The following is a 57,671-nucleotide window of genomic DNA, read 5'->3' on the forward strand; positions in this document are numbered from 1 at the left end:
GTTCTGGCACTTGCGTGGAAACACTTTCACTAGTTTCACCATCTAAATCATAATTTTCTGATCCAAAGTCGTAACCTTGAAAAAAGGCGCGCCAACTTGGCTCTACGGAATCAGGGTTTATGAGATATTGGTCATATAAATCAGCAAAGTGTGCTGTATGTGCCGCGTTGAGAAAGGAATATTTATCCATTTTACTTTTTGAGACGTTGTCGTTTCAACATAATTTAGTCAAAAATACAACTTTTAGTAAATATAGATAAGGATTTATTATATTTATAACATATTGATTAGAACTATTAAAACAATGGCAAATTTGAAGCATATACTGACACCCAAAATATTATTATGTAGTCTAATAATCTATTTCTTTACATTATTTTCATTCGCTCAGAATTACACTTCAGGTAAGAGTGATTTTTGGAGTCACGTAGAATTCGGTGGAGGTTTAGGCCTTAATTTTGGAGACGGTTTTTTTAGCGGATCTATAACACCAAATGCCCTCTATAGATTTAATCCCTATGTGGCCACAGGTGTTGGGTTAAATTATTCTTATAGCAGCCAAAAAGATGTTTTTAAATCCACGGTTTTAGGAGGAAGTATTATTGGTCTTGTTAATCCATATAGAGAAGTTCAAATTTCTGCAGAATTTGAACAATTACATGTTAGTCGAAATTTTGACAGCAACTTTGTTACAAATCTTGATGAAGATTATTGGTATCCTGCCTTATTTATAGGTGCTGGTTACTCAAATGGAAATGTTACAATTGGTATAAGGTATGATGTTCTATATGACAAAGATGAAAGTATCTACACTGAAGCCTGGATGCCTTTTGTAAGATTTACATTTTAATAAAACCCAACTTACCCTATTTACATTTAACTAACCCCCACAATTAACTTGTGGGGGTTGTCAATTATTGATTATAACAGTTTACAATTTTTACCATTTATAAAATTCCTAACTCAATTAAAAAAGACTTAATCACACTTGTTAAAGAAAATTAAATATAGTCAAAAAATTAAATCGGACAAAAATATCCTAATCATGATAAATGTCATGTATTTTCCAATGCTCCCTCTTTAAATTTGTTGAAATAAAACCTATAACAATGAAAAAAATATTTAAACTATTAGCAGTGTTCGCTATTGCAACCGTGTTTAGTTGTGGTAGTAACGACAAAAAGAAAGAAGAAACAGGTTACGGTAAAAAAACACCAGCCAAAGTAGAGAAAAAGGTACCTGCTTCACAACGTATAGAACTCTCCAATAAAGGTGTTGGCTCAATAACCTCTATAAGTCTAGACGCAGAAATAAACCAAGATATGGTTACACATGGTAAAGATGTGTATGCAAAAATGTGTACTGCATGCCATAAAGCAGACAAAAAATTCATTGGCCCAGCACCAACAGGTATTTTTGAAAGAAGATCACCTGAATGGGTAATGAACATGATTCTAAACCCAGAACAAATGGTTAAAGAAGATCCATTGGCTAAGGACTTATTAATGGAATTTAATGGTGCCCCTATGGCCAACCAACATCTTACCGAAGAAGAAGCTAGAGCCGTCTTAGAATATTTTAGAACCCTATAATAGAACGTTATGAAGCTAATTAAATAATTTCTTTTTATTAGCTTCATTAAGCTGTTCTTGTAAAACGACACTAGACAATCATCAGCTGAGACTTTAGACACTAAAACATCAACTACAAAAAAACAGGATAAACTTTCATTTAATATAAACAAGGTAAAGCGACCGTATTAAGTACTGCATTAGGCTCTAAAGGCCATACCAAATTAGTCTCAGCAGCAAAAGCAACATCTTTAGAAAATGCTTTAACAAACACATGGCTATTAATGGTATTTACTCTAATAAATAAAGGGTTTACAACTTTACCAAAAAGTACTATTTAAAATTTACTGAAACTAGAAAACAAAGATGCCTTAGCTAATATTTTAAAATACCACGTAACTGCTTCTAATTATTCTAAAGAATTTAAAAAAACAGATCTAGCCAACAATGGTTACGTTAAGGTAGAAGTTGTAAATGGAGAACCACTTATTGGTGGTGCAAAAATATTGACAAATTACAAGGCTCGAAGCGGTATTGCACATCTTATCGATAAGGTACTATTACCACTTACGGGATAAAAACACTAACCAAAATTAATTAACAATGAAGAATATAATAATAGCAACATTTACAACTGTAATTGCTCTAACAACATTTACAAGTTGTAATAATTCGGGGAAGCCAGGCGGTAAGTCTGGTGCCTTAGGAAGTAATATCGCTGAAAAAGTTTATGTAGCTCCTGGCGAGCATGATGAATTTTACGCCTTTATGTCTGGAGGTTACAGTGGTAACGTAACGGTTTATGGTTTACCTTCTGGTAGAATGTTTAAAGAAATCCCTGTATTTTCACAATTTGCAACTTCTGGTTATGGGTATTCTGAAGAAACAAAACCTATGTTAAACACCTCTCACGGATTTATTCCTTGGGGAGATGCGCATCATCCCGATATTTCTCAATCAAAAGGAGAATTAGATGGGCGTTGGCTATTTATAAATGAAAACAACACACCACGTATTGCAAGACTTAGTCTTACCACATTTGAAACCGAAGAAATTATTGAGGTGCCTAACAGTGCAGGTAACCACAGTTCTTCTTTTGTAACAGAAAACACAGAATATGTAGTAGCAGGAACACGTTTTTCTGTTCCAATTCCACAACGTGATATGCCCATTAAAGAGTACAAAGGAAACTTTCAAGGGGCTTTATCGTTTATTAGTGTAGCACCAGAAACAGGGAACATGGATATTAAATTCCAAATCCTAATGCCTGGTTTTAACTACGATTTATCACATCCTGGACGTGGAAAATCTCATGGTTGGTTCTTCTTTACAACGTATAATACAGAAGAAGCAAATACCCTTTTAGAAGTTAATGCCTCTCAAAATGACAAAGATTTTATTGCAGCTATTAATTGGAAAAAAATTGAAGACTATGTAAATAATGGAGGTGGAACAATGATGCCTGCTAATTATGCCCATAATATATATGACGAAGAAACACACACAGCAACTTCGACTATGAAAAAAGAAGTCCGTGTTGTAAATCCAATTGAAGTTCCTGGGGCTGTTTATTTTATTCCAACACCAAAATCACCTCATGGTTGTGCTGTAGATCCTTCCGGAGAATATATTGTAGGTAATGGTAAATTATCCGCAAACGTAACAGTACATTCATTTACAAAAATGCTAGATGCTATTAAAAATGAAAAATTTGCAGGTGAAGCTTACGGAATTCCAATTTTAAACTTCGAAGATGTTTTAGCAGGCGTAGTAAACCAAGCAGGACTAGGACCATTACACACAGAGTTTGATGGAAAAGGAAATGCATATACGACCTTCTTTATTTCTTCTGAAGTGGTAAAATGGAAATTAGGCACTTGGGAAGTTATCGATAGAAAACCTACTTATTACTCTGTTGGACACTTAACAATTCCTGGAGGAAACTCTGGAAAACCACAAGGTAAATACATGTTTGCAATGAATAAAATAACAAAAGATCGTTATTTACCTACAGGTCCAGAAATGGAACATTCTGCACAATTGTATGATATTTCTGGAGATAAAATGGAATTACTTTTAGATTTCCCTACACATGGTGAGCCACATTATGCTGCTGCAATGGAAGCAAGCATTATTAAAGAGCAATCTCAAAAAATCTATAAACTAGCAGACAACAAACATCCATATGCAGCAAAATCTGATGCTGACACTAAAGTTGTTAGAGAAGGTAAAGACGTACATATTTACATGACAACTATTAGAAGTCATTTTTCACCAGATAATATTGAAGGTATTAAAGTAGGAGACAAAGTATACTTCCATATTACAAATTTAGAACAAGATTTTGATGTACCTCATGGATTTGCAATGATTGGGCAAACTAACTCAGGGTTGTTAATTATGCCAGGGCAAACCAAAACATCTGTATGGGAACCAAAAGAAGTTGGTGTATGGCCATTCTATTGTACCGATTTCTGCTCTGCATTACACCAAGAAATGCAAGGTTACATTAGGGTATCGGCAGCAAACGCGGATACACCTTTAAAATGGTCTTTAGGAGAAGATATAGAATAACAACAAACCTAATACAACCTAGAGGAATTTTAGTTTAGTGTTTATTTCTCTAACAAAGGCGAGAGTAGATTTTTCGCTCTTGCCTTTCTTATCTAAAACACTTCCCTCTGTTTACACAGAAGCCTCACTAAATACATTAATATAAATATTAAATAAGATGAAAAAGGCTAGCATTATAATGATTATAGGTTCATTACTATTATTAGGACTTTTTAAGTTTCCGTTATGGAACATAATGCTTGGGGCTCCACAATACCCAGATCCTTTAGGAATGAATATTTATATTAATGGTATTAAAGGAGTTTCAGAATTCGACTTACAAAATATAGATGGTTTAAATCACTATATAGGTATGAAAAAAATACCAAAAGCAGATGAAATGTGGGAGTTTTCAGTATTTCCGAAGGTTATATTTGGAATGTCCATGTTAGGAATTATTATTGGTCTGTTAGGCTACTTTAGCAAAATAAGTTATAAGTATTTTATAGGCTGGTTTATAGCAATGTCTGTATTAGGAGTTTTAGGCATGTACGATTTCAATAATTGGTTAATCGATTACGGTGGTAATTTAGATCCTCATGCCATTATAAAAGTAACCAATCCGGATGGCTCTCCAATGTCGTACAAACCACCACTAATTGGGTTTAAAAAGCTTTTAAATTTTGATGTTACTTCGTTACCACATACTGGTGGATATCTAATGTTTATTGGTATGGCATTAACTATAGTTGCTTTTTGGTTAGGCAGAAAAGCAAGTTTAAAGAAAAGAACATCATAATGCTGTATTTTCAAAACACTAAAAACATGAAAACACTAACACACTATTCTATCCTTGCGTTATTATTATTATTATTAATTTTTAGTTGTAACGTAACACCTCAACCCATAGTTTACGGAAGTGATGGTTGCAGCTTTTGCACAATGACCATTGTAGACAAAGTTCATGCTGCAGAAATTGTAACTAAAAAAGGGAAAGTCTATAAATTTGATGCAACAGAATGTATGATCAATTATTTAGAAGATTTTGATACCTCTAAAATAAAACTATACTTAGCTACAAATTACACAGAACCAGAAGTCTTTACAGACGCTACAAGAGCAACGTTTTTAATAAGTGAAAATATTCCTAGCCCAATGGGAGCTTTTTTATCGGCTTTTGAAAACAAAACGGATGCAGAAAAGTTTCAATCAGAAAAAGGAGGTCAATTATATACATGGAATCAACTTCTCTCAAAGTTAAATAATTAAGTCATGCTTTTAAAACTCATTATATTCTTACACATTATTTGCGCAACGATTTGGACTGGCGGTCACCTAATTCTATCATTCGGATTTTTACCTAAAGCGTTATCAAAAAATGACTTCAGTATCATAGAGCAATTTGAATCAAGATTTGAACGCATTGGCATTCCTGCATTACTTATTTTAGTAATAACTGGTATTTATATGGCTATTATTTACACCACAGATTTTTTTGAATTCGACATTTCAAATCATCAAAACAAGCATATATACATTAAGTTACTCTTATTGTTAAGCACTGTTTTACTTGCCGTACATGCGCGCTTTTTTTTAATTCCAAAGAAAAAATTAAAGCCACTAGCTTACCACATAGGTTTGGTTACCCTGATCGCTGTGTTATTCGTTTTTGTGGGATTTAGTTTAAGATCAGGAGGATTATTATAGCTTATGAAAAACATTAAAATCACATTATTAATATTAGTTGCATTGTTAGCAAATCGCAATGGCTTTGCTTATCAGATTGAAGTTTGTAAAACCTGTCCTATTTCAACATTAAGCGACGGTATTGCACAAGCAAAGGATTTTGACACCATTACAATCAAAAAAGGAACGTATAAGGAACACAATGTTATTGTGAACAAACCATTAACCATAATCGGTGAAAATTATCCAATTATAGATGGCGAGTTAAAAGGTGAAATCATTACGATTATTTCAGATAATGTCACCATAGACGGTTTATTTATTATTAATGTTGGCACTAGTTACACAGAAGATTATGCAGCCGTCCGTATTAAAAATAGTAAAAATTTTAAAATTCAAAATTTAGTTTTAGAAAAACTATTCTTCGGAATTTATATCGAAAAATCAAGAGATGGTAAAGTCTTTCATAATAAAATAATTGGAGAGGCAGTTGAAGAATATAACTCAGGAAACGGCATTCAACTTTGGTACAGTAAAAACATCCAGATTGAACATAATTTTGTGCAGCATGTTAGAGACGGTATTTATCTAGAGTTTTCTAATTTTTGTACTATTAAAAACAATGTCAGCGCATTAAACGTACGCTATGGCTTACACTTTATGTTTTCTAACGACGATTTATACGAAGACAATACTTTTGAAAACAATGGAGCTGGTGTGGCGGTGATGTTTTCAAAACGTATAAAAATGTTCAATAACACGTTCAAAGAAAATTGGGGAACGGCTTCCTATGGTTTATTACTTAAAGAAATTAATGATGCCGAAATTGAAGGTAACACCTTTGAGGATAACACCATTGGTATTAACGTAGAAGGCTCTAATCGCATCAACTACAAGCATAATACATTTAAAGAAAATGGTTGGGCAATTAAGGTAAAAGGAGCTTGTTATACCAATATTTTCACAGAGAACAATTTCTTATATAATTCCTTTGACATTGCTTACAACAGCAAAGTCAATGACAATGCATTTGATAAAAATTACTGGAGCAGTTACACAGGTTACGATTTAGACAAAAATGGCATTGGTGATATCCCTTACAGACCTGTAAAACTATTTTCTTATATCGTAAATCGTACACCAGAAACCATCATTTTACTGCGAAGTATGTTTATAGATATAATCGATTTTTCCGAAAAAGTATCACCTGTTTTTACACCAGATGATTTATTGGACAACAACCCTCAAATAAAAAAGAGAAAATGGTAACCATAGAAAATTTACATAAAAAATTCGGAAAGAATCAAGTACTTAGTGGTGTTGATCTCAATATAAGCGAAGGCGGAATTTTCGCTGTACTTGGCCCAAATGGCTCAGGTAAAACCACATTGATAAAATCAGTTTTGGGTATGGTAATTCCAGATAAAGGAAACATCACTGTACTTGGCGAAAACATTAAAAAGAATTCCGAATACAGACATAAAATCGACTATTTACCACAAATAGCCAACTTTCCGAGTAACCTACGTGTTAAAGAATTAATCAAAATGATTAAAGATTTACGCAAACCAACCAATGAAGATGAGCGTTTAATTGAACTTTTTAGACTTGAACCCTTTTTAGACAAAAAATTAGGTAACCTCTCAGGTGGAACTAAGCAAAAAGTGAATCTCGTTTTAACTTTTATGTTTGATAGTCCGTTAATTATTTTAGACGAACCAACCACAGGTTTAGACCCAATTTCACTCATTAGATTAAAAGATTTAATTAAAGCTGAAAAAGCCAAAGGTAAAACAGTGCTCATTACCTCACACATTATGAGTTTTGTTGAAGAAATTTCAGATGAAATTGTATTTATCCTAGAAGGTAAAATTTACTTTAAAGGCACCATCCAAAAATTAAAAACCAAGACCAATCAACCCGATTTCGAACATGCGATTGCGTCTATATTAACCGATAACCATGCTTAAGATATTAAAATATAGTTTTTACGACCTTATGCGTAGTCGCTGGAGTTACGTGTATTTTGCTTTTTATTTATTATTAGGTGTTGTGTTATTATTTTTAAACAACGACCTTTCAAAAGCAGTTATTACTTTAATGAATGTTATCATCGTTTTAGTACCGTTAATAGGCACCATTTTTGGTGTGATGTACTATTATAATTCACAAGAATTTACAGAATTACTTTTAGCACAACCTATTAAACGTTCGTCCATATTCTTAGGACAATATTTAGGTGTTGCACTATCATTATCTATGAGTTTAATTTTAGGATTAGGCATACCATTTGTATTTTATGGTTTATTTGAAAGCAGTGCCATTTGGGATTTTTCACTACTACTAATTACTGGTACATTTTTAACCTTAATTTTTACCGCTTTAGCCTTCAACATTGCTTTATCTAACGAGAACAAAATTAAAGGATTTGGTTATGCCATCTTACTTTGGTTGTTCTTGGCTGTTATTTATGATGGACTCTTTTTAATGACATTAATTTTATTTGAAGATTATCCGCTAGATAAAGTATCACTTATTGGCACTATGCTAAATCCAATAGATTTATCGAGAACGCTTATCCTTTTAAAACTAGATATTTCTGCATTATTAGGATATACAGGTGCGGTTTTCAAACAATTTTTCGGAACAAGTTTCGGTTTAATTGTATCTTTTGTGATGCTCACCATTTGGATTGTTATGCCTGTTTTACGCATCATATTTAAATCGAAGAAAAAAGATTTTTAATTATGAAACGAATATTATCAAATTCAGTCATTATCATAATGATGTTGTTAAGTTGTTATTCTTGCAAAAACAACATAACAGAACCTCAAGCCATTCAACTTGAAGGTTTAACACTCAACAATAACGAAAAGTGGATTGCTAATAAAGAAACTCATATTGGTATGAAACGTATTGATTCTATTTTAAAAAATAATACTTCAACAAGTGGAAAAGTATTAGGCGATGTACTTTCAAAACAAACAAGCTATATTATTAAAAGCTGCGATATGGAAGGCGAAGCTCACGACCAGCTTCATGTGGTACTCGTCCCTATTCTAGAAGAAATCACGGATATAAAAGATGTAGAAAACGCTTCAGAATTAGAGCAAAAAGTAAATCACTTAAAAAACTTAACAGCCACCTATTTCGAATATTTTAAGATTAACTGACAAAAATCATCTAATTAAAGACAAAATTGTCCGAATTTAGCAATATGATATTAAAGGTTACATATAGAGTCACTGCTTTGTTTTTAACATTCGTTTTATTAGCGAATAATATTAACAATGTGGTTATTGTAACCGATTTTATGATGAACCAAGATTTTATTGCTAAAACGCTTTGTGTTCAAAAAAACAATCAAAAAGGCTGTAATGGTAAATGTCATTTAGCCAAACAATTAGTACAACATAACACAGATTCAAGTTCAGATGCACCAATACCATCAAGCGACAGAACGCGCTTAGACGTTTTTGTTATTTATGAAACTACAAACCATACCAACTCAAATTTAATTCAATTAGAAAGGTTTCAAAACAACACACATTACAGAATAAAACAACCAGTTTCTGGGTATTATGATATCCATACACCACCACCAGATTTAAGTTAATTTTTTTGAAGCTCTACTTAGAGCAAACTTCTGTTTTTTGAAACCACATCGGCTTCGAACAGGATACTTACATTAAAAAATAACTTAAACACTTTAAAATGAAACTTAAATATTTATTACCAATCGCATTTATTACACTTTTCTTTTCATGTTCTACAGACGACGATGACAATACAACAATAGTTAATGAAGTTGAAGGATTAGAACTTATTCAAACCATTGTTAATGACAACCAAACCATAGAATTTTACAACGAAAAAGGTCTGTTTGAAACTGGCTATAATTTAATTAGCCTCAGAATTAAAGATAACACAACAGACAGCTATATAGAAGATGCTATCCTTTCTTGGATGCCAATGATGCAAATGCCAACTATGGAACATTCTTCGCCTAAATCTTCAATTTCAAAAGCTTTAGGAAAAGATACTATTTATGAAGGTTTTATCATCTACCAAATGACAAATACAGATGCTTCTGGTTGGTCACTAACGTTAAATTACACTATTGATGGCACTGATTATTCGGTTACAGAAACGATATCTGTATTTCAATATGAAAATCAAAACACAGCGAGTTTTATGGGAAGTGATGACACCAAATATATCTTGGCACTTATTGAACCAAAAGACCCAAGTATTGCTGTAAATACAATGAAAGTTGGTTTGTTTAAAATGGAAAACATGATGACGTTTCCAGTTGTAGAAGACTATACCATAGCTTTAGACCCAAGAATGCCAGGCATGGGAAATCACACCTCACCTAACAATACAGATTTAACTTATAATAATGCAGATAATTTCTATTATGGCGATTTATCATTAACAATGACTGGTTACTGGAAACTAAACCTAAAGTTAATGAATGCAGACGATAGTGTTTTAAAAGGAGAAGACGTTACCGATGAAAACGAAGCGAGTAGCTTGTATTTAGAACTGGAATTTTAATTTATTCCTTACTGTCATTAAGAATGAGGCACAAAGTGAAGAATCTCAACTTTAATAGTGGTTGTGATTCTTCAGTTTCGCCTCTAACTTCTAAGACACATTTTTGCCAATTCATTTAAAACACTAAAATTTTTAGCCATGAAAATGCTAATAACAGTCATTCTATGTCTGCTATTGTCTTCTTTGGGATTTGCCCAAGACAACAATAAAGAGATTAAAAAAGACACTACAAAATTAGAAGAAGTCCTCGTACTTTCAAGACGTAAATTAAGCAATCACAGACAAGAAAAAACACTGTCTAGCATTGATGACTATCTTGAAAAATCTAATAAAGTAACCATGATAAAACGTGGTAATTACGCTTGGGAACCAACCATTAACAACATGACAAGTGAGCGTTTGGTAGTGACTATCGATGGTATGCAAATTTTTGGTGCTTGTACTGATAAAATGGACCCAATAACGTCTTATGTTGATGTTTCTAATCTCGAAAAAGTAACCATTGGTTCTGGTCAAGAAGGCACAGAAAATGGACATTCAATTGGTGGTGGAATAGATTTAAAATTACCATCCTCTAAATTTAATGGTTCTGGTTTTAAATCTGGATTAGACCTAGGTTATGAAACCAACGGCAACTATAAAGCAACTGGATTAGATGTAGAATATACAGGTAATAAATTCTTTATTAGCACAGATGGCATTTATAGAAAATCCGATAATTATGATGCTGGTGGTAATGAAGAAATCTTGTATTCTCAATTCGAAAAATATAACATTTCACTAAAATCGGGTTACAAATTCTCTGAAACTCAAAGTTTAGATGCTAGCATTATTTATGATAAAGCTACAGATGTAGGTTATCCGGCTTTGCCAATGGATGTTTCTTTAGCTGAAGCTTTAATTGCATCTCTAACGCACTATTACAAACCTGAAGATAAAGCCTTAAAATCATTAGAAACCAAATTGTATTTTAATACCATAACGCATATTATGGACGATACAAAGCGACCTGTTGTAGCTATAAGAATGGACATGCCAGGTTGGAGTGATACTTATGGATTTTACAGCAAAGCTGATGTTGTGAAAAACAAACATCATTTTACATTCAACTTTAACGGATTTTATAATAAGTCACTTGCAGAAATGACCATGTTTTCTAACAACCCTAGCGAACCAGATATGTTTATGTACACTTGGCCAGACATTAGAACGCTATATTCTGGTATTTTCATTAAGGATGACTTTCATTTTAGTGCACATGAAACACTCGCATCTTCTATACGTTTAGGCTATCACAATAACAAAATAGCAAAAGAAGTTGGTGTACAAAGTCTAGAGATATTTCATGATAATGTGCAAGACCAAAACAATCGATTTTTAGTGAGTTTGTCATCAGCATATCAACTAAAAAAAGAGAATTATAATCTATCCTTTGGTTTAGGTTATGGCGAACGCGCACCATCGGTTAGTGAAGGTTATGGCTTTTTCTTATTCAACAGTTTTGATAATTACGATTATATAGGCAATCCAAATTTAAAAGATGAAAAAGCCTTAGAAGCGAACTTTAGTTTTAAACAAAAATTCAACGATTTTGAAATTGGTTTAGAATCATCCTACTTCCATATTATGGATTATATTATCGGTGAGATTGCGCCAGACGTAAGCTCAATGACTATTGGTGCAAATGGTGTGCGTGTTTATACAGCATTAGACCATGCCTCTATTTTTAATACGTATGTAAATAGTAGTTATAAAATATCGGAACGTTTTGCAATCAACGGAACGGTTGGTTACAATTATGGAAAAGGGAATGATGGTGAAAATTTACCACTCATAAAACCATTTTCTTACTTTGCTGAATTCAATTACAATACACCTAAATTTAATGCTGCATTGCAATTAAATGGTAACGGAAACCAAAGTAATTATAGTAGTAGGTATGGTGAAAATGAAACTGCTGATTATGCGATACTCAATCTTAACTTAGGAAACGTTTTCCATAATAAACTTGGAAAAACAGTATTAAAATATGGTGTTGAAAACATATTAGACACTAAATATTCTACCTATGCAGATTGGAATAACTTCCCTAGACAAGGACGTAATTTTTATGTGAATTTATCTTTTGTATTTCCGTAAACTTAAAAACTGAATTGCTAATTATCTTTTTTACCATTAATGATATTGAATAAAACTAAGCCAATTCCCAATGGTAAAAAAATGCTAAACAAAAACAATAACAGATAATAATTAGGAAGAATTCCATTGCCGAAGTAAAACATAACACCTTGAATTAACAAAAGTAATTCCGTTAACACAAAACCTAATAGAAAGCTATAAATACCAAAGTTTAGACTTCTAGAAACGCTAACTATTTTACTTTTTAATATAAAAGCAAATAGAAATCCTGAAATCACGCCAAGCATTAATAAATGAATAAATCCAATAACGAAATTGCGATGTTCATATACAACAATTGAAAAATCTGGTAAAATAGAAAGGGACTGAAACACTACTTTTAAGATAAAACAAACCAGTGCAAAACTATACATATAAAAAACAAGTTTACTTCTGTCGCTTGATAAGGAATTTAGCTTCGGTTTTATAAGTTGAAAGAATTTATAAAGCGCTATAATTTGAATAACAACACCTATTCCATTTATCCATATTAAACTAATATGTGGCGCGAACCATTGTATGGGTAATGCAAAGGTTAATACCGTTGAAACTATTAATAGCCAAAAAAACTGTCTGAATTGTTTAGAGTCTTCCACCTTTAAAAAATGAAAAAATACAGCAATAACAGCTATTAAAAACCATCCATTAAACTGAAAATGCAGAAAGAACTGAATCGCAATTTGGTAAAACGCAGAAGCTTGCCCAAGTGTTGCAACAGCAGGTCCTAAACACCAAACACCAATAGTAGAAACCACCATAAAAATGAGTGACGTTTTTAGTAGCTTCCTACTCACTAAAGAATTTACTTTTTGATGCTTAAAAATAAGATAAACAAAATAGTAACTACAAAAAATATGCAGTGTAGAAAATGAAATGGAAATAATAGCATACCCTTGAAACGGAAAACTAATCATCATACCAACCACAGCAAATTCTGTTAACCAAAATAACCGATTGAAAATTTTAGGTTTCTCGGGAATAAAATAGTGTACAAAAAGCGTAAACAACATTAAATAAACCCAACCCAACATGGCAACATGAGAATGTGCATGGGTAAGAAATCTATAATTTAAACCAATAGATTCTAAAAATGAAAAGCGCAATGCCAAACCCATTACCGCAGCAATTAGAAAATTAATTAAACATATAACTACTAACTTTTTTGGCATCGTTTTAATTTACGAATTAGAAATTTAAGGATTAAAAAGAAGAAAATCCCAGAATGCTTAGGGAAAACATCTCAGGATTTTTTTCAAAATTAGAAATTAATTAGGGTCTGCTATTAACCAAATTGTTGTTCTAATTTTATAGCTTCAGGAAACAATATATTGTTTTCTAAATGTATGTGTAAATGCAAATCTTTTTCAAATTCCTCTAGCATTGCATACGTTACTTTGTAGGTATTACAAGCGTCTGCTGGTGGATTGTAATTATCCGTCAATTCTGCAATTTCTCTAAAGCGCTCGCCTTCTGTATCATGCTCGTGCTTCATCATTTCAATTGGGTTTTCAACAGTTTCGAATTGTGGTGATTTTATAGCACTATTGGTAAGCTTCGCATTTACCATGTTTTTAATAAAAGGAAATAAAATAAGTTCTTCTTTTTTTAAATGCGCTGATAATTCACCAGCCGAAGCTTTAAATAACTCATTTATTTTGAATAATTCTGGATGACGCTCACCATGCACTTTACATAATTTATTTAAAAACTGAAGTAGTACAGGGATTTTCTCTTCCACATATCTATGGTGTTTCTTTTCGACATACTCAGCCAACAAATCTAATGGCCAAGATTTATAATCGATACTTTCACCACCTTTAGAATCTAAAACTTGATTTAATTCATCTAATAACATATTGCTATCAATGCCTTTTTTGTCGCAAGCCTCTTCTACTGTTCTGTTACCATTGCAACAAAAATCAATTTTATATTTAGAAAAAATAGCTGCTGTTCTAAAATCATCAGCAACGTACTCACCTATTTCTTTTTGTGTGTTTTTTTGAATTGTTTCCATATTATAATTTTATCTAGGACAATTTAGTCCTATTTATATTCAAATTTTTTTTAGATTTTTAGAAATGAAACTCCAGATTTGATATCTAAAGCCAATTGTTCTAAGTTAGTGTTTTCTAGCATATCCCTAAGTTCTTCTCTAATTGTTTTAAATTTATCGTGTACCGGACATGGATGATTTTCATCACAAGTATGTAAACCTAACCCACAACCTTTATAAATATTATCGCCATCAATGGCATAAACGATTTGAGAAAGTTTTGTTTCTGCTATTTGAGCTTTATCAATTTCAAACCCACCATAAGCCCCTCTTACAGATTTTACAATATTATTTTTAACCAATGCTTGTAGAATCTTAGCCGTAAAAGCTTGAGGAGAGTCGATCTCTTCTGAAATTTCTTTAGGACTTACACGTCTATTTTCTGCGGAATTAATTGCAATAAAAATTGCTGCTTTTATGCCGTACTCACAAGCTTTAGAAAACATCTACTACTATTGTTTTAGATTACAAAAATACAATTATTATTTTAAACAAGACAAGATTATCCGGTATAAATAAATTTAAGCATATTTTGCTTTATACCAAACTTTTTGCCATTCGCGTTGTAGAAGTATAAAAGTGACTTCTTCTGATAACTTTAAAACATCGCTACCGTCTAAATTTTTAATTTTAGATTCGGGTACATCTACAATGTATAATAAGTTAAGATAATCCGAGAATTTAGAATTAATAAGATGAAATACCGTTTCTTGAAGGACTAATTTTAAACTGGTTGGTAATGTTTCTTTATCAAACTCTAAATCAATATTGGCATATAATAAATCCTTATTCAGCTGTACGATAAGTTTTTTGTAAAGGTCTAAACCTTCTGCCTCAGCTATTAAAACTTCAAAATTTGATGGTAAAGTCATTACACACGTCTATTCATTAATTGCTCTCCAAACAATCGTAGAGATTGTTTTCTATCTTCTGCAATATTTAAGGTTTCTAATACAGTGAAAGCTTGTTGCGTATAATCTTTTACTGCTAGTTGTGTTGCTTCAGCAGCTTTAGATTTAAGAAATAATTGCTTTACGGTTTCTACTTTTTCGTCATTAGAAAACTCTTTATTATTAATCGCTGCTTTTAGGTTTAAAGTATCTCCCTCCGTTCCTAGCTCTAAAGTCTTAAGATATAAATAAGTTTTTTTATTTTCAAGAATATCACCTCCAACCTGTTTTCCAAACGTTTCCGGATTACCAAAAGCATCCAAATAATCGTCTTGTAACTGAAACGCAATACCTAACAAGCGGCCAAATTCGTAAATTGCATCTTGATCATTATCTGAAGCTTTAGCCACAATAGCTCCCATTTTCATGGCAGCACCAACTAAAACAGCAGTCTTGAATTCTATCATTTTAAGATACTCAGAAATCGTAACATCGTCTCGTGTTTCAAAATCGATATCATATTGTTGTCCCTCACAAACTTCTAAGGCTGTTTTACTAAATAATTTTGCCAAAGCCTGAAATGTTATAGCATCATAATTCTCAAAAAGTTGATACGCCATAATTAACATCGCATCCCCAGAGAGAATTGCAGTGTTTATATTCCACTTTTCATGCACAGTCTCCTCACCTCTTCTTAAAGGTGCATCATCCATAATATCATCGTGAACTAATGAAAAATTATGAAATACCTCAATAGATAAAGCAGCATCCATGGCATTTTTAGCACTACCACCAAAAACCTCAGCCGTCATTAGCGTTAAAATTGGTCTTAATCGTTTTCCTCCTAATTGAAGGATATAATTAATAGGCTTATAGAGATTCTGCGGCTGTTTATTTACGGTAAAACTCTCTAAATACTGTAGAAAGGGTTTTTGGTACTGTTCTATGTGTTGCATAAGGCAAAAATAAATCAATTGTTTTAATTATAAAGACTGTCAAGTTTTAAAAAATTCATAAACAAAAGGATTCGTTTAAAAAATCCTTAAAACTTAGGAAACTTTTTTGGTTTTTAAAGTTTCCTGTTGTAGTTTTGCACTTTCTAAAAAAAACAGATTTCCATAACGAGGAAACATTAATAATGAAAGATAAAATAATACTTAAATCCGTTGACTTGTTCTTAAACCTAGGGTTTAAAAGCGTTACAATGGATGATATTGCTAATGAAATGGGGATTTCTAAAAAAACCATTTATCAGAATTTTCAAAACAAAACGAAGTTAGTTGAAGCTACTGCCATGAATGTTTTTGAGAATATTTCTCATGGCATTGACTGTATTTGCGCACTTAACAAAAACCCGATTGAGGAAATTTACGATATAAAAAAGTTTGTAATGAACCACCTTAAAGACGAAAAATCATCGCCACAATACCAGCTTCAAAAATATTATCCAAAGATTTATTCGAATTTAAAACGAAATCAATTTGATAAAATGATGACTTGCGTAACTCATAATTTAGAGCGCGGTGTTGCACAAGGCATTTACAGAGACTCTATAGATATCGATTTTATAGCAAGACTTTACTTTAATAGTATGTTATCTTTAAAGGATCCTGAACTTTTCCCCCGAGAAAATTTTTCAATCTCTATGTTAATGAACAATTACTTAGAATACCACTTAAGAGGCATTTGCTCAACAGAAGGAATTAAAACACTCACACAGTTAAATACCAATCAAAATTAAACGATGAAAAAAACACTAATTATAATAGTCGCTTTCATTATTTCTCAAACTGGTTTTTCACAAGAACAACCAACAAGTCTTACGCTACAAGAAGCCATAGACTATGCTTTAGAAAATAATAGAACTGCCATTAATGCGGCTCGCGATATAGATGCGGCAAAACAACAAAAATGGGAAACTACAGCATCTGGTTTACCTCAGATAAGTGCAAGCGTAGATTATCAGAATTACTTAAAACAACAAGTATCTGTTATTCCGGCTGAATTTCTTGGCGGACAAGAAGGCGATTTAGCAGAAGTTGTTTTTAATACCAAACAAAGTGTAACCGCCTTTGCAACAGTATCTCAAAAAATATTTGATGGCTCTTATATTGTAGGTTTACAATCTGCCAAAGTATATTTAGAAATTTCTAAAAATGCTAAAGTAAAAACAGATTTAGAAGTCAGAAAAGCAGTTATTGAAGCTTATGGAAATGTACTTTTAGCCGAAGAAAGTGTTGCTATTTTAGAAAGAAACATTGAAGTACTTGAAAAAAACCTTTACGAAACTAATAAGATCTTTGAAAATGGTTTAGAAGAAGAAGAAAGTGTAGAGCAACTTAAAATAACATTATCTGGTGTTCAAAGTAGTCTAAACAATACCAATAGATTAAAAAAACTGGCCTACCAAATGCTTAATTTCACTTTAGGGTTAGACGTTCACGATGCATTAACTTTAATTGATAATTTAGAAACATTAACTGAAAATAATATTTCTCTTAATATTTTAAGTATAGAAGAAAACCCAGAAAGCACCATTGACTATCTTATTGCTCAAAACGATGCAGAAGCTAAAACCTTATTATTAAAATTAGAAAAAAGCAAAGCGTTACCAACCTTAAATGCTTTTTTAAATGGTGGTTACTCTGGTTATGATGATGAGTTTAATTTTACTAAGAAAAGTCAAGATTGGTTTGGTTCATCTTTATTTGGTGTAAGCTTAGATATTCCAATATTTAGCTCAGGTATGCGAAATGCGTCTACACAACGTGCTCAAATTAATTTAGAAAAAGCAGAAACTGAACTTACCGAAACTGAACAACGTATAAAACTAGAAATTGCATCTGCTAAAAGTGATTACCAATTTGCTATAGAAGATTACGACAACAAAAAAGAGAATTTAGCACTTGCCGAACGTATTGAAACCAAAAACCAAACTAAGTTTTTTGAAGGTATCGGTTCTAGTTTTGAGCTAAGACAAGCACAAACTCAACTGTATGCTGCACAACAAGAATTACTACAAGCAATGTTAGATGTTGTTAACTCTAAAGCCGCTTTAGAAACCGTTTTAAACACACCAATCAATAATTAAAATCACTATTAGAAATGAAATATATATCGCTATTAATAATCGTTGCTGCCCTATCAGTATCGTGTTCTGGAAAAAAGAAAAATTCTGTAGAATACGTTATAGAAAATGGTAGTCTAGAAACTATAAGAACAAAAAGAGTTGAACTTGTTGCAGATCAACAAGATATTAATGATAAAATAAAACGTTTAGACGAAAAAATAAAAACTTTAGATACAACTCAAAACGTTCCTTTAATCACAACGTTTAAAGCAGAACCTAAAGTATTTGTTCATGTTTTAGAATTACAAGGTAATGTTACCACCAAAAACCTTTTAACTATAACACCAGAGTACAATGGTATTTTAACCAACGTTTATGTAACAGAAGGTCAGAAAGTAACTAAAGGTCAAACTTTAGCTAAAATTGATGATGGTGGATTAAGTCAACAATTAGCACAGTTAAAAATACAAGCCGAATTAGCTAAAACAACTTACGAGCGCCAACAACGTTTATGGGAACAAAACATTGGTAGTGAAATTCAGTTTTTACAATCTAAATCTACTTACCAATCGCAACAAGAAGCAGTAAACCAACTGAATCAGCAAATAGCAAAAACGACTGTAAGAGCACCTTTTTCTGGTACAATTGATGATATTATTACAGAACAAGGAAGTGTTGTTGCAGCTGGCCAATCTCCATTAATGCGAATTGTAAACCTAGAAAATATGTATATTGAAACAGAGGTTCCAGAACGTTATGTTTCAGAGGTTACAAAAGGAAAAAGTGTAAGTGTAAATATTCCTGTTTTAGGAAAAACTATAGACACTAAAATTCGTCAAGCTGGTGATTTTATTAATCCTGCTAACCGAACGTTTAAGATCGAAGTAGAAATTCCTAATAAAGATAAAGCCATTAAACCTAACTTATCTGCGCGTTTAAAAATTAACGATTACACCAGCGAAAATGCGTTATTAATTCCACAAAGTGTCGTTTCAGAAAATTCTGAAGGTGAGCAATACGTTTATGTTGTAACCAACAAAAATGCTAAGGGTGTTGGAACTGCCAACCGTGTTATAATTGAAACAGGTAAAACTCAAGAAGATATAATTGAAGTTTTAAAAGGTCTTGAGTCTGGTGCAGAAATCATCCAAGAAGGTGCACGTAGCGTTAGAGACGGACAATCTGTAGAAGTTATTAATTATGAAACTAAAAAATAATGGCTGAAAACAAAAAAAATACCGAAAAGGAATTTAGTTGGTCATCGTGGGCAATTAATAATAAGACCACTATGTATGTGCTTATTGCTGTATTTTTCTATTTAGGAATTTCAGCTTTTTTCGACATGCCTAGAGAAGCTTTTCCGGAGGTCAATGAAACTAAAATTTACGTCAGCACTATCTACCCAGGTAATACTGCTGAAGATATTGAAAAGTTAATTACAGACCCTGTAGAAGACAAGCTAAAGACGGTTAGTAATGTTGTAGAAATCACCTCAACCTCTCAAGAAGATTATTCTATGGTGGTTATTGAGTTCGATGAACATATTACCGTAGAGCAAGCCAAACAGAAGATTAAAGACGAAATTGACTCGGAAACAGCTGGTGAAGATTGGCCAACATTTAACGGTGCAAAAGTAGAACCTGATGTTTTTGAATTGAGTCTTTCTGAAGAAATGCCAATTCTTAATATTAATATTTCAGGCGATTATCCTATTGAAAAATTAAAGGATTATGCTGAATATCTTCAAGAGGAAATTGAAGATTTACAAGAAATTAAAAAAGCAGATATTCGTGGTGCACAAGATAAAGAAGTAGAAGTTGCGGTAGACATCTATAAAATGATGGCTGCTAAAGTAACTTTTAATGATATTTTGGCCGCTATTGGAAATGGAAATATTACCCAATCTGCAGGTAATTTAAAAGCTAGTGGACAACGACGTACCATTCGTATTATTGGTGAAATTGAGAAACCTTCAGAACTTGAAAATTTTGTTGTAAAATCAGATAATGGTAATCCTATCTATTTAAAAGATGTGGCAACGGTTTCTTTTCATGAAGAAGACAAAACCACTTATGCCAGAAAATCTGAAAAACCAGTTGTTATGCTAGACGTTAAAAAGCGTGCTGGTAAAAACATGGTTGCAGCTGCAGAGCAAACACAGGTTATTGTACAAAATGCGATTGATAATGAATTTCCTAAAGATTTAGAAGTTACCATAACAAATGACCAATCACCAGTAACGATTGGTAAGGTTGATGATTTAGTAAACAACATCATCTTTGGTGTTATTTTAGTCGTTACGGTTTTAATGTTCTTCTTAGGCTTTAAAAATGCTTTATTCGTTGGTTTTGCAATTCCAATGTCTATGTTTATGTCTCTTATGATTTTAGGCCTTATTGGTTATAGTTTAAATACTATGGTGTTATTCGGACTTATTATGGGGCTCGGAATGTTAGTAGATAATGGTATTGTGGTTGTAGAGAACGTCTATCGTTTAATGGAAGACGAAGGCATGGGCCGCATTGAAGCTGCTAAAAAAGGTATTGGTGAAATTGCATATCCCATTATTATATCTACAGCAACAACCGTAGCTGCCTTTGTACCTATTGGTCTTTGGCCGGGTATTATGGGAGAGTTTATGAAAATTTTACCAATCACATTATCTATTGTATTAGGTTCTTCATTGATTGTTGCTATCTTTTTTAACTCGGTATTAGTCTCTCGTTACATGACTACGGAAGATAAAGATATGCCGTTAAAGCAAATTATTAAAATCACAATTATTATTGCTGCTTTTGGTGCATTAATCCTTGCTTTTGGCGGTGCATATAGTGGTTTAGGAACCATAATGATTTTTACAGCAATTATGCTTTGGGCATACCGCTATTTCATTAGAGGTTGGGCTAATAGTTTTCAGAATAAAGCTTTAGTTAATCTAGAGAATTGGTACGAAGTTCGTTTAAGAAATGCGCTATCTAAAAAGCAACCTTATATTTTAACTATTGTTACTTTTTTATTACTAATTGCTGCGTTTGTTTCTTTTGGTGTTTCTTTAGCTTCACAACGGACTAAAGTAGAATTCTTTCCAGATAACAAACCCAACCAAATTATTGTCTATATAGAATATCCTCAAGGTACAGCGATTGAAAAAACCAATGCTATTACCGCACAGATTGAAAAACGTGTTGATGCTGTCATTAACGTAGATCAATACATGGATGGTAAGAAAAACTTCTTAGTAGAAAGTGCTGTGTCTCAAGTTGGAGAGGGAGCAGGAAACCCACAAACAGACATGGGTTCTGGTGCAGAAATGCCACATAAAGCTAAAATTACAGCTTCTATGCGCGAATACAAATTTAGAAAAGGTGAAGACAGTGAACTTTTACGTCAAAAAGTGCAAGAAGCTTTAGTCGGTATTTTTCCTGGCGTATTAATTTCTGTTGAAAAAGATGCCAACGGACCACCTGCAGGTTCACCAATTAATATTGAAATAGACGGTAACGACTATAATGAATTAATTGCTACCGCAGAGCAAATGCGAACTTTTATCAACTCAAAAAACATTCAAGGAATTGATGAACTTAAAATAGATGTTAACAAGGATAAGCCTTCTATGTTAGTTGAAATTGATAGAAAGAAAGCAGGAGAATTAGGTGTTACTGCAAAGCAAATAGGAGATCAATTACGTAACTCTATATTTGGTTCTAAAGCCGGAATTTTTAAAGAAGATGGTGATGATTTTGATATCTATGTGCGTTTTAACGAAGCTAATCGTTACGATAAAAGTGCGCTTTTTAATCAAAACATAACATTTAGAGATAATACGGGACAAATTAAAGAAATTCCTTTATCTACCGTTGCTAAGCAAAAAAACAACTCTGGTTTTAGTGCTATAAAACACAAAAACTCTAAACGTGTTGTTACCGTTTATTCTGCATTATCTCCAGGCTTTACAGATGCAGGTGCTATTGTAACTCAGATTCAAAATGAAATGAAAAGCTATGAAGGTTTATCTGAAGATATTCATATAGATTATACCGGTCAGATTGAAGAGCAGAATAAACAAATGGCCTTTTTAGTTGGTGCATTCTTTACAGGTCTAGGATTAATTTTCTTTATTCTAATTTTTCAATTCAACTCTATTTCTAAGCCAACCATTATTATGATTGCGATTTTCTTGAGTTTTATTGGTGTGTTTGGAGGTATTGTTATTTCAGGAAGTGCTTTTGTTATTATGATGACGATGGTTGGTATTATTTCCCTTGCCGGAATTGTGGTAAATAATGGCGTAGTTCTTTTAGATTATGCACAACTATTAATAGACAGAAAGAAAAATGAATTAGACCTTGAAGAAACGGAATACTTAACTACCGAAGATTTATTTGAAAGTATTGTTAGAGCTGGTAAAGCACGTTTAAGACCTGTTTTATTAACTGCCATTACTACCATATTAGGATTAATCCCTTTGGCTATAGGTTTAAACATTAACTTCTTTACTTTATTTTCGGACTTAGATCCTAACATTTATATGGGTGGAGATAACGTTGTCTTTTGGGGGCCATTAGCTTGGACCGTTATTTATGGTTTATTTGTAGCAACGTTCTTAACCTTAATTGTGGTTCCTATTTTATTCTTCTTAAGTGTGAAATTAAAGATGTGGATGCGAACCAAGTTTACATCAGAACCTTTAAGAACTAATAAAACTGAAGTGTTTGAACAATTAGAAGGTACGTCTCATTTTAACATTGAGAAATAAGTATAAGGTTTCTAGTATAGAAAACACGCTGCATAAAAAGATGAAATTTCATCTTTTTATGCAGCGTGTTTTGTTTTTAGGATATTATTTATACAATTTCAAACCTTCTTCAAAGTCATATTTAACCTAAAATGAAATGCTTTATTCATTCTTCAAATTATTATAGTCACTTATCACGAAAAATCCTGTTTCCTTATCTAATAATAATTAAACTTAGTTAAATTTGCACCCGCATTCATAATTGCAATAGCAAGGATGAACAAAATTAAAATTTCATTATGTACAGAAGTCACAATTGTGGTGAACTAAGAACATCACACAACAATACAGAAGTTACACTTTCAGGATGGGTTCAAGGTGTTAGAGATAAAGGTTTTATGATTTATTTAGATCTTAGAGACCGTTACGGCATTACACAACTCTATTTTGATGAAGAAAGCACACCAAAAGCCATTATGGAAAAGGCTTCAAAATTGGGGCGTGAATTCGTTATTCAAGTGAAAGGTCAAGTTGTAGAACGTGCTTCTAAAAACCCAAATATTCCAACAGGAGATATTGAAGTTTTAGTTTCAGAATTAAACATTTTAAATACGTCATTAACACCACCTTTTACTATTGAGGATAAAACAGATGGCGGAGATGATGTACGAATGAAATATCGCTATTTAGATATTCGTCGTAATCCTGTAAAAAACAACTTAATTTTTAGAGCAAAAGTTACGCAAGCGGTAAGAAACTTTCTTTCTAACGATGGTTTTATTGAAGTGGAGACACCATATTTAATAAAATCGACACCAGAAGGTGCTCGTGATTTTGTTGTACCTTCTCGTATGAATGAAGGTCAATTTTATGCCCTTCCACAATCTCCTCAAACGTTCAAGCAACTATTGATGGTTGGTGGTATGGATAAATATTTCCAGATTGTAAAGTGTTTTAGAGATGAAGATTTACGTGCAGACCGTCAGCCAGAATTCACACAAATAGATTGTGAAATGGCTTTTGTTGAACAAGAAGATATCTTAAATGTTTTTGAAAACTTAACACGCCACTTACTAAAAGAAGTAAACGGTGTTGAAATTGAAAAGTTTCCAAGAATGTTATATGATGATGCCATGCGTCTTTACGGAAATGACAAACCAGATATAAGATTTGGAATGGAGTTTGGAGAACTTAACGAAGTTACACAACATAAAGAATTTGGTGTTTTTAACAATGCAGAATTAGTAGTTGGTATTGCGGTACCAGGTGGAAATTCTTACACAAGAAAAGAAATTGATAAATTAATAGACTGGGTAAAGCGTCCACAAGTTGGAGCTTTAGGTATGATCTATTCGCGTTGTAACGATGATGGTACTTACAAATCTTCAGTAGATAAATTTTACGATCAAGAAGATTTAGCTAAATGGGCAGAAATCACAGGAGCAAAAGCAGGTGATTTAGTATGTGTTTTATCTGGAGACACTAATAAAGTAAGAGCACAATTAAGTGCTTTGCGTATGGAATTAGCAACACGTTTAGGATTAAGAGATCCTAAAGTATTTGCACCGCTTTGGGTGATTGATTTCCCTTTATTAGAACTCGATGAAGAAACGGGCAACTACCACGCCATGCACCACCCTTTTACATCACCAAAACCAAGACAAATAGAATTGTTAGATTCTAAACCAGGTGAAGTAAAAGCTAATGCTTACGATTTAGTTTTAAATGGTAATGAAATAGGAGGTGGTTCTATTAGAATACACGATAAAAAAACACAGGCTATAATGCTGAAACATTTAGGCTTTTCTGAAGAAGATGCTAAAGCACAATTTGGTTTCTTAATGGATGCTTTTGAATATGGAGCACCACCACACGGAGGTTTAGCTTTTGGTTTAGATCGATTGGTTGCCATTTTAGGAGGCCAAGAAACTATTAGAGATTTTATTGCTTTTCCAAAAAATAATTCAGGCCGCGATGTTATGATAGATGCACCTGCAAAAATCGATGATGAGCAGCTCACTGAATTAAGTCTAAAATTAAATTTAAAATCTTAAAAATAAAAAATCCTGCAACTCGCAGGATTTTTTATTAGCTTTAAGACTCGTTATGCCAAGAAAACATCCCATACTGAAAAAGATATTAATCTGGAGAACTAAACATATCTCAGACAAGCAGTTTGTGTTTTTCCTCAGCGTTCTTGTTGGTATTACCTCTGGAATTGGAGCTGTAATACTCAAAAACTTAACACACTTTATCCAACACCTATTAGAAGGTAATTTAGTAAGGTATTACCACCATGCTTTTTATTTTTTATTTCCTATAATTGGATTGTTTTTAGTTTATCTCATTATAAAATATGTTATAAGAGCTAAAGTAAGTCATGGTATTCCATCTACTTTATACGCTATAGCAAAACGTAAAGGAGTTATAAAACGCTACCAAATGTTTGGTTCTATTTTTACAGCACCTTTAACTGTAGGTTTTGGTGGATCAGTAGGATTAGAAGGACCATCTGTTGCTACAGGAGCAGCAATAAGTTCCAATATTTCTAGGTTATTTAGAATGAACCAGAAAACCAAAACATTACTTATTGGTTGTGCTGCGGCTGGTGCATTATCTTCAATTTTTAAAGCGCCAATTGCCGCTATCATCTTTGCTATTGAAGTCTTCAGTTTAGATTTAACTATGGTTTCTATGCTGCCTTTATTGTTAGCATCACTATCGGCTATTATCACTTCATATTTTTTCTTTGGAGACGATGTATTATTGCCTTTTAAAATAGAAGATAACTTTATAATATCTGATGTTCCTTTTTATGCTTTCTTAGGCGTTTGTGCTGCTTTTACTTCTATTTATTTTAATCAAGTTTATGAGAAAGTTCAAGACTTTTTTGATAAGTTAAATTCCCCAATAAAGAAACTTCTTGTTGGAGGTCTTGCCATTGGTATTTTAGTGTTTTTTATTCCGCCGCTTTATGGTGAAGGGTTTGAAACTATGAATAGCTTAATTGCAGGAAATCCAGAAAAAGCACTTGAAACCAATTTTTTTCATTTAGATCTCACTAACATTTGGGTCGTTATTGCGCTTTTAGCTGGTCTCGTCTTTTTTAAGATTTTTGCAAGTGCCATAACCTTTGGTGCAGGTGGTGTTGGTGGTATTTTTGCACCTACCCTATTTATGGGAAGCTTAATGGGCAACTGTATCGCTAAAATTATTAATAATTGTGGCTTATTTAGCACACCTGTTTCTGAAAGTAATTTTACTCTTGTAGGCATGGCTGGCTTATTAGCTGGTGTATTACAAGCACCATTAACTGCCATTTTTTTAATTGCAGAATTGACTGGGGGTTATGATTTATTTATTCCTTTAATGATAACCTCTGCGATTGCATTTGGTATTACCAGATATTACACGCCTCATTCTGTTTACACCATGGAATTAGGCAGAAAAGGTGATTTAATTACTCACGATAAAGATCATGCCATTTTAACACTAATGGATATTCATAAAGTTATAGAAACTAATTTTACCAGTGTTACAACAAAAATGACTTTAGGCGAAATTGTGAATACTGCCGTTATTAAATCTAACCGAAATATTTTTCCTGTTTTAGACGAAAACAGGAAAAAACTAAAAGGGGTAATTCTTTTAGACGACATAAGATCTATTATGTTTGACCAGAAGTTATATAATGAGGTGTTAGCAATAGAGGTGATGCAAAAACCACCCGCAATCATAGATATTGACACTGATAAAATGACCGTTATTATGAAGAAATTTCAAGATAGCAATGCCTGGAATTTACCCGTAATTAAAGATGGCGTCTATATCGGATTTATTTCAAAATCAAAATTATTAACAGCTTATCGACGCGAATTAATTAATATTACATCTTAATATAAGAAAGTAAATTGACGACTATGAAACCCATAAAAATCATCACATTTATAGCTTTTATTGCATCTTTAACAAGTATACTCTGTGGTTTAATATTCACATTAGAATACAGCCAAAAATTTATTGGCTTTGGAGTACTCGGTTTATTCTTTGTAGTTTTTCCTCTATTTTCTTACTATAGATGGAAAGATAAAGACGTACAAGATTATATGTTAACTAAAGAAAATCTTGACAAAATGCGAGAGAATCAACGCGACTCTAAAAGATAATCTATCGGATTGTATTTTAGGCTTAAATCTAAAATTAAACAATTTAATAACATTGAATTTTAATTTTTATTTATCTTTGTCCTTTAATTTTTATTTATATTATAATGACTGGAACAGTTAAATTTTTTAATGATTCAAAAGGATTTGGATTCATTACCAACGAAGAAACAGGAAAAGACATCTTTGTACATGTATCAAACCTTAATGGCGTAGAATTACGCGAAGGTGACAATGTAGAGTACGATGAAGAAGAAGGAAGAAAAGGTTTAGTAGCTGCAAATGTGCAGGTATTGTAAGTATATATCTTAAAGTTTCAACGCTCAACCTCTGGTTGGGCGTTTTTTTTGACTTTTTTTTAAATAAAATGTTTTATCCATTACTATAATGATGCGTTATTACTAATAAATAAAGGCCTCATATGTTTTAAAACATATGAGGCCTTTATTTATTCAGCATCTCTTTCTAAGCTTAACTATTTAAATACGATAGGTAAATCTGACTTAGAAATCTTAGCAATATAATAAGGTTGCGTCATTACACTTGTTGCCATGCCACTTGGACCAACATGATTAACTGTTACCAAAACTTCTTTATCTGTTGTTATAACACCTACATCTATTTTGTGACCACCACTATTCTTTACATCAGTAAAGATTGCAATTATTGTATAATCAGTAAAGTCAATTTTAGTTTCTAAAAAACCATCCGAAACATTATTAACTGTATTTATTTGATGGATTAAATTATCCCAATCACTTTGATTATCAATAATAATATTTTGTTCTTTTATACCTTCAGAACCTGAACCATGTAAGTTACCTTTTGCGATTAAAATAGGTTCTATAGCTTTCATTTTCGTACTATTCTGACTGGTTTTACATCCAAATAAACCAATTGCAAATAATATAATTAGCTTTACTTTCATCATGTTTATTATTTAATTTTATTAATTCAAATTTCTTTTTTCTACGAAGAAACGTTTCATTAAAGCCGATGCTTCTTCTGCTAAAACACCACTAATCACTTCCGTCTTTGGATGTAATTTTGTTCCCATAGTTTTAAAACCTCTTTGCATATCTGATGCTCCAAAAACAATTTTAGAAATCTGACTCCAATACAATGCACCAGCACACATTTGGCAAGGTTCTAAAGTGACGTATAGCGTACATTTATTTAAATATTTCCCTCCTAAAAAATTCGCAGCAGATGTAATGGCTTGCATTTCCGCATGAGCAGTAACATCGTTTAACAATTCTGTAAGATTATGTGTTCTAGCGATCACTCTATCTTCTACCACAATTATTGCGCCAACTGGAATTTCACCTTTTTCAAAAGCAGCCTCAGCTTCTTGAAGTGCTTTTCGCATAAAATAAGTATCATCAAATGGGTTTATCATAAAAATTTAAAAAATAAAGATACATTACTTCTTTATTATTTTTTCATTGTAGTTAATATTAATACCTATAATTCTTAATATATATAATCCGGACTGTAATCTACCAGTATCTATCGTAACGCTATTAAATGATTCTTTTTGTATTTCATATACAATTCTACCATTAATATCAACGATACTAATATTAACATTACTTAAAGTATTGCTTGACAAGATTGATAATTCTGTATTTATAGGATTTGGATAAATACTAAAATTAACCTTATCAAATTCAGTAATATTTAAACTAGAGCAATTAGCTAAAGAAGGATCACTACTTATTGGCATTGTAAAATCTTCTATTTGATCATTACGAGAATCTGCATCTCCTTGCTCAGCATTTACACCTAAACCTCTAGCTGCAAACACTTCCCAAATTAAACACTGATCAACACCTCCTGTCGTTAACATATCAGCTGCTAAAATCGCATCTCTACCATCTACAAATCCAGGACTACATGGTTGTAACTTTAAGCCATCAATAACTAAATTCATCACTTTATTATTACCACCATTTCCATTATATAAATCAGAATCAAAACCGTATTTATCTATATAGGCCCATGTTAAATCCCATAATGTCGTTGCCCAAACAAAACCAATACCATGGGGTTGAGAGAGTGTGTTTGATGCATTATATGTAAATCCATTATCTGCAAAATCAGTATTATAACGTGCAGGTCTAATACCACCACCTGTAATTGGCTCACTAATGGCAAATGTTCCTATTCCTCTTCCATCTGTAGGAAGGTCTGATGCTTTCATAGTAACCATCAATGCAAACCAATCTGACCATCCTTCTCCCATCTGCTCATTGTTTTGTAGACAACCAGCAGCAGACGGACCACCTGCTAATCTATTAGAAATACCATGACCATATTCGTGAGCTATAATTCCATTATCAAATGCACCATCAATAAAATCTGTTAAATCTGGTCCTACTAAACTCACCGTAATGCTTTCCCCATTCTCTAATGCCGTAATTAATGTCTCTCCAACATCTTGCGTTACCATTATTGAAGGTATAGATACTAAATCCCCATCCGTTCCTGGCCCCATCTCAATGGCTGCACCCGGCTCATTATTAACTACAATTACACCAATAGCACCTGCATTCTCTACCGCTAAAACCTTTGCTCCAAACTCACATACCCCACGTCTCAGAATAGCTATATTTCCATTAAGCTGAGCAGTATTAATAATTGTTTCGCAAGCATTTAAAACATCTGCCGTAGTATCAATAGTTCTTATTAAATTAGATGTAACAGGCACTACAGTCAATAACGCACCAAACGAAGCACCAATACCGTTATACGCTCCCATTAAACTCCCATTTTCTACTAAAACGCGTTCACTTGTATTACCACCTGGAGGCGACCATAAAAACATTTGCATTCTTGGATTAATACCATCTGGAGGAGTTCCAAAATTAGCATTATTAAAGCCACTTCCGTCTTGGGCATCAGCGAAAACAAAATCGCTACCATTACCTTGATTACTATAATTTGTTGTTTGAAAATTCCCAGAACTCTCATCAAATCCATGATTAAACCATATGTCATGCATCATATTATTCATATAAAATAAATTGGTGATAGCAGCTTCCTGATAATCTAATGGTGACAAATTGAAATCTAATGGAAAATCAAAATTTAATAATGCTGTTCCTTCTGGAGAAAAGCTATTGATAGCATCGTTACCTCTAATATCGTCCTTTGCCCAAACATTATTACCTCTTGCAATAGTAAAATCTGCACCAGAAACCCCATCATCATCATGCCATCCAAATGGTGAAGCACTAGAACTAGCAGGCTCTGTAATAATTTGTCTAGAACCATGATTTGGACTTTCTAAAGGAAGCGGAAAAACATTATAACTAGAACCATCAACTAAAACAGATTTAGGAGCAAACATTAGATGACTAAAATCTTGTTGGTTCTTTTGTATGGAATGATCGCGTTCTTTATCAAAGACACAGGTTAAAATTAAATCATTAAATTCTATTATTTCATTAGTCATTGCATTTACCCTTACACTCCACCAATGCTTATTATCATTACTGTATACAATAAAGTCCCATGCCAACATTAAGTTGTCTTCTTGTGCTACAAAAACTAATTCAACTTTTATATTTTGTGTTGAAATTCCAGAATGAGTAAATACATACTGATTCCCCTTATGCTCTAATTCTTTCATATTTTGCACATTTCCTAATTGAAATTGTTCTGCAACTTTAAGAATAGAAGCATTGGGTGAAAAATTTGGTGTTGTAGAATTAACTTTAGAAGATATATTATTTAAAAACCTATTAGCATAATAGAATATTTCACCATCTTTAATAGCTATGCTAGATACAACATTAAAAAGTCTGAAACCTTGATAAGTTTGATTTAAATAAACGTGCGTTACTTCTGTATTTTCAGCGTAATACTCATTGTTTATTACAGGATTTTCTAAGTCTTTATCTTTAAAATCGAAATCTGTCTTTTTATCCTTTAAATAATTAACAATTAAGGTTCCGTATTTTGAAGATTTTAGGTCACTTTGACCAAATGAACAAGAAATGGATAAGAATAATAAAAGGCTTAAGTAGATGTATTTTTTTATCATAAGTAGAGATTAATAGTCCAATTTAAGTCTTTAAAACAAATGCTTACTTACAATGATTCTTTTATTTAACAAAAAGAGAGCGAAAAAAGCATACATAAGAGTCTCTAAATCTCGTATTTTTACACCGTGAATAAGACATTTTTAGACCATATTAACCTTCCTGAAGATTTACGTCATCTCAAACCAGATGATTTACCTCTACTTGCCCAAGAGTTACGTAATTTCATTATTAATATAGTCGCAACCAAAGAAGGGCATTTAGGTGCTAGTTTGGGCGTGGTAGAATTAACCATTGCGCTTCATTATGTATTTAACACGCCTCATGACTTACTAATCTGGGACGTTGGACACCAAGCTTACGGCCATAAATTATTAACAGGGAGAAAAGATATATTTGAGACCAATAGACAACTAAAAGGGATTAGTGGTTTTCCAAAACGTAATGAAAGTAATTACGATACTTTTGGTGTAGGACATTCATCTACTTCTATTTCTGCGGCCTTAGGAATGGCGATTGCCTCACAACTTAAAGGAGAAGACAAACACCATATTGCTGTTATTGGTGATGCATCTATTGCAAGCGGAATGGCTTTTGAAGGTCTAAACCATGCCGGAGTCACAAATGTTAATCTACTTGTTATTTTAAATGATAATGCTATTGGCATTGACCCAAGTGTTGGGGCTCTAAAACAATACCTTACCAATGTAAAGAAAGGCACTGAGAAGCAAGATAATATATTTGAAGCTTTAAATTTTAATTATTCCGGTCCTATTGATGGTCATAATTTACCTTTGTTACTTTCAGAATTAGAACGATTAAAAACAATTAAAGGCCCCAAATTTTTACACCTTATTACTACAAAAGGGAAAGGTTTAAAACAAGCCGAATTAGACCAAGTAAAATACCACGCACCAGGAAAATTTGATGCAAAAACAGGTGAACTTCCTTTAAAATCTAATAAAAAGCTTCCCCCTAAGTTTCAAGATGTATTTGGTGAAACTATTGTAGAATTAGCATTAAAAAATGATAAAATTGTAGGGATAACACCCGCTATGCCAACAGGTAGTTCCTTAAAATATATGATGGAAACGATTCCTGATCGTGCTTTTGATGTTGGTATTGCGGAACAGCATGCTGTAACGCTTGCCGCAGGAATGGCAACACAAGGTCTTATTCCGTTTTGTAATATCTATTCTACGTTTTTACAACGCGCTTACGATCAAATTATACACGATGTAGCTTTACAAAACTTACCTGTGATTTTTTGCTTAGATCGTGCTGGATTAGTTGGCGAAGATGGAGCAACACACCATGGTGTTTTTGATTTAGCTTACCTTAATTGCATCCCTAACTTGGTTATTTTTGCACCAAGAGATGCTATTGCACTAAGAAACATAATGTATACAGCGCAATTAGGTATTGATTTCCCTATTGCTATTCGCTATCCACGTGGTCGCGGTCATCTATTAGATTGGAAAAAACCTTTTAAAAAGATTGAAATAGGAAAAGGTATTCCTCTAAAATTAGGAAATAAAATCGCCATACTTTCTATTGGTACTATTGCAAAAACAGTTGAAGATGCTATTTTATTTTATGAGAAAAAGGAAGCGATTAGCCATTACGATATGCAATTTGTAAAACCTTTAGATGAAAGCTTACTGCATGATATTTTAAAAAACCATAAAGCTATAATCACCATTGAAGAAGGAACGCTTATTGGTGGCTTTGGAAGTTCAATTCTAGCGTTTGCTAATACACACCATTACAACCAAAAAATAAGAACACTTGGTATTGAAGATCAATTTATTGAACACGGAACAGTAAATCAATTATTACAACTGCAAAAATTAGATTCTGATTCTATAAAAAAAACAATTGAAGATTTATTCTTCGTGATTAATAATAGCTAAGTCCTGCTGGTTCATTACCTGTTCAGTCTTTATGGTTTCGTAACTTGTTTGTTCTAAATTTTCGCTAGAAATATCATCTAACAATAACAGACATGTTACAACAACTACAAAAATGACTAGTCCTCCGAGTATATTATTCTCCATAAACAAATATTTAATTGATTCTACTTGTAGTAAAAGAAAACAAAATATCGCTAAAAAACAAATTTAAACGATTAAAAACATAATTTCGTACTGTATTTCTTCAACCTATAGAATTTGTCCTTGAAGTTTTTTATGTAATAGCATAGCATTTGTATCTGATAATTTTGAAATATAAAGACAAATAGCTAACAGGTTTTCATATAAAGATTCATTACTAAGTTTTACAATTTCAGGCAATGTACTAAGCAGTAATTTATCGTAATTAGACATCTTACCTTCATAATAATTAAAGGCCATTTTTCCGAAAGATTCTAACAATTGATTCAAAATCTGATAACCAGCAATTTCCTTATTAATAACCTCCTTAGAACGGTATACATTATTAATACTAATATCAATAATATCTTTTATTTGTGCTTTATACTGACTTACATCTAACAAGCCCGTTTCAAATTCACCAGCCAAAATTGCATCTTCATGTTTCATAAAAAGTGTTGCGGCTTCATTTATTAATCTTCCAATGGCTAACGCTCGCAAATAGCTTACACGATCTACAGTCGTTTTTAGGGTATTGTAATTTTCAGTTTTAATACTATCTCTAACTAAATTAATTAAATACTCTAAAGCATATTCTTCATCAATTAACCCTAGATTAATACCATCCTCAAAATCAATAATAGTATAACAAATATCATCTGCAGCTTCAACTAAATAGGCTAATGGATGCCTTTGAAAACTTAAATAGTCCTCATGTCTTTTAATTAGACCTAAGTCAGTAGCAATATCATTAAACATTTGTTTTTCACTCTGAAAAAAGCCATATTTCTTATCTACAATATGATTGGTTGGTTTCTTTGGTAAAGATTCTTTTGGGTACTTCATAAAAGCACCTAAGGTTGCATAACTTAAACGCAAACCACCTTCTCTACCTTCTCTACTTTCCGTTAATATTTTAAAACCATTAGCGTTACCTTCAAAATCGCATAGGTCTTGATATTCTTTAGCCGTTAACAAGTCTTTAAAATTAGCACCACTTCCTTCTTTAAAATAAGCACCTATTGCTTTTTCACCAGAATGACCAAACGGTGGATTTCCAATATCGTGAGCTAAAGCCGCAGCTGCAACAATAGCACCAAAGTCATTCATTTTATAACCGTGAGAAGTTTCTAAATGTGGGTGCTTTTTTAATAGCAACTGCCCCACTCTTCTTCCTAAAGACCTACCTACAACACTTACCTCTAAGCTATGTGTTAACCGCGTGTGTACAAAATCTGTTTTAGACAATGGAACAACCTGAGTTTTATCTTGTAATCCTCTAAATTCCGCAGAAAATATAATACGATCATAATCGACCTCAAAGCCTAAACGTGTTTCGTCTTGTTCTTTTCTTAATCTTTTATTTGTATCGCCATAGCGCTTTAACGAGAGTAGTTGTTCCCAATTCATAGTTTAAATCTTAGAAGATGCAAGATATATAAATTGCTATACAATACATTATATAAGGCTTGGTAAGATTAAGCAAAAACCAATGTTACCTAATTGTTTCCATATCCAAAACTAGTTAATATTAAGGATACGTTTTACTAACCTTTTGATTACAAATTGGTAATTTTAGAATAACTCAATTAGCGAATTATCACAGTTTCTTTGCGGAATATATTTAAGATTAAACTTTAATGAAAATAAGAATAATATTTACGTTACTAACGTCATTAATTGCATCATTGTGTTTCGCTCAAGAAACTGGTACGATCACAGGTAAACTGACTGATAAAGATTTCAACAATGAACCTCTACCTTTCGCTAATGTTATTGTTAAAGGTACAACTATTGGAACTACATCTGACTTTGACGGGTCATACACCCTTGAAAACTTAGAAACAGGTTCACATACAATCTCATACAGTTTTGTAGGGTATGATACGCAAGAAATTATTATTAATGTAATTGCGGGTAAAACAACTACTATGAATGTATCAATGAGCGCAAGCTCAGCAAGCTTGGATGAGGTTGTTATAACAACCTCGGCTCGAAAAGAAAGCGAGGTAGCACTTCTTTTAGACCAAAAAAAAGCTGTAGAGATAAAAGAGAGTATTGGTGCAGAGCAATTAGCTAGGTTAGGTGTTTCAGATGCATCTGCAGCAACAGCTAAAATATCTGGAGTTTCAAAATCAGAAGGAACAGGTCAAATTTATGTTAGAGGTTTAGGAGATAGATATCTTACAACCACTTTAAATGGTCTACCTGTACCTTCAGATAACATAGACCAAAAAAATATTAGCTTAGACCTTTTCCCTACTAGATTTGTACAAAATGTTTCTATAAGTAAAACTTTTTCGCCAATTAATTCTGCTGATCAAGCTTCAGGTAATATTGATATCGTCTCTAAAAAAATTACAAAATCAAAAGAATTTGGAGTCAGTCTAGGTGCAGGTGTTAATAGTAATGCCGCAGGAGTATTTAATGACTTTAAGGTCACTGCAAATAATAGTGATGTAAATCTTGGAATATACAGCCGTTCTTATGACGCAGACAACTTAGGTAATTCACTTACACAACAGAGTTGGGATACTCAAAATGTTAGTGCGCCTATTAATTCATCAGTATCATTTAATGCCGGTGGAAAGTTTGGAGAATCAAAACGATTAGGGCTATACTTCAGTGCAGGACAATCTGTAGATCACGAATATCGCGAAGGTATTTTTAAACAATACGACCAAGGAAATATTAGAGATTTTATTAGAGATAACGACAACAAAACCTGGCTAAGAACAGTAAACACTGTAGGTATGTTAAATGCTGTATATAAGTTGGATGACAACAATAATCTAAGCTTTAACACTTTTGGAATTAATAAAGTTTTAGAAGAAACTTATGAGGCAGGTAGAAAAGGAACTTCAGAACGTTTTGAAGAATTAGATAACACTGATGAAGGTTTTCAATTTGTTAGAGATCAAAACATCAAGAATACCTTATTATCTGTTACACAATTACTAGGTGAGCATAATATTTCTGAAAACAATACTTTAGAGTGGGCTGCAGGATATAACTATGTTTCAGCAAATGAACCAAATCGTATCAGAAACGAACTTAACTTCATCAACGATACAGACCTTATTGAATTTGCTTTTATTGGAGGAACACAACAACGTAAATCCGTACAAGAAATTACTGACACAGAATATAGTGCAAATATTATAGATAAGGTTGTTTTAAAACAAAATGATGATGGTGATGATCTATTAAAATTAACCTTTGGAGGAACCATGAGAAACAAATCTCGTGACTTTAGATCACAATTTTACGGAGTTGTTGAACAAACTAGAGGATCATTAAACCCAACATCTGTTGATGGCCTTTCAAACATTTTTACCCAACAAAATTTTGATAATGGTTTATTAGATTTCAATCCAGTATCACCAGATTTTTATGATGGAAACTTAACTTCTTTTGCTGGTTTTGTTGACTTTGTAGGTGTATTTAATAAGTTCACAGCACAAGTAGGGTTACGCTACCAAAAGGATGAAATAGATGTTAATTTTGATGTTGGTAACTACATTAATCCAGAAACATTTTTACCACGTATTGGGCAATCATTACAAAATTACGAACGTCTATACCCTTCTCTAAATTTAAAATATGACTTAACAGAGAAGTCAGCGATACGTTTAGCAGGTAGTTTTAGTCAAACACTACCAGAATTTAAAGAAATTGCACCATTTGAATATGTATCTCCTGAAGGACTTATAACATCAGGAAATCCAGATATCATAGCTTCAAAAAATATTAATTTAGATTTAAAATATGAGTTATTTCCTAGCAACGATGAGTTAATTTCTTTAACTGCTTTTTATAAGCGCATCGAAGATCCAATAAACAAAACATTACGATTAGGAGCAGATGGAAGTGTCTTTTCTTATTTCAATACAGGTAACGAAGCAACCGTAATTGGTGCAGAATTAGAAGGACGTGTCTATATTATTAAAAAACAAGACTCAATGCCTAACCTAAAGTTATCGGGTAATATCTCTTACTTAGACCATGTTCAAGATCTAAAGGAAGTAAGAAATAGCAATGGGGACTTAACAAGAACCTATAGATACGGTGGAAAAACTGAAATAGGATTAGAAGGAGCATCAGATTGGATAACGAATATCGCACTTACTTTCAATACAGGAACGAAACATCCATATGAAATTACACTTTCTGGTAACTACGCATCTGACAAAATCTATTCATTAGGTGCACCAAGAAATCAGAGTCAGCCTGAAACTTTTTTTAACGGAGAAATAATTGAAGAAGGTGTAGTAAGATTAGACTTTATTTTGAATAAGGAAATCAATGACAAATGGAATTTAAGTCTTACTGCTCAAAACCTATTGAATCCGACTATAAATCGAGTACAAAACAATCAATCGTCAGCAACAGGCCTAACCTCTCAGGACACTGTGCTTTCATATAATACAGGGGTGAATACATCACTTTCTATTAGCTACAAATTTTAACCAAAAAAAATAATTTAAATTTTAAAACGATGAAAACTTTAAGCAGATTATTAAGTTTAGCAATGGTTACAGGTGTTTTATTTACATCTTGTGATAGCGATGATGACGGTGGCGGGGATACACCTACTGTCGAAACAAATTTAGCGGGTGTTATAGCGTCGAACAGAACATTAGACGCAACGGAGCAGTACACAATTGCAAGTACTGTAATTGTACCAGAAGGTGTAACTTTAACAATTCCTGCAGGTACAGAGATTGTATCTAACGTAGGTACAGAAAACTACATCACAATATTACAAGGAGGTAAAATAGATGTACAAGGAACAGCTGATAGTCCTGTTATAATGAGATCTAACGGAGATGCAGGGTCTTGGGGTGGTTTAGTTATCTGTGGTAACGCTACAACAAGTGAAGGAGTTAATGCTACTGCTGAAGTAGGTAACTTATCTTATGGTGGAACAAATGATGCCGATGATTCTGGTAATATTGATTATTTAATTATTAGAGATGCAGGTGCTCAAATCAATGCAGACTCTCAGTTTAATGGTTTAACATTATATGCTGTTGGTACATCTACTACAATTGATAATGTTGCTATTATTAATGGATCTGACGATGGTGTTGAGTTTTTTGGTGGAACTGTATCTCCAAACAACATGTATTTAGAAAACAATGAAGATGACGCTGTTGACTGGACAGAGGGATGGAACGGAACCTTAACTAACGCTTACGTTACAAACACAATCAGTAGTTTTTCTACTGCAATTGAAGCCGATGGTGTAAACAACAACCCAACTTTAGTTAACTTTACTGCAATTTCTGCAAACGGAGGAACTGCTATCCAAATCAAAAATGATTCAGGCGCAACTATCAACGGTTTAACTTTAACAGGTTTTGAAACTACTTTTGATTTTAGAGATGACGCTCCAGTATCTAATTTAATGGTTGATGGTGAAAATGCTGATGTTGCTGAAGATGCTGTCTATTCTACATCATCAACAAATGCAAGTTTATTTGCATGGGTAACAAATGCAAGTGATATTTCTGGTTCTACTTTACCTGCAAATATCTCTAGCGATTTAACGCTTGATGCTTCTACAACTTACACAATAAATGGTCCTGTTTTAGTAAACAGTGGAGCAACATTAACTATTCCTGCAGGAACAAACATCGTTTCTCAATCAGGTACTGCTAACTATATTGCTGTATTAAAAGGAGCTACTATTGATATCCAAGGAACTGAAGCAAATCCAGTTATAATGAACTCTGATGACGGAGAAGCTTGGGGTGGATTATTAATTTGTGGTAATGCTACAACAACAGAAGGTGTAAATGCAATTGCTGAAGTTGGTGGATTATCTTATGGAGGATCAGATGATTCTGATAACTCTGGTAGCATCAATTATTTAATTTTAAAAGATACTGGCGCACAAATTAATGCGGATTCTCAATTTAATGGATTAACATTATATGCTGTTGGTAATGGAACAACATTAACAAACATTGCTGTAATAGGTGGTGCTGATGATGGTGTTGAATTTTTTGGAGGAACAGTTAACTTAACTAATTTCTATGCAGAAAACTTACAAGATGATTCTGTGGATTGGACTGAAGGATGGAATGGAACATTAACAAACACATTTGTTAATTTAACTATCGATGGTTTTTCTACTGCTATTGAAGCAGATGGTGTTAACAACAACCCAACTATAGTAAACTTTACTGCAGTTTCAACTAATGGAGGGACAGCTGTTCAAATTAAGAACAACTCAGGATGTACTATAACTGGTTTAACATTAACAGGATTTGATGATCAATTTGATTTCAGAGATGATGCTCCAGTTTCAAATGTTTTAGCTGATAATGCTAATGCTGACGAAACTGCAAGTTATACTACTTCTACAGTAGTAGCAACTGATTTTTCTTGGGCAACCAACTAATATTTAAAATAAAAACAATAAAAAAGCATCCTGAAAAGGATGCTTTTTTTATTTCATAAAATTTAAAACTCCGCTTTAGTTCGAAGCTAATATTTTTTTACTGTTGCTCCACTCATATACGTTAGCAATAGTATTTTCAGAATAATCAACTTCCTTTAATTTATTATCATTCCAGAAAAACCATTTACCAACTTTTTTACCAGCTTCATAAGTTCCAAAAGCTAATTTGTTTCCTTTAGCATCATAACTCGTCCATTCACCTTGTAACTTACCATCAGTGTCAAATGTACCTGTTTGCTGTACCTCTCCATTATCATGGTAATAAGTTGCTACTACTAAATTATCTTTTTTCTCTAATTTTGGATTGGTTTTATCTTGTGCGAAAGAAAACCCTACACACAGCATTACTAATAACGTTACTATCTTTTTCATAATTTCTTGGGTTTTATTAATGTTAACATTACGAATATAACACTAATTTTACATTTAAACAACATTAACATAACATTTAGGTAACATTAAAACTTTAATATATTCATTTACAGCTATTTAAGTGTTTCAACACAAGTTACATAACATCTAAAACTCATAATTTTATATCATTAAAATAATCGCTAGCGCAAATTAGAGACCTACAAAGTCTAAGCGTTCCAATAAAATAACCTTTTAAACCTTCAAAAAACACTATTAATTTCAAGTTTATTAACCTGTAATTATAATCTTCAATTATAGTCGGATCTTAATATTAGCAGGAAAACCAAGAATAACGTTTCAGAATTTTCTGTCACAAATTACTGTGCTTTAAAATAAACTAAATGAGTTCTACATTTTAGACTCCTTAAATTTTGTTCTAAATCACCACACTTTCAACATAGATCTTAATATATTTACAGTACAAACCTATTGCGTATAAAGCATCAATTTTCGCTTTGAGATTGCCTTTAATAATAACATTGAGGTAACATTCTGTTGAAAATAAAAAAGGTACTTTGCATTCAATTTTTATTATAATTTTAATGGACAACCTTTATATCTATATGCTTGTTGCACTAGCTTTTTTAGCTGTAGCAGACTTAGTAGTTGGTGTAAGTAATGATGCTGTAAACTTTTTAAATTCTGCAATAGGATCTAAAGCGGTATCGTTTAAAACGATAATGATAGTAGCCAGTCTTGGTGTTGCTGTCGGTGCCTTAACCTCTAGCGGAATGATGGAAGTTGCACGTAAGGGTATTTTTAATCCTGGAGAATTTATGTTTAATGAAATTATGGTCATATTTATGGCTGTAATGCTCACAGACATTCTACTGCTCGATTTCTTTAATACCTTAGGTATGCCAACATCAACAACAGTTTCTATTGTTTTTGAACTTTTAGGGGCTTCTGTGGCTGTAGCATTAATTAAAATATATAGCGATAGTTCTCAAACTATTGTAGACCTAAGTACATACATTAATAACTCTAAAGCCATAGAAATTATATTAGGAATACTACTCTCTGTAGTTGTTGCTTTTTCTATTGGTGCAGTTATTCAATATGCCTCAAGGTTATTATTAACTTTTAAGTTTCAAGAAAAGCCATCTTGGTATGGGGCTATTTTTAGTGGTGTTGCTAACACCTCTATTCTATACTTCATATTAATAAAGGGAGTTAAGAACGCTAGTTTTATGAGTGCGGATCTTACCAACTTAATAGCATCTAATCCCGTGGCATTAATAGCGATTAGTTTTATAGTTTTAACATTAATTTCTTATTTAGTAATTCATACATTTAAAACCAATATATACACCGTTATCATAGTCGTCGGTACGTTTGCACTTGCCGTAGCATTTGCGGGTAACGATTTAGTGAATTTTATTGGTGTACCCATTGCAGCTTATAATTCTTATGAAGCCTGGTCTACTAGTGGAGCTTTACCAACAGAATATGTAATGACAGCTTTAAGTGCACCTGTACAAACACAACCTATATTATTACTTATTGCAGGCCTTATTATGGTATTAACCTTATGGTTTTCTAGCAAAGCACGTTCAGTGGTTAAAACCTCTGTAGATTTATCGAGACAAGATGAAGTTAAGGAACGTTTTGAACCTAACTTTTTATCTCGGATGATCGTTAGATCTACAATTACAATATCAAACACCTTAAATAGTGTATTACCCAAACCTTATATGGAATGGGCAGACAAACAATTTGTAAAGCCAAAAGTGATTGGAAAAGCAGAGGATTTACCAGCGTTTGACCTAGTAAGAGCAGCTGTAAACTTAATGGTAGCTAGTGTATTAATTTCTATTGCTACATCAATGAAACTACCTTTATCTACAACATACGTCACCTTTATGGTTGCTATGGGTACGTCTTTAGCCGATAGAGCTTGGGGAAGTGAAAGTGCTGTGTATAGAGTTGCTGGTGTATTAAATGTTATTGGAGGTTGGTTCTTTACAGCATTCAGCGCATTTGTTGCTGCAGCAATTATGGCTTTTATTTTATATCATGGAGAAGGTTATGCTTTAGTAGGCTTGTTAGTTTTAGCGATACTTTTATTATTAAGGAGTTTTATATCGCATCGTCAGAGTTCTAAAATGATGAAAGAAGAAGATCAATTAGAAAAAGCTGAAAGTAGCTCTACACAAGGTGTTATACACGAAAGTGCTTCTAACATTGCTAGTGTTGTAAAACGTGGTAATAAAATTTATTCTTCAGCTATTAATGGTTTAGCTGTTCAAGATTTAAAAGTATTAAAGAAGAACAAAAAGCAAATAGACAAGCTTTCTAATGAAATTGATGATTTAAGAGATAACATCTTCTATTTTATTAAAAACCTAGAAGAGCCAAGTCTGTCAGCCAGTAATTTTTATATTAATATTTTAGGCTATTTACAAGACATTACCCAATCTTTAGATTACATTTCTAAAACGAGTCATAAGCACGTTAATAACAATCATAAGAAATTAAAATTCTCTCAGATAAAAGAGTTAAAAGAAATAGATGAAAAAATTGAAGCTTTATTTAACAATGCTCAAATAGCTTTTGATTCTAGATCTTTTGAGAAAATTGGCGAAATTTTAAATGATAGATCTAAAGTTTACAACTTAGTGACTGAAAAAATTCAGAAACAAGTAGAGCGTACACGTACTGAAGAATCAAGCCCTAAAAACACTACATTATACTTCAGTTTATTATTAGAGACTAAAGATCTCTTATCTGCAATGATGAATCTTTTAGAAGAGTATTACAATGCGCACGATAGTTCTGTGAAACCAGCGACGTTAACTACTGAAAAAGAAACACAAGAAGAAGAATAAAAATTATTAGTATTCACCTAATAATTAGATAATTATAATGAAACGCTTTGTTTTTTCAAAAAAAATTAAGGCGTTTCAACATCCAAAATACGACTTATGGCGTATATGTACTTTAGAAATTAATTAAATTAAAACCTACGATGAAAAAAATTTCAATCCTATTAGTTACAACCGTTATGTTAACTGCTTGTGTTTCAAAAAAGAAATACGTAGCCCTAGAGCAGCAAAACGGAGAGATTACAAGCGAACTAACTAAAACAAGAGTAGAAAAAGAAGATTTAGAAAATAAATTTGCTGCAATAGAAGCTCGCGTTAGCGATTACAATTCTAAAATACAATCTTTAAACGAAGAAGTTGAAAGCGGTAAGTCTAAATTTCAAATAGCTGAAGATGGTACTGTAGCATCTGTAGCTAGTAAAGAAAAGATGAAAGAAACATTGAAAAATGTAGATGCTGCAAAATTAGCTGGAGCAAAAACTTTGAAAGATTCAATGAATTTAGCCATTCAGTACAACTTAAGCAAAGCTATGAACACTAGCGATCTTAATGAAGACGAAGATATCGTAGTAGATATTAACGAAACTGTTGTTATGATCTCTATTGATGACGATATGTTATTTAACACAGCAAGTTACAGAGTTGGAAACAAAGCTGACAAAATTTTACAAAAATTAGCTGACGTCATTAACTCTGAGCCAAGTTTAGATGTTATGGTTGAGGGTCATACAGATGCTAGAAGCATCAGCACTGATAAAATTGCAGACAACTGGGATTTAAGTGTATTACGTGCAACATCTGTTGTTAGAAAATTACAAGGCCAGTTTAAAGTTGCACCAGAGCAATTAATTGCATCTGGTCGTAGTAGCTACCAACCTCTAGTTGAAAATGATACTAAAGAAAACAGAGCTAAAAACCGTAGAACACGTATTATCTTAATGCCAAACATTGATAAGTTCTTCGCGTTAATGGAAGAAAAATAAGAAAAAAATCTTTTTAGATTTTAACACAAAAAAGCATCCTCCCGTAAAATTCGGCATTGGATGCTTTTTTTTATGCCCTAATGTGTAATTTGTAGCAAAATTAAAGCTATGAAATCATTTTTTACATACAGCCTCTTCCTTATCGCTTTTTTAAGTTACGGCCAGAATATAAGTCCTGAAACCTTATTAGATAAAGCCATTACATATCATGACCCTAACGGAAATTGGAAGACATTTAGTGAGACCTTCACTGTAGAAATGACGACACCAGAATTCGCAAAACGTACCAGTATCATTTCAATTAATTTACCCGCTGAATATTTTAGCGTTACCGCCACAAAAGATACCACTACCACCACTTACACTTTAAACAAGCATAAATGTACTATGAGGTATAACGGAAAGGTTTTAGATAGCTCAACTGCTAAACAAAAGAACATGACTTGCGATAGAGCTACGTTGTACAAAAACTACTATTCGTATTTATATGGTTTACCGATGAAGTTGAAAGACGCCGGCACCAATCTTAATGATAAGGTTGAAAAGAAAACCTTTAAAGGCAAAGACTATTTGGTTTTAAAAGTGACTTATGATGAAGCCGTAGGAAGCGATGTTTGGTACTTCTATTTTAACCCTAAGACTTATGCCTTGGAAATCTATCAGTTCTTTAAAACAGACGAGAATGGTAAAGAGAAACCAGATAGTGGTGAATATATCTTACTTTCTGAAGAAACACTTCTAAACGGTATTAAAATCCCTAAAGTAAGAGCTTGGTATTATAACAAAGCTGATAAATATTTAGGAACAGATACTTTGGTTGAAGAGTAGATTTTCAACTTATGGTTTTAATTAGAATTTGGTTTAAAACAATTTTGATTATAAAATTCTAATACGTCTATTAAGTTATCTTTTGAAAATTCTTTATTCTCAACTTTCTCTAACAAAGCAGAACAATCTTTAAAGTATTTATTCATTGATTTCTTAAAGCTTTTAGCAAAAGGTAGTCCTTTAGTATAGAGATGTTCTACATGATCACTATCACCAAGACCAACATAGTAACTATATCTCGGAATATCTATTTCTATATAAATGTTACGACTTTGACTTAAACTTATTTCCTGACCATTATCTAATATTACAGTTTGATTTGGAAGCGTATGAAATGGTACTTCATTTAAAATATGAAATGGTACTTCATTTAAAAATGAATTAGATAAAACACCGCCTTCATAAACTCTCACATAAAGGCTTAAATTATCTATAGCAACAATTTCCATAATTTCTGGATACTTATCACCATCAATATATTTATAACGGAATTTTCTGTAATAATCGTTTTCTAGAATATCTACACCGATAAGATCTTTTGATTTATAGGTTTTATATTTTAAGGTATCATTCTTGAATTTAACAGAAACAATTGAACTAATTCCGCTAATCTCACCATACCCTTTAATTTGAGTACTGTCTTTTAAAATAAGGACTGCCTGGCCTGATTGCGCCACCATTGAAGTACTTATTGAGATTAGTAATAGGAATAGAATGTTTTTCATATTTAATTTATAATACTTTAAGATCACGAAGCAAAACTCTAATATAAAAAAAGCATCTCATTTCTGAGATGCTTTTTTTTATATAACATTATATACTCCCTTTTTAACTCTCTAGCAGTTTTGGTAAATAATCTAATGCTAAAGGGTCACGTTCTTTGAAATAGTTTTGTGCATTTTCAGGTATCCATTTATCAAATATAAACTTTCTAAAGGTTGGTAACACCTCTAAAGGATACATACGAGCTTCAACATCTGGCCTGTCATCCAGAAATGAATGGTCGTAAAACCTGTGTGATCCATTAAATTCGGAACCGATTTTTTTAAGAAAGTTTGAAAACATTATTCCAACTGAAATATCTGGCATTATTTGTTTTCCTGTTTCACTTCTATCTGGGATTTCATATCCTACCTTTTCTAATTCAGCATTTAGTGTTACAAATAACTCACTAATAACAGAAAAGTAATTTCTATCTATTTTATGAAGATTATCTTTATATCTTAAATAAAAATTAGGTTCTTGGCTTCTGTCAATCCTTCCGTAAAAACCTTTTTTTCTGACTGAAGGAATAACTTCCTCGAATAACCAGTCTTCAAATTTTTCAGCGGATTCTAATTTTGATTTAACGGTTAATCTATAAATGTTTGGTTCATTGATTAATGTAACTTTTTGGTTTCCACTTTGAGTCGGGATATCGTGTTTCTTGACACCCTTTATTTTACAAAGTCCAGCTACAGCCTCTTTTCCGTTTGAATAACCTAATACGTTAGTAACATCAGCTGCTACAAACCAAATTTCACCATCAATTTCTACTGTTCTAATTTCGTTGAACATTTGTTCTTCTTCTGATTCAAACTTGAATATTTCTATTTGCATCTTTTAAATATTATTTATGTATAAACACCTTATTTTAAAGTTTATACAATTATTAACAAAAAGTGGTTTATAAGTAATTCAGATTCATAAAGCCTGAAAAACACTACGATTTTAGACCACTAACTCATTTATGGAAATATTTAACTTGGTAGAAATATTCAAATTTCGTTTCTTTGCAGAACGAAAGCGAGACGAGTTAATCTCATTTCTATTTTTTCATACAATATTAGGGGTCGGATCCAAATTTGTATTCAAATAAACCAAGAGGAATATTCACATGTTCCTTTTTTTATGCCTTTTTTCTACTCCTCATTTTTAATTTAATTAAACTTATTATTTAATCTCTTTTTTAAGCGACACCCATGAATCTTTAATTGTGACACTTTATACAAATAAAAATTTGTAAAAACCTAAATATCAAGATGATACACCAACTTTAGCACTTTGAAATTTCGCCTAAAAAACCACCCATATTTCAGAGTGGTTTTAAATTAGCACTTGTATTATACTAGCTATTAACCTTCACAACTAGCACAATCTTTCTTTTGCTTAAACTTCTGTGCAGCATTCATACTGTGTTGGTAGTACAATGATTTTACACCTAACTGCCAAGCGGTAACATAAAGCTTATTAATATCTTTAACGGGCATATCTGGATGCACCATAATATTCAATGACTGTGATTGATCTATGTGGTTTTGTCTGTTTGCCGCCTGATAAATAATGGTCATTTGGTCAATTTCAGAATAGGTTTTAAATACGTCTTTTTCTTCTTCTGTAAGCTCATCTAAATGTTGTACAGAACCATCGTAATCACGGATGCTTTTCCAAATTGCACTAGTGTTTAATCCTTTGTCTTCTAAAAGCGCTACTAAATACGGGTTTTTAATCGTCGTTTTAATTTTAGCAATATCTTTTACATAACTATTAGACCATATTGGCTCAATACCCTGAGATACTTGTCCTAAAATAAACGCTGAAGATGTTGTTGGTGCTACAGCATTTAAGGTTGTGTTACGCCTTCCGTAGCCTTTTAAAACTTCTGGCTCACCAAATAACTTAGCTAATTCTTCTGATGCTTTTACAGATTTGTCTTTAATTGTTTTAAAGATCTCACTATTTAAATCAAAAGCTTCTTTACTATCAAAACTTACCATTTTAGATTGTAATAAAGAGTGCCATCCTAAAGCTCCTAAACCTAAAGCTCTGTTTTCTTTAGCAAACGTGTATGCTTTTTCCATAAACATAAATGTATGTCTATCGTCACGGTTTTCAGAATCTCTGTAAACTTCTAATTTGGTAATAAATTCTTCTAAAACCGCATCTAAAAAGTAGACCATAGTTTCTACAGCATCGGTATCTTTCCACTTATCGTAATGTAATAAGTTGATAGAAGATAGTACACAAACAAAAGACCAACGGTCGTTTGTAGGCAACATAATTTCTGAACATAAGTTACTCGCGTAAATCTCATGATTCTTATCTTTATAAACATCTGGAGCTTTATTATTAGCATTGTCTCTAAAGAAAATATAAGGATATCCTATTTCTCCTCTACGTTGTAATACTTTTGCCCAGATGGCTCTTTTATCAGAATCGCCATCAATCATTTCTTGCATCCACTCGTTACCAACAGTAACACCATGGGTTAACTCTTGTATTGGATTTCCTTCCGTACCTATTTCTAAAAACTCGTGAATATCTGCATGCTCAATTGGTAAGTATGGAGAAAAACGACCTCTTCTCACTGAACCTTGACTTACAACATCGACCATTTTTTCGAACAATTGCATAATATGAACTGCTCCTGAAGATTCACCGTTATTTTTTACCGGTGCACCTCTATGTCTTAATTTACCAAAATAACCAGAAGTACCACCCCCTAATTTAGACATCATACCAACTTCAGACTGTGTATATAGAATATCTCCCATATCATCAGAAATGTGCGAACCAAAACAACTGATTGGTAAGCCACGTTTTTTTCCGAAGTTAGACCAAACCGGTGATGCTAATGAATAGTAACCTTCGGCCATGTAGCCATAAAACTTATCGGCAAAACCATCGATGCCTAATATTTTTTCTGCATTATCAGCAATTTCTCTTATACGCTCTTCAGGTGTTGTATCTCCTGTTAGGTATCCTGAGGCTAAAAACTGACGACTATTTTCTGTTAACCACTTAATTTCTGGTGCTGCTTTAGCTTCTTTTATTGCTTCTTTTCTAGCTTTAATTAATTCATCGTGGCTAGATGTTTTTGTTGATTCGTGAATCACTGTATTTTTAATGTCTTGGTTCATATGGTCGTTGTGGTTTAAAATAAGTCGTCTCCGGTTACACTTTTTTGTCTCTTAGCATAGTTTATAGAACGTTTTACGAAGAAATCTCCATGTTTTGTTCCTATAATCTCATCATCAAACCATTCGGTTTGTGCCAATAAGGTTTCATCAACATCAAATACTTTTTCGATGCCAATGCTTTCTAATGAATTATTAAATCTGTTTTTAATAAATTCATTAATTACATTTTTAGGTAAAAACTCTAGTTCACCTGCTTCAAAAATCCAATCCACTAGTTTACTTTCAGAATCATAAGCTTCAACACATAATTCTCTTACTAGAGTGCTATGTTCTGCGTCGAACCAAGTTGGATTTTCTTTTTTGATAATTTTGATAATATCAATCCCAAAATCACCATGAATTTGCTCTTCTTTCGAAGTCGCTTCAACCACATTAGACACTCCTTTAAGCATGTTTTTATGTTTGTTAAATGCCATGATGATTAAGAATTGTGAAAATAAAGACACATGCTCAATAAATAAAGAGAACAATAAAATTGACTCTGCATATTCTTTATTGTCTTCACTTTTTGCATTCTTTAAAGCGGTTTCTAAATAATGAACACGTCTCATTATTACCGGCTTTTTCTTAAGATTCTTAAATTCGTTATTAAGACCTAATATCTCTAATAAATGCGAGTAAGCATCGTGGTGACGTACTTCACTTTCTGCAAATGTTGCACCTACAGATCCTATTTCGGGCTTAGGCATTTTGTTATAAATCTCCCCCCAAAATGATTTTACTGCAACTTCTATCTGAGAAATTGCAAGCATGGTATTTTTAATCGCATTTTGCTCAACGATGGTTAACCTTGTTTTAAAATCCTGAATATCACTTGTAAAGTTAAATTCTGAATGAATCCAGTACGAGTGTCTAATAGCATCTACATACTCATTAAGTTCTGGATATTCGTAAGGTTTTAAGTTAATACGCTTTTCAAAAATGTTTGTTTTTCTACTTCTTGCTTGCTCGTCTCTATATAAAATGTAAGCTTTTGCTACATCATGAAAAGCACTTTTCATTAATTTTTCTTCAACAAGATCTTGTACCTCTTCTACCGTAGGTAAATAATTGTGATCTGTTTTTTTTCTATCTAGAAGTGTTTGTAATACATCTACAGAAATACCATTAGCGTCTTCTTTGCTTCCATTTCCAACAGAAAGCATTGCTTTTTCAATGGCGTTAGAAATTTTATTTAAAACAAACGGACTTGTTTCATAATCTCTTTTTATAATCTGGGTAATCTCCATAGTTTATCTTTTAATTTTAAAGACTAGATATCCATTAGAATGTTAGTGAATCATTCCAAATTCTATTAGTAATACCGTAAAACGTGTTTTAATTTTTCCTTTAGAGGAATGTAAAGGGCTTGATTTTAAATTTGATGTATCGAATTTTAATCTTAAAAAAACATTCGAGAATCATTTTCATTTTGCCTGATGCAAAGATTGACAATTGTAGTCAAAAAAGAAAGGTGATTTGATAAACGTTGTCAACAAGTTTTTAACAAAGCGGTTTAACGCCTGTAAAACATGAAGTTTTACAAAAAAACAATCAAACCCTTATAAAACAAGACTTTAGACCTTATTCGAAATTAATATTTTTGTAAGTTTTTTCTGATTAAATTAAACGTCAATAAGCGTATTTACTGACGATTTAAAATTAATTTTAAAACATTTATAAAACAAAAAAGAGCGTTGAAAACAACGCTCTTTTTATCCTAATACTAACTAAATTTTATAATAAGCAATTTTAAAAATCACTTATCTAAAATTGACATTTTAATGAAAAGATTAGAATTTTTACAAACTCTAATCTTTTCTGACTAATAGCTGCTCAGTCAAAAAAAGCAAACCCCTAATTCGCTATAATAATTTTGACTAATCTCACTACACAAATATCCATATTTTATTCCGATAATTAACATTGTTATGTATAATTGGTACATAAATATGTATAGTTGGGTTATTAAATTAATACCACACCTTTTTAACCTTTTAAACCTAAAAAAAAAGCATTGTATATACAATTACCTTCTGTATAATCAATATATTGTTATATTTAGCGCATATACCTTAAATATGCTTACAGCCGTAATTGTAGATGATGAGCCCAAGGCTATACAGAGTTTAATTTGGGAACTCAGTAATTTTAATAACGAGATAGAAGTTACAAAAACCTTTACAAATCCAGATGAAGCATTAGGCTATCTTAGGTCTCACACGCCCGATTGCTTATTTCTCGATGTGCAAATGCCCACCATGGATGGCTTTCAGTTTTTAGATAAATTAAAAGATATTAATTTCTCGGTTATAATCACCACAGCCTATGACGAATACGCGATTAAGGCTTTAAAAAATGATGCTATTGATTATCTATTAAAACCAATTGACTCTGATGATTTAAAGGATTGTATTTTAAAAATAAAAAAACACAGTGAACGCTCTATTAACTCCAATCAATTAGAACGTATGCTTATAAATTTTAATTCGCAATTTGATAAAAAAAAGATCACCATTGACACCGATGGAAAATTGTTGTTTTTAGATGTTGATGATCTTGTCTATATAGCATCTGACGGTAATTACAGCACTATATATTTAAATAACAATAAGAAAATAGTACTTACAAAAAAATTAAAGGAAGTAAACGCGATGTTACCCGAACATTACTTTTTTAGAATCCACAACTCTTATATTATAAATCTCAATAAAATTAAAGCTTTTGTAAAAAACGAAGGTTATGTAATTATGGAGAGCGACCACAAGATACCTGTAGCAAGACAAAGAAAATCGGACTTTTTAGAAAAATTCTAGTTTATGAACATTACATATTTTGGTAAACTCATAAATTTACTGAGCCTAATTTTTATATTTACTGTTAACAGTTATGCACAACAGTCAACTTTTGACAAGTCATTGAGCTTCATTGAAATAAACAAGCCCAAAACTCATGCAGCAATTGATTCATTATTAAAACCGTTTAGACGAGATACCGATAAGATGGAACAATTACTCACTCTATCTAAACAACATACTTATAATGAAGGCGCTTGCTACGCTGTGAATGCCTTAGGAGTAATTCAAAGAGACAAGTCTAATTACGACAACGCTTTAGATTTACATCAAGAAGCACAGGCTTATGCAGAAAAAGCAAATAGTGACGAATTCAAGATTATAAGTTTTAATATGATTGGTGTTGTCTACAGACGTATGGACATTGTAAAACTAGCACTAGATTACCACACCAAGGCCTTAAAATTAGCAAACTCTATAGAACAACCTACAACATCAATATCACATAATATTGCTGTTTCTCAAAATAGTATTGGGAATATTTATCTCGTATTAAAACAATATGATTTAGCCATCTCTCAATTTAATAAATCGTTGACTATTGGGAAAAGAATAGATGATAAATTAGGGCTCGCCATCAACTACCACAACATTGGCTACGCAGAAGAAGCAAAAGAACATTTAGATAACGCTTTAGTCAATTACCAAACGTCACTTAATTACAATAACAATATTGACTCAGAAATTGGACGTGTTATTTGTTACAATAGCATTGGTCTAATTTATCTTAAAAAGGGAAACTATAAAGCTGCAAGACCAATTATTTCAGAAGCCTTAAAAAAAGCCTTGGATCTCGAAGATCAATTTTATATTGTAGCTTCTTATATTAGTTTTGGAAAGCTAGAACTGCAAACAAATCAGCTTAACTCTGCCAATGAACATTTAAAAAAGGCACTTCAAATCTCTAAAGCATATAATTTAAAATCTTCAGTTGCAGAATCTAGTAAATTATTATCAGAAATTTCTAAGAAAAATGGTGACTTTAAAGCTGCGCTCAACTACTATCAAGACGCTGAAGAAATAGAAAATACCATTCTAACAAAACAAAATTTACAATACGTAAATGATATTGTAGTTGCTTATGAAAATGAGAACAAAAACAATCAAATTAAAGCATTGGCCGAAGAAAACGAATCCGTTCGTCTACACTTAGAACGAAATAAAAAAATTATACTCTATACGTCACTACTTTTAATTCCTTTAAGTATTTCTACATTTCTTATTTACAGAACAAGAGCTCTTAAACGCGACAAGCATATTTTAACTTTAGAACAAGATATGTTACGAAGCCAGATGAATCCACACTTCATCTTTAACTCACTCAACTCCATTAAGTTATATATAATAAATAACGACAAAGCAAATGCAGTTTATTATCTTAACAAATTTTCAAAATTAATACGAAAGATTTTAATAGCATCTAAGGAAAAGGAAACTTCACTCCATGATGAAATTGAAACCATGAAAATTTACATGAATATTGAAAACATTCGATTTTCTAACGAAATAGATTTTGTTATTAATATAGATCCTACAATAAACACAGAAGTTATTAAAATACCATCATTAGTGCTTCAACCTTTTTTAGAAAACGCACTATGGCATGGTTTATCTTCAAAAGATAGTGGTAAAAAAATAGCCTTAAATATTAGTAGAACTTCTTCTCGTTATATAATTGTAGACATTATAGACAATGGTATTGGACGCGTTGCATCTAAAAAAATAAATGACAACAAACATTTAGAAAGAAAATCTTTAGGCATAGATATCACCAAAGCTAGACTCGAAAACTTTTCAGAATCATATATAGGATCTTACTCCCTAGAAATAAAAGACTTATATAACTCTAAAAAACCTATAGGCACAAAGGTTTCCTTAAAAATACCAACATTAAAAGTTACGTAATCTTATTTTTTAGATAAGCTCTACTTATGCTTCTCTGCTACTTTTTCTAATTCAGCATACCAATCTTCTCCAAATTTCCTAATCAATGCTTCCTTTACAAACTTATAAACAGGCACTTGCAATTCCTTACCTAAAGAACAGGCATCATCACAAATTTCCCATTTATCATAGTTAACTCCAGAAAATTCAGAATAATCTTTTACTCGAATAGGATACAAGTGACAAGATACTGGTTTTTTCCATTGAATTTCTCCTTGGTTATAAGCCTCTTCAATAGCACAAAGGGCCGTCTTTTTTTCATCAAAAATAACATAGGCACAATCTGCACCATTAATTAATGGAGTTTCAAAATCGCCAAATTCCGTTGTTATTGACGTTCCTTGAGCTTCAATAACAGCTATACCTTCTTTACGAAGAAATGGTTTTACTTTAGGGTAAATATCCTCTAAAATCTTTACCTCATCTTTACCTACAGGCGCACCAGCATCTCCATCAATACAACAAGCTCCTTTGCAAGCCGACAGATTACAAACAAAATCTTTTTCTATAATATCTTCTGAGACTATAGTTTTTCCGAGTTGAAACATATTTTATAAATTAGTCACAAAAATGACTGTTATTAATTCTTTTAGGCCCCAAATATACTGTAAATTGTTACTTTTAATAAGCAATAATCAGACATAAAAACACGAAATAAAAATACCCAAATATTACCCATATTTATTATTGTAAATATGGAATAATAGTGCACCTTTGCAAAAAATTTCAAACCTTATCGTGAAATTTGACGTTTAAAAAACTATAAGACAAACACTTATATTAACAAATTCAGATTTTTACAAAATTTAAATTACAACAATATGCACCTAAATTTCAAAGAAATATTTACAGCCTTCATGATCCTCTTTGCAGTTATTGATATTATTGGAAATATTCCTATAATTATTGATTTGCGTAAAAAAGTAGGACATATACAGAGTGGAAAAGCTTCTATAATTGCAGGTGTAATTATGATAATATTTTTATTTGTAGGAAAAAGTTTATTAAGTCTTATTGGTATTGACGTCAACTCTTTTGCTGTTGCAGGTGCATTTGTTATCTTTTTTATTGCCTTAGAAATGGTTTTGGGCATCACGCTTTATAAAGATGATGAACACAGTGCTGTTACAGCTTCGGTTTTTCCATTAGCATTTCCTCTTATGGCAGGACCAGGAACTTTAACCACCTTATTATCTTTACGTGCAGAATTTGCTATTGAAAATATCATTGTTGCTGTAATAAGCAATGTCTTAGTTATTTTTATTGTTTTGAAAACATCAGCTAAAATTGAACGCATTATAGGATCTAATGGAATTAACATTATAAGAAAGATTTTTGGTGTAATTTTGTTAGCAATTGCAGTAAAACTGTTTGCACATAACATTAAAGCTTTATTAGCTTAAAATTTTAAATATGAAGATATTCACACTTGTTTTAACCGTCATTGGAATTGGACTTGTAATTTTTAATGCTACAAAATTAAATTTTGAAGCACTTTTTACAGGCGAAAGTCAAACTGCATTAATTACAATCGTGGCTGCACTCTGTGCTATTATTCTTTTACAAATTCTAAGAATTTCTAAGAAAATTGAAAAGCTAGATAATAAACGTTAATGGTCTTTAATACATTAATAATAGGTGGTGGAGCAGCTGGTTTATCTTGTGCATTAGTTTTAGGTTCTGCAAAAAACAAACCTTTTGCAAAAGATAAATCTATTGGTATTATAATGCACCAAAAGACATCACACCTTCAGAACGCATTATTTAATAATGTATTAGGACTACAACCTGGAACTTTAGGAGAAAACGTTTTAAATGATGGTAAAACACAATTAGAAAACCTTTATCCACATATTGAGCAAATTGAAAATGAAAAGGTGAGCTCAATTGAAAAAACTGAAAATCATTATATAATAACCACAAATACGCATGTCTACCAATCTGAGATAGTCGTAATCGCTGTTGGATACACTAATTTAATGACCATTAAAGGTTTAGAAGATTATATTGGACCACACCCGAGAGCTGCTACTGAAAAAGATAGAATCTGGTTAAAGAATACAGATCATCTTATTGAAAAAAACTTATATGTGGCTGGTACTTTAGCAGGGTGGAGAAGTCAGTTTGCTATGGCTTGTGGTAGCGGATCTCATGTCGCAACTGATATTTTAACCCTTTGGAATGATGGCAAACAAACTAAGATTCACGATAAAATATAAATCTTAATCTTGCTTATAATTGGGATATTCTGAACTTAGAATAATCACCTCTTGCACCATAACATCATCTTTATTTATAATTTCTTCAAATGCGTTATCATCATATAATTGAAGTGCTAATGTTGCTTTAATAATTCGTTTTATTTCGGCATCATAAACCGCAAAACTAATACTGGTTCGCTCTCTTTGATTTACATATTCTTGAAAACGGATAGCAATAGCATCGCTGACTTCAAAATTATTAATAAAATCATATTTAGAAATATCCTGATATAAAGTACGATCTTTATCTAATTCTTCAAAAACAAAATAACCAAAATATCCTCGACGTCTTAAATAATTAATGGTTTCATTATCAAATAAGTTATCTACGGGTACAAAAACATCTGGAATGATACCTCCACCTCCATAAACTACTTTTCCTTTCGGTGTTGTAAATTTTAAAGAATCATCTACAACAATACTTTCTTCATCTGCTAATTCACCTGTTCTAAGTCGTTTATAATAATCGTTGTAATAACTTTCACTATCACCGTTAGTATAAGGTTTTTGTATGGATCTCCCTGTTGGTGTAAAATATCTAGAAACCGTTAAGCGAACCGCACTACCATCACCTAAAGCCATTTCTCTTTGCACTAAACCTTTGCCGTAAGAACGCCTACCTACAATGATACCTTTATCATTATCTTGAAGTGCGCCTGCAATCACTTCACTTGCTGATGCAGAATTTTCATTGATAAGAATATAAAGTTCACCATCCTCAAAATCACCATTTCTTGTTGCATATATATGCTCTTCTTTCCCTCTTTTATCTTTTGTGAACAATATAAGTTTACCGTCCTCTAAAAATTCGTCTGCAATTTGCTCTGCTATACCTAAAAAACCTCCAGGATTATCTCGTAAATCTAAGGCAAGTTTAGTAGCACCAAGATCTTTTAATTCATCTAATGCAATTTTAAATTCTCTATAGGTTGATTCCGCAAAACGATTCATTTTTATATACCCTAAATTATCCGTTAGCATATATGTTGCTGTAACACTTTTAATTGGTATGTTTTTACGTTTTACATTAAACTCTAGTAATTCATCTTCTCCTTTTCTGTAAACCGTAAGTTTAACGCTGGTATTTCTATCACCTTTTAGTTTTTCACCGATGGTCTCACTAGAGATATTAGCGCCGTAAAGCGTATCTGAATTTGCAAGAAGAATACGATCGCCACTAATAATACCCGCCCTTTCACTTGGTCCATTTTTAGTGGGTTTTACAACTGCAATACTATCTTTGTAGGGATAAAAATTAATACCAATGCCCACAAAATCACCTTTCATGTTTTCAGTAACACGTTCTAAATCTTCTTTAGGAATATAAGTAGAATGTGGATCTAAATTATGCAGTATGCCATTTACAGTAACATCTACAATGCTGTCCGTATTAACTTCCTCTACATATTCATAATCTATATAATCGATTAATCTGTTCAGCTTGTTTTTCTTACTATTCGTAGTAAAAAGATTATCTGAAGTATCCGAAAAATTTAATTTCCCACCTATAACAACACCTGCTGCTATTGCAACACCTATAATAAGTGGTATATATT

The 57,671-nt window shown here is 32.2% G+C and carries 51 protein-coding genes (2 of these 51 cut by a window edge); 33 read left to right on the plus strand and 18 right to left on the minus strand.

Annotated features, from left to right (window positions below; genetic code table 11):
* Nucleotides 1-190, minus strand: the beginning of a protein-coding gene (locus HM985_RS02750) for a 2-oxoglutarate dehydrogenase E1 component (protein ID WP_179374759.1). 2,570 nt of this gene lie to the left of the window's left edge; 190 of the gene's 2,760 nt are visible here — the first part of the coding sequence; the start codon lies at nt 188-190; its stop codon lies beyond the left edge, outside the window.
* A gap of 114 nt (nt 191-304) precedes the next feature.
* Here HM985_RS02750 and HM985_RS02755 point away from each other — a divergent pair, with 114 nt between their 5' ends.
* From HM985_RS02755 to HM985_RS02820, 14 genes are all read left to right on the plus strand, one after another.
* Nucleotides 305-850: an alpha-ketoglutarate decarboxylase gene (locus HM985_RS02755; RefSeq protein WP_179374760.1), complete on the plus strand. Its 546-nt coding sequence runs from the start codon at nt 305-307 to the stop codon at nt 848-850.
* A 259-nt stretch (nt 851-1,109) separates the two neighbouring features.
* The gene (locus tag HM985_RS02760; protein WP_179374761.1) at nt 1,110-1,592 is read left to right on the plus strand and encodes a c-type cytochrome; all 483 of its coding nucleotides are present in this window, start codon (nt 1,110-1,112) and stop codon (nt 1,590-1,592) included.
* A 359-nt stretch (nt 1,593-1,951) separates the two neighbouring features.
* Entirely contained in the window at nt 1,952-2,149 is a 198-nt protein-coding gene (locus HM985_RS17205; protein WP_317167122.1) for a fasciclin domain-containing protein, read from the plus strand.
* Between the two features lie 25 nt (nt 2,150-2,174).
* Nucleotides 2,175-4,145, plus strand: coding sequence for a Sec-dependent nitrous-oxide reductase (gene nosZ, locus HM985_RS02770; RefSeq protein ID WP_179374762.1), 1,971 nt, complete (start codon nt 2,175-2,177; stop codon nt 4,143-4,145).
* Nucleotides 4,146-4,302: 157 nt separating this feature from the next.
* A complete protein-coding gene (locus tag HM985_RS02775; RefSeq protein WP_179374763.1) occupies nt 4,303-4,923 on the plus strand; it encodes a hypothetical protein in 621 nt (206 codons plus the stop codon).
* Between the two features lie 26 nt (nt 4,924-4,949).
* Nucleotides 4,950-5,393 carry a nitrous oxide reductase accessory protein NosL gene (locus tag HM985_RS02780; RefSeq protein ID WP_179374764.1) on the plus strand — a complete coding sequence of 148 codons (444 nt, stop codon included), beginning with the start codon at nt 4,950-4,952 and terminating at the stop codon, nt 5,391-5,393.
* Between the two features lie 3 nt (nt 5,394-5,396).
* The gene (locus HM985_RS02785) at nt 5,397-5,831 is read left to right on the plus strand and encodes a CopD family protein (protein WP_179374765.1); all 435 of its coding nucleotides are present in this window, start codon (nt 5,397-5,399) and stop codon (nt 5,829-5,831) included.
* 3 nt (nt 5,832-5,834) lie between these two features.
* Entirely contained in the window at nt 5,835-7,079 is a 1,245-nt protein-coding gene (locus HM985_RS02790) for a nitrous oxide reductase family maturation protein NosD (RefSeq protein ID WP_179374766.1), read from the plus strand.
* Nucleotides 7,073-7,780: an ABC transporter ATP-binding protein gene (locus tag HM985_RS02795; RefSeq protein ID WP_179318964.1), complete on the plus strand. Its 708-nt coding sequence runs from the start codon at nt 7,073-7,075 to the stop codon at nt 7,778-7,780. The genes HM985_RS02790 and HM985_RS02795 overlap by 7 nt, the downstream gene beginning before the upstream one ends.
* Nucleotides 7,773-8,555: an ABC transporter permease gene (locus HM985_RS02800; protein ID WP_179374767.1), complete on the plus strand. Its 783-nt coding sequence runs from the start codon at nt 7,773-7,775 to the stop codon at nt 8,553-8,555. The genes HM985_RS02795 and HM985_RS02800 overlap by 8 nt, the downstream gene beginning before the upstream one ends.
* Before the next feature lie 2 nt (nt 8,556-8,557).
* On the plus strand, nt 8,558-8,983 hold the full coding sequence (locus HM985_RS02805; protein WP_246284937.1) for a hypothetical protein: 426 nt from the start codon (nt 8,558-8,560) through the stop codon (nt 8,981-8,983).
* 44 nt (nt 8,984-9,027) lie between these two features.
* Nucleotides 9,028-9,426 carry a hypothetical protein gene (locus tag HM985_RS02810; protein WP_179318963.1) on the plus strand — a complete coding sequence of 133 codons (399 nt, stop codon included), beginning with the start codon at nt 9,028-9,030 and terminating at the stop codon, nt 9,424-9,426.
* Between the two features lie 98 nt (nt 9,427-9,524).
* Nucleotides 9,525-10,370: a hypothetical protein gene (locus tag HM985_RS02815; protein WP_179374768.1), complete on the plus strand. Its 846-nt coding sequence runs from the start codon at nt 9,525-9,527 to the stop codon at nt 10,368-10,370.
* 138 nt (nt 10,371-10,508) lie between these two features.
* Nucleotides 10,509-12,509 carry a TonB-dependent receptor plug domain-containing protein gene (locus HM985_RS02820; protein ID WP_179374769.1) on the plus strand — a complete coding sequence of 667 codons (2,001 nt, stop codon included), beginning with the start codon at nt 10,509-10,511 and terminating at the stop codon, nt 12,507-12,509.
* 17 nt (nt 12,510-12,526) lie between these two features.
* Here HM985_RS02820 and HM985_RS02825 read toward each other — a convergent pair whose 3' ends face one another.
* The 5 genes from HM985_RS02825 to HM985_RS02845 form a co-directional block, all read right to left on the minus strand.
* Complete coding sequence (locus tag HM985_RS02825; protein WP_179374770.1) at nt 12,527-13,717, minus strand: hypothetical protein; 1,191 nt, start codon at nt 13,715-13,717, stop codon at nt 12,527-12,529.
* Between the two features lie 113 nt (nt 13,718-13,830).
* Nucleotides 13,831-14,562 carry an iron-sulfur cluster repair di-iron protein gene (ric, locus tag HM985_RS02830; RefSeq protein WP_179374771.1) on the minus strand — a complete coding sequence of 244 codons (732 nt, stop codon included), beginning with the start codon at nt 14,560-14,562 and terminating at the stop codon, nt 13,831-13,833.
* 50 nt (nt 14,563-14,612) lie between these two features.
* Entirely contained in the window at nt 14,613-15,047 is a 435-nt protein-coding gene (locus tag HM985_RS02835; protein ID WP_179374772.1) for an RrF2 family transcriptional regulator, read from the minus strand.
* 75 nt (nt 15,048-15,122) lie between these two features.
* Nucleotides 15,123-15,473 (minus strand): hypothetical protein, encoded by a 351-nt coding sequence (locus HM985_RS02840; RefSeq protein WP_179374773.1) that lies wholly within the window; start codon nt 15,471-15,473, stop codon nt 15,123-15,125.
* A complete protein-coding gene (locus HM985_RS02845; protein ID WP_179374774.1) occupies nt 15,473-16,447 on the minus strand; it encodes a polyprenyl synthetase family protein in 975 nt (324 codons plus the stop codon). The genes HM985_RS02840 and HM985_RS02845 overlap by 1 nt, the downstream gene beginning before the upstream one ends.
* Nucleotides 16,448-16,629: 182 nt before the next feature.
* Between HM985_RS02845 and HM985_RS02850 the strand changes: the two genes are divergently transcribed.
* The 8 genes from HM985_RS02850 (at nt 16,630) to HM985_RS02885 (ending at nt 27,758) form a co-directional block, all read left to right on the plus strand.
* A complete protein-coding gene (locus HM985_RS02850; RefSeq protein ID WP_179374775.1) occupies nt 16,630-17,232 on the plus strand; it encodes a TetR/AcrR family transcriptional regulator in 603 nt (200 codons plus the stop codon).
* A gap of 3 nt (nt 17,233-17,235) precedes the next feature.
* Nucleotides 17,236-18,582: a TolC family protein gene (locus HM985_RS02855; protein ID WP_179374776.1), complete on the plus strand. Its 1,347-nt coding sequence runs from the start codon at nt 17,236-17,238 to the stop codon at nt 18,580-18,582.
* A gap of 14 nt (nt 18,583-18,596) precedes the next feature.
* Complete coding sequence (locus HM985_RS02860) at nt 18,597-19,778, plus strand: efflux RND transporter periplasmic adaptor subunit (protein ID WP_179374777.1); 1,182 nt, start codon at nt 18,597-18,599, stop codon at nt 19,776-19,778.
* A complete protein-coding gene (locus tag HM985_RS02865) occupies nt 19,778-23,317 on the plus strand; it encodes an efflux RND transporter permease subunit (protein ID WP_179374778.1) in 3,540 nt (1,179 codons plus the stop codon). Before HM985_RS02860 ends, HM985_RS02865 begins: the two co-directional genes overlap by 1 nt.
* Before the next feature lie 278 nt (nt 23,318-23,595).
* Nucleotides 23,596-25,350, plus strand: a complete 1,755-nt coding sequence (aspS, locus tag HM985_RS02870) for an aspartate--tRNA ligase (protein WP_179374779.1) — start codon at nt 23,596-23,598, stop codon at nt 25,348-25,350.
* Between the two features lie 52 nt (nt 25,351-25,402).
* Nucleotides 25,403-27,193 carry a chloride channel protein gene (locus HM985_RS02875; protein ID WP_179374780.1) on the plus strand — a complete coding sequence of 597 codons (1,791 nt, stop codon included), beginning with the start codon at nt 25,403-25,405 and terminating at the stop codon, nt 27,191-27,193.
* Nucleotides 27,194-27,216: 23 nt separating this feature from the next.
* The gene (locus HM985_RS02880) at nt 27,217-27,462 is read left to right on the plus strand and encodes a hypothetical protein (RefSeq protein WP_179374781.1); all 246 of its coding nucleotides are present in this window, start codon (nt 27,217-27,219) and stop codon (nt 27,460-27,462) included.
* Nucleotides 27,463-27,566: 104 nt separating this feature from the next.
* Nucleotides 27,567-27,758 carry a cold-shock protein gene (locus HM985_RS02885; protein WP_092446448.1) on the plus strand — a complete coding sequence of 64 codons (192 nt, stop codon included), beginning with the start codon at nt 27,567-27,569 and terminating at the stop codon, nt 27,756-27,758.
* A 176-nt stretch (nt 27,759-27,934) separates the two neighbouring features.
* Here the strand turns inward: HM985_RS02885 and HM985_RS02890 are convergent, their stop codons facing one another.
* Genes HM985_RS02890 through HM985_RS02900 form a run of 3 tightly spaced genes read right to left on the minus strand, consistent with a single transcriptional unit; the run spans nt 27,935 to nt 31,507 of the window.
* Nucleotides 27,935-28,390 (minus strand): protease complex subunit PrcB family protein, encoded by a 456-nt coding sequence (locus HM985_RS02890; RefSeq protein ID WP_179374782.1) that lies wholly within the window; start codon nt 28,388-28,390, stop codon nt 27,935-27,937.
* Nucleotides 28,391-28,408: 18 nt separating this feature from the next.
* Nucleotides 28,409-28,858: a nucleoside deaminase gene (locus tag HM985_RS02895; protein ID WP_179374783.1), complete on the minus strand. Its 450-nt coding sequence runs from the start codon at nt 28,856-28,858 to the stop codon at nt 28,409-28,411.
* Between the two features lie 24 nt (nt 28,859-28,882).
* A complete protein-coding gene (locus HM985_RS02900; protein WP_179374784.1) occupies nt 28,883-31,507 on the minus strand; it encodes a T9SS-dependent M36 family metallopeptidase in 2,625 nt (874 codons plus the stop codon).
* 126 nt (nt 31,508-31,633) lie between these two features.
* Here HM985_RS02900 and HM985_RS02905 point away from each other — a divergent pair, with 126 nt between their 5' ends.
* Entirely contained in the window at nt 31,634-33,418 is a 1,785-nt protein-coding gene (locus HM985_RS02905; RefSeq protein ID WP_179374785.1) for a 1-deoxy-D-xylulose-5-phosphate synthase, read from the plus strand.
* Here the strand turns inward: HM985_RS02905 and HM985_RS02910 are convergent.
* Nucleotides 33,392-33,562 carry a hypothetical protein gene (locus tag HM985_RS02910; RefSeq protein WP_179374786.1) on the minus strand — a complete coding sequence of 57 codons (171 nt, stop codon included), beginning with the start codon at nt 33,560-33,562 and terminating at the stop codon, nt 33,392-33,394. The genes HM985_RS02905 and HM985_RS02910 overlap by 27 nt on opposite strands.
* 105 nt (nt 33,563-33,667) lie before the next feature.
* Nucleotides 33,668-35,008, minus strand: a complete 1,341-nt coding sequence (locus HM985_RS02915; protein ID WP_179374787.1) for a deoxyguanosinetriphosphate triphosphohydrolase — start codon at nt 35,006-35,008, stop codon at nt 33,668-33,670.
* Between the two features lie 230 nt (nt 35,009-35,238).
* On the opposite strand from HM985_RS02915, the gene HM985_RS02920 reads away from it, so the two are divergent.
* Together HM985_RS02920 and HM985_RS02925 are read left to right on the plus strand one after the other, a co-directional pair.
* Nucleotides 35,239-38,067 (plus strand): TonB-dependent receptor, encoded by a 2,829-nt coding sequence (locus HM985_RS02920; RefSeq protein WP_179374788.1) that lies wholly within the window; start codon nt 35,239-35,241, stop codon nt 38,065-38,067.
* A 29-nt stretch (nt 38,068-38,096) separates the two neighbouring features.
* Nucleotides 38,097-40,007 carry a beta strand repeat-containing protein gene (locus tag HM985_RS02925; protein ID WP_179374789.1) on the plus strand — a complete coding sequence of 637 codons (1,911 nt, stop codon included), beginning with the start codon at nt 38,097-38,099 and terminating at the stop codon, nt 40,005-40,007.
* 75 nt (nt 40,008-40,082) lie between these two features.
* On the opposite strand, the gene HM985_RS02930 is transcribed toward HM985_RS02925, so the two are convergent.
* Nucleotides 40,083-40,439 carry a toxin-antitoxin system YwqK family antitoxin gene (locus HM985_RS02930; protein WP_179374790.1) on the minus strand — a complete coding sequence of 119 codons (357 nt, stop codon included), beginning with the start codon at nt 40,437-40,439 and terminating at the stop codon, nt 40,083-40,085.
* A 584-nt stretch (nt 40,440-41,023) separates the two neighbouring features.
* Here HM985_RS02930 and HM985_RS02935 point away from each other — a divergent pair.
* From HM985_RS02935 to HM985_RS02945, 3 genes are all read left to right on the plus strand, one after another.
* The gene (locus HM985_RS02935; protein WP_179374791.1) at nt 41,024-43,309 is read left to right on the plus strand and encodes an inorganic phosphate transporter; all 2,286 of its coding nucleotides are present in this window, start codon (nt 41,024-41,026) and stop codon (nt 43,307-43,309) included.
* A gap of 140 nt (nt 43,310-43,449) precedes the next feature.
* Nucleotides 43,450-44,289 (plus strand): OmpA/MotB family protein, encoded by an 840-nt coding sequence (locus HM985_RS02940; protein WP_179374792.1) that lies wholly within the window; start codon nt 43,450-43,452, stop codon nt 44,287-44,289.
* Between the two features lie 108 nt (nt 44,290-44,397).
* On the plus strand, nt 44,398-45,117 hold the full coding sequence (locus tag HM985_RS02945; protein WP_179374793.1) for a DUF6503 family protein: 720 nt from the start codon (nt 44,398-44,400) through the stop codon (nt 45,115-45,117).
* Between the two features lie 17 nt (nt 45,118-45,134).
* On the opposite strand, the gene HM985_RS02950 is transcribed toward HM985_RS02945, so the two are convergent.
* The 4 genes from HM985_RS02950 to HM985_RS02965 form a co-directional block, all read right to left on the minus strand.
* Nucleotides 45,135-45,842: a hypothetical protein gene (locus HM985_RS02950; protein WP_179374794.1), complete on the minus strand. Its 708-nt coding sequence runs from the start codon at nt 45,840-45,842 to the stop codon at nt 45,135-45,137.
* Nucleotides 45,843-45,945: 103 nt separating this feature from the next.
* Nucleotides 45,946-46,716 (minus strand): BRO-N domain-containing protein, encoded by a 771-nt coding sequence (locus HM985_RS02955; RefSeq protein WP_179374795.1) that lies wholly within the window; start codon nt 46,714-46,716, stop codon nt 45,946-45,948.
* Nucleotides 46,717-47,231: 515 nt separating this feature from the next.
* Entirely contained in the window at nt 47,232-49,016 is a 1,785-nt protein-coding gene (locus HM985_RS02960; protein WP_179374796.1) for a ribonucleoside-diphosphate reductase subunit alpha, read from the minus strand.
* Between the two features lie 14 nt (nt 49,017-49,030).
* On the minus strand, nt 49,031-50,305 hold the full coding sequence (locus HM985_RS02965; RefSeq protein ID WP_179374797.1) for a ribonucleotide-diphosphate reductase subunit beta: 1,275 nt from the start codon (nt 50,303-50,305) through the stop codon (nt 49,031-49,033).
* A gap of 831 nt (nt 50,306-51,136) precedes the next feature.
* On the opposite strand from HM985_RS02965, the gene HM985_RS02970 reads away from it, so the two are divergent.
* Together HM985_RS02970 and HM985_RS02975 are read left to right on the plus strand one after the other, a co-directional pair.
* The gene (locus HM985_RS02970) at nt 51,137-51,871 is read left to right on the plus strand and encodes a LytR/AlgR family response regulator transcription factor (protein WP_179374798.1); all 735 of its coding nucleotides are present in this window, start codon (nt 51,137-51,139) and stop codon (nt 51,869-51,871) included.
* A 3-nt stretch (nt 51,872-51,874) separates the two neighbouring features.
* Nucleotides 51,875-53,815, plus strand: coding sequence for a tetratricopeptide repeat-containing sensor histidine kinase (locus HM985_RS02975; protein WP_179374799.1), 1,941 nt, complete (start codon nt 51,875-51,877; stop codon nt 53,813-53,815).
* A gap of 20 nt (nt 53,816-53,835) precedes the next feature.
* Here the strand turns inward: HM985_RS02975 and HM985_RS02980 are convergent, their stop codons facing one another.
* Nucleotides 53,836-54,402: a DUF3109 family protein gene (locus HM985_RS02980; RefSeq protein WP_179374800.1), complete on the minus strand. Its 567-nt coding sequence runs from the start codon at nt 54,400-54,402 to the stop codon at nt 53,836-53,838.
* 273 nt (nt 54,403-54,675) lie between these two features.
* Here HM985_RS02980 and HM985_RS02985 point away from each other — a divergent pair, with 273 nt between their 5' ends.
* Genes HM985_RS02985 through HM985_RS02995 form a run of 3 tightly spaced genes read left to right on the plus strand, consistent with a single transcriptional unit; the run spans nt 54,676 to nt 56,073 of the window.
* Nucleotides 54,676-55,257: a MarC family protein gene (locus HM985_RS02985; protein ID WP_179374801.1), complete on the plus strand. Its 582-nt coding sequence runs from the start codon at nt 54,676-54,678 to the stop codon at nt 55,255-55,257.
* A gap of 10 nt (nt 55,258-55,267) precedes the next feature.
* Nucleotides 55,268-55,468: a hypothetical protein gene (locus tag HM985_RS02990; RefSeq protein ID WP_179374802.1), complete on the plus strand. Its 201-nt coding sequence runs from the start codon at nt 55,268-55,270 to the stop codon at nt 55,466-55,468.
* Nucleotides 55,468-56,073: an FAD-dependent oxidoreductase gene (locus tag HM985_RS02995; RefSeq protein ID WP_179374803.1), complete on the plus strand. Its 606-nt coding sequence runs from the start codon at nt 55,468-55,470 to the stop codon at nt 56,071-56,073. The genes HM985_RS02990 and HM985_RS02995 overlap by 1 nt, the downstream gene beginning before the upstream one ends.
* A gap of 3 nt (nt 56,074-56,076) precedes the next feature.
* Here HM985_RS02995 and HM985_RS03000 read toward each other — a convergent pair whose 3' ends face one another.
* On the minus strand, nt 56,077-57,671 hold the 3' portion of the coding sequence (locus HM985_RS03000; protein ID WP_179374804.1) for a S41 family peptidase. 16 nt of this gene lie beyond the right edge of the window; the window shows 1,595 of its 1,611 coding nt (coding positions 17-1,611); its start codon lies off the right edge, out of view; its stop codon occupies nt 56,077-56,079.

The organism is Winogradskyella wichelsiae, assembly GCF_013403925.1.
Classification (GTDB): Bacteria; Bacteroidota; Bacteroidia; order Flavobacteriales; family Flavobacteriaceae; genus Winogradskyella; species Winogradskyella wichelsiae.

Coding starts and splice junctions, on each gene's coding strand:
- HM985_RS02755 (WP_179374760.1), top strand. CDS start 305: ATGGCAAATTTGAAGCATATACTGACACCCAAAATATTATTATGTAGT.
- HM985_RS02760 (WP_179374761.1), top strand. CDS start 1,110: ATGAAAAAAATATTTAAACTATTAGCAGTGTTCGCTATTGCAACCGTG.
- nosZ (WP_179374762.1), top strand. CDS start 2,175: ATGAAGAATATAATAATAGCAACATTTACAACTGTAATTGCTCTAACA.
- HM985_RS02775 (WP_179374763.1), top strand. CDS start 4,303: ATGAAAAAGGCTAGCATTATAATGATTATAGGTTCATTACTATTATTA.
- HM985_RS02780 (WP_179374764.1), top strand. CDS start 4,950: ATGAAAACACTAACACACTATTCTATCCTTGCGTTATTATTATTATTA.
- HM985_RS02785 (WP_179374765.1), top strand. CDS start 5,397: ATGCTTTTAAAACTCATTATATTCTTACACATTATTTGCGCAACGATT.
- HM985_RS02790 (WP_179374766.1), top strand. CDS start 5,835: ATGAAAAACATTAAAATCACATTATTAATATTAGTTGCATTGTTAGCA.
- HM985_RS02795 (WP_179318964.1), top strand. CDS start 7,073: ATGGTAACCATAGAAAATTTACATAAAAAATTCGGAAAGAATCAAGTA.
- HM985_RS02800 (WP_179374767.1), top strand. CDS start 7,773: ATGCTTAAGATATTAAAATATAGTTTTTACGACCTTATGCGTAGTCGC.
- HM985_RS02805 (WP_246284937.1), top strand. CDS start 8,558: ATGAAACGAATATTATCAAATTCAGTCATTATCATAATGATGTTGTTA.
- HM985_RS02810 (WP_179318963.1), top strand. CDS start 9,028: ATGATATTAAAGGTTACATATAGAGTCACTGCTTTGTTTTTAACATTC.
- HM985_RS02815 (WP_179374768.1), top strand. CDS start 9,525: ATGAAACTTAAATATTTATTACCAATCGCATTTATTACACTTTTCTTT.
- HM985_RS02820 (WP_179374769.1), top strand. CDS start 10,509: ATGAAAATGCTAATAACAGTCATTCTATGTCTGCTATTGTCTTCTTTG.
- HM985_RS02825 (WP_179374770.1), bottom strand. CDS start 13,717: ATGCCAAAAAAGTTAGTAGTTATATGTTTAATTAATTTTCTAATTGCT.
- ric (WP_179374771.1), bottom strand. CDS start 14,562: ATGGAAACAATTCAAAAAAACACACAAAAAGAAATAGGTGAGTACGTT.
- HM985_RS02835 (WP_179374772.1), bottom strand. CDS start 15,047: ATGTTTTCTAAAGCTTGTGAGTACGGCATAAAAGCAGCAATTTTTATT.
- HM985_RS02840 (WP_179374773.1), bottom strand. CDS start 15,473: ATGACTTTACCATCAAATTTTGAAGTTTTAATAGCTGAGGCAGAAGGT.
- HM985_RS02845 (WP_179374774.1), bottom strand. CDS start 16,447: ATGCAACACATAGAACAGTACCAAAAACCCTTTCTACAGTATTTAGAG.
- HM985_RS02850 (WP_179374775.1), top strand. CDS start 16,630: ATGAAAGATAAAATAATACTTAAATCCGTTGACTTGTTCTTAAACCTA.
- HM985_RS02855 (WP_179374776.1), top strand. CDS start 17,236: ATGAAAAAAACACTAATTATAATAGTCGCTTTCATTATTTCTCAAACT.
- HM985_RS02860 (WP_179374777.1), top strand. CDS start 18,597: ATGAAATATATATCGCTATTAATAATCGTTGCTGCCCTATCAGTATCG.
- HM985_RS02865 (WP_179374778.1), top strand. CDS start 19,778: ATGGCTGAAAACAAAAAAAATACCGAAAAGGAATTTAGTTGGTCATCG.
- aspS (WP_179374779.1), top strand. CDS start 23,596: ATGTACAGAAGTCACAATTGTGGTGAACTAAGAACATCACACAACAAT.
- HM985_RS02875 (WP_179374780.1), top strand. CDS start 25,403: ATGCCAAGAAAACATCCCATACTGAAAAAGATATTAATCTGGAGAACT.
- HM985_RS02880 (WP_179374781.1), top strand. CDS start 27,217: ATGAAACCCATAAAAATCATCACATTTATAGCTTTTATTGCATCTTTA.
- HM985_RS02885 (WP_092446448.1), top strand. CDS start 27,567: ATGACTGGAACAGTTAAATTTTTTAATGATTCAAAAGGATTTGGATTC.
- HM985_RS02890 (WP_179374782.1), bottom strand. CDS start 28,390: ATGATGAAAGTAAAGCTAATTATATTATTTGCAATTGGTTTATTTGGA.
- HM985_RS02895 (WP_179374783.1), bottom strand. CDS start 28,858: ATGATAAACCCATTTGATGATACTTATTTTATGCGAAAAGCACTTCAA.
- HM985_RS02900 (WP_179374784.1), bottom strand. CDS start 31,507: ATGATAAAAAAATACATCTACTTAAGCCTTTTATTATTCTTATCCATT.
- HM985_RS02910 (WP_179374786.1), bottom strand. CDS start 33,562: ATGGAGAATAATATACTCGGAGGACTAGTCATTTTTGTAGTTGTTGTA.
- HM985_RS02915 (WP_179374787.1), bottom strand. CDS start 35,008: ATGAATTGGGAACAACTACTCTCGTTAAAGCGCTATGGCGATACAAAT.
- HM985_RS02920 (WP_179374788.1), top strand. CDS start 35,239: ATGAAAATAAGAATAATATTTACGTTACTAACGTCATTAATTGCATCA.
- HM985_RS02925 (WP_179374789.1), top strand. CDS start 38,097: ATGAAAACTTTAAGCAGATTATTAAGTTTAGCAATGGTTACAGGTGTT.
- HM985_RS02930 (WP_179374790.1), bottom strand. CDS start 40,439: ATGAAAAAGATAGTAACGTTATTAGTAATGCTGTGTGTAGGGTTTTCT.
- HM985_RS02935 (WP_179374791.1), top strand. CDS start 41,024: ATGGACAACCTTTATATCTATATGCTTGTTGCACTAGCTTTTTTAGCT.
- HM985_RS02940 (WP_179374792.1), top strand. CDS start 43,450: ATGAAAAAAATTTCAATCCTATTAGTTACAACCGTTATGTTAACTGCT.
- HM985_RS02945 (WP_179374793.1), top strand. CDS start 44,398: ATGAAATCATTTTTTACATACAGCCTCTTCCTTATCGCTTTTTTAAGT.
- HM985_RS02950 (WP_179374794.1), bottom strand. CDS start 45,842: ATGAAAAACATTCTATTCCTATTACTAATCTCAATAAGTACTTCAATG.
- HM985_RS02955 (WP_179374795.1), bottom strand. CDS start 46,716: ATGCAAATAGAAATATTCAAGTTTGAATCAGAAGAAGAACAAATGTTC.
- HM985_RS02960 (WP_179374796.1), bottom strand. CDS start 49,016: ATGAACCAAGACATTAAAAATACAGTGATTCACGAATCAACAAAAACA.
- HM985_RS02965 (WP_179374797.1), bottom strand. CDS start 50,305: ATGGAGATTACCCAGATTATAAAAAGAGATTATGAAACAAGTCCGTTT.
- HM985_RS02970 (WP_179374798.1), top strand. CDS start 51,137: ATGCTTACAGCCGTAATTGTAGATGATGAGCCCAAGGCTATACAGAGT.
- HM985_RS02975 (WP_179374799.1), top strand. CDS start 51,875: ATGAACATTACATATTTTGGTAAACTCATAAATTTACTGAGCCTAATT.
- HM985_RS02980 (WP_179374800.1), bottom strand. CDS start 54,402: ATGTTTCAACTCGGAAAAACTATAGTCTCAGAAGATATTATAGAAAAA.
- HM985_RS02985 (WP_179374801.1), top strand. CDS start 54,676: ATGCACCTAAATTTCAAAGAAATATTTACAGCCTTCATGATCCTCTTT.
- HM985_RS02990 (WP_179374802.1), top strand. CDS start 55,268: ATGAAGATATTCACACTTGTTTTAACCGTCATTGGAATTGGACTTGTA.
- HM985_RS02995 (WP_179374803.1), top strand. CDS start 55,468: ATGGTCTTTAATACATTAATAATAGGTGGTGGAGCAGCTGGTTTATCT.